Annotated in this window: 55 protein-coding genes, 2 tRNA genes and 1 pseudogene; 31 read left to right on the top strand and 27 right to left on the bottom strand. The window is 68.1% G+C overall.

Translation table 11 applies throughout. The features are described from left to right. Positions 1 to 917 precede the first annotated feature (917 nt). The 5 genes from ACYVKL_RS33400 to ACYVKL_RS33380 all read left to right on the top strand — a co-directional run bounded on the left by ACYVKL_RS33400 (position 918) and on the right by ACYVKL_RS33380 (position 5,937). The gene (locus ACYVKL_RS33400; RefSeq protein ID WP_379167150.1) at positions 918 to 3,221 is read left to right on the top strand and encodes an FdhF/YdeP family oxidoreductase; all 2,304 of its coding nucleotides are present in this window, start codon (positions 918 to 920) and stop codon (positions 3,219 to 3,221) included. Continuing rightward, positions 3,218 to 4,030 carry a formate dehydrogenase accessory sulfurtransferase FdhD gene (fdhD, locus tag ACYVKL_RS33395; RefSeq protein ID WP_379167153.1) on the top strand — a complete coding sequence of 271 codons (813 nt, stop codon included), beginning with the start codon at positions 3,218 to 3,220 and terminating at the stop codon, positions 4,028 to 4,030. Before ACYVKL_RS33400 ends, fdhD begins: the two co-directional genes overlap by 4 nt. 102 nt (positions 4,031 to 4,132) lie before the next feature. Further along, positions 4,133 to 4,504, top strand: coding sequence for a nuclear transport factor 2 family protein (locus ACYVKL_RS33390; protein WP_379167155.1), 372 nt, complete (start codon positions 4,133 to 4,135; stop codon positions 4,502 to 4,504). A gap of 72 nt (positions 4,505 to 4,576) precedes the next feature. Then, entirely contained in the window at positions 4,577 to 5,119 is a 543-nt protein-coding gene (locus ACYVKL_RS33385) for a hypothetical protein (protein ID WP_379167156.1), read from the top strand. Between the two features lie 200 nt (positions 5,120 to 5,319). Further along, entirely contained in the window at positions 5,320 to 5,937 is a 618-nt protein-coding gene (locus ACYVKL_RS33380; protein ID WP_379167159.1) for a dihydrofolate reductase family protein, read from the top strand. A gap of 69 nt (positions 5,938 to 6,006) precedes the next feature. Here ACYVKL_RS33380 and clpX read toward each other — a convergent pair whose 3' ends face one another. From clpX to ACYVKL_RS33350, 6 genes are all read right to left on the bottom strand, one after another. Further along, positions 6,007 to 7,287 (bottom strand): ATP-dependent Clp protease ATP-binding subunit ClpX, encoded by a 1,281-nt coding sequence (gene clpX / locus ACYVKL_RS33375; RefSeq protein ID WP_379167916.1) that lies wholly within the window; start codon positions 7,285 to 7,287, stop codon positions 6,007 to 6,009. Between the two features lie 307 nt (positions 7,288 to 7,594). Next, entirely contained in the window at positions 7,595 to 8,269 is a 675-nt protein-coding gene (locus ACYVKL_RS33370; RefSeq protein ID WP_213557366.1) for an ATP-dependent Clp protease proteolytic subunit, read from the bottom strand. Positions 8,270 to 8,307: 38 nt separating this feature from the next. Next, entirely contained in the window at positions 8,308 to 8,892 is a 585-nt protein-coding gene (locus ACYVKL_RS33365; RefSeq protein ID WP_379167161.1) for an ATP-dependent Clp protease proteolytic subunit, read from the bottom strand. 266 nt (positions 8,893 to 9,158) lie between these two features. Next, on the bottom strand, positions 9,159 to 10,562 hold the full coding sequence (gene tig / locus ACYVKL_RS33360) for a trigger factor (protein WP_379167163.1): 1,404 nt from the start codon (positions 10,560 to 10,562) through the stop codon (positions 9,159 to 9,161). Between the two features lie 184 nt (positions 10,563 to 10,746). After that, complete coding sequence (locus ACYVKL_RS33355; RefSeq protein ID WP_379167166.1) at positions 10,747 to 11,325, bottom strand: FKBP-type peptidyl-prolyl cis-trans isomerase; 579 nt, start codon at positions 11,323 to 11,325, stop codon at positions 10,747 to 10,749. A 126-nt stretch (positions 11,326 to 11,451) separates the two neighbouring features. After that, entirely contained in the window at positions 11,452 to 12,684 is a 1,233-nt protein-coding gene (locus ACYVKL_RS33350; RefSeq protein ID WP_379167167.1) for a DUF7373 family lipoprotein, read from the bottom strand. A gap of 199 nt (positions 12,685 to 12,883) precedes the next feature. Between ACYVKL_RS33350 and ACYVKL_RS33345 the strand changes: the two genes are divergently transcribed. Beyond that, a complete protein-coding gene (locus ACYVKL_RS33345) occupies positions 12,884 to 14,566 on the top strand; it encodes a 3' terminal RNA ribose 2'-O-methyltransferase Hen1 (RefSeq protein WP_379167170.1) in 1,683 nt (560 codons plus the stop codon). Next, positions 14,566 to 17,145, top strand: a complete 2,580-nt coding sequence (locus ACYVKL_RS33340; protein WP_379167172.1) for a polynucleotide kinase-phosphatase — start codon at positions 14,566 to 14,568, stop codon at positions 17,143 to 17,145. Before ACYVKL_RS33345 ends, ACYVKL_RS33340 begins: the two co-directional genes overlap by 1 nt. Here the strand turns inward: ACYVKL_RS33340 and ACYVKL_RS33335 are convergent. After that, complete coding sequence (locus ACYVKL_RS33335) at positions 17,142 to 17,615, bottom strand: NUDIX hydrolase (protein WP_379167174.1); 474 nt, start codon at positions 17,613 to 17,615, stop codon at positions 17,142 to 17,144. The genes ACYVKL_RS33340 and ACYVKL_RS33335 overlap by 4 nt on opposite strands. A gap of 210 nt (positions 17,616 to 17,825) precedes the next feature. On the opposite strand from ACYVKL_RS33335, the gene ACYVKL_RS33330 reads away from it, so the two are divergent. Beyond that, entirely contained in the window at positions 17,826 to 18,545 is a 720-nt protein-coding gene (locus ACYVKL_RS33330) for a DUF8020 domain-containing protein (protein ID WP_379167176.1), read from the top strand. 151 nt (positions 18,546 to 18,696) lie between these two features. On the opposite strand, the gene ACYVKL_RS33325 is transcribed toward ACYVKL_RS33330, so the two are convergent. Then, entirely contained in the window at positions 18,697 to 19,290 is a 594-nt protein-coding gene (locus ACYVKL_RS33325) for a TetR/AcrR family transcriptional regulator (protein ID WP_213557374.1), read from the bottom strand. A gap of 115 nt (positions 19,291 to 19,405) precedes the next feature. Here ACYVKL_RS33325 and ACYVKL_RS33320 point away from each other — a divergent pair, with 115 nt between their 5' ends. Further along, positions 19,406 to 20,302: an alpha/beta fold hydrolase gene (locus ACYVKL_RS33320; RefSeq protein ID WP_379167178.1), complete on the top strand. Its 897-nt coding sequence runs from the start codon at positions 19,406 to 19,408 to the stop codon at positions 20,300 to 20,302. 7 nt (positions 20,303 to 20,309) lie between these two features. Here the strand turns inward: ACYVKL_RS33320 and ACYVKL_RS33315 are convergent, their stop codons facing one another. Then, positions 20,310 to 21,086 (bottom strand): DUF1542 domain-containing protein, encoded by a 777-nt coding sequence (locus ACYVKL_RS33315; protein ID WP_379167918.1) that lies wholly within the window; start codon positions 21,084 to 21,086, stop codon positions 20,310 to 20,312. 126 nt (positions 21,087 to 21,212) lie between these two features. Beyond that, positions 21,213 to 22,226, bottom strand: coding sequence for a diguanylate cyclase domain-containing protein (locus ACYVKL_RS33310; protein ID WP_379167182.1), 1,014 nt, complete (start codon positions 22,224 to 22,226; stop codon positions 21,213 to 21,215). A gap of 393 nt (positions 22,227 to 22,619) precedes the next feature. Between ACYVKL_RS33310 and ACYVKL_RS33305 the strand changes: the two genes are divergently transcribed. The 8 genes and pseudogenes from ACYVKL_RS33305 to ACYVKL_RS33270 all read left to right on the top strand — a co-directional run bounded on the left by ACYVKL_RS33305 (position 22,620) and on the right by ACYVKL_RS33270 (position 28,056). Beyond that, a tRNA-Gly gene (locus ACYVKL_RS33305) sits at positions 22,620 to 22,690 on the top strand. Positions 22,691 to 22,729: 39 nt separating this feature from the next. Beyond that, a tRNA-Pro gene (locus ACYVKL_RS33300) sits at positions 22,730 to 22,806 on the top strand. Positions 22,807 to 23,020: 214 nt separating this feature from the next. After that, positions 23,021 to 24,343, top strand: a complete 1,323-nt coding sequence (locus ACYVKL_RS33295; RefSeq protein WP_379167920.1) for a phosphatase PAP2 family protein — start codon at positions 23,021 to 23,023, stop codon at positions 24,341 to 24,343. Between the two features lie 62 nt (positions 24,344 to 24,405). Next, positions 24,406 to 25,692 carry a glycosyltransferase family 87 protein gene (locus tag ACYVKL_RS33290; RefSeq protein ID WP_379167187.1) on the top strand — a complete coding sequence of 429 codons (1,287 nt, stop codon included), beginning with the start codon at positions 24,406 to 24,408 and terminating at the stop codon, positions 25,690 to 25,692. Positions 25,693 to 25,908: 216 nt separating this feature from the next. Further along, a pseudogene (locus tag ACYVKL_RS33285) lies at positions 25,909 to 26,933 on the top strand (ATP-binding protein); the annotation flags it as partial. A 33-nt stretch (positions 26,934 to 26,966) separates the two neighbouring features. Next, a complete protein-coding gene (locus tag ACYVKL_RS33280) occupies positions 26,967 to 27,158 on the top strand; it encodes a hypothetical protein (protein WP_379167964.1) in 192 nt (63 codons plus the stop codon). A 41-nt stretch (positions 27,159 to 27,199) separates the two neighbouring features. Then, positions 27,200 to 27,550, top strand: coding sequence for an SRPBCC family protein (locus ACYVKL_RS33275; protein ID WP_379167189.1), 351 nt, complete (start codon positions 27,200 to 27,202; stop codon positions 27,548 to 27,550). A gap of 59 nt (positions 27,551 to 27,609) precedes the next feature. Continuing rightward, positions 27,610 to 28,056, top strand: a complete 447-nt coding sequence (locus ACYVKL_RS33270; protein ID WP_379167191.1) for a hypothetical protein — start codon at positions 27,610 to 27,612, stop codon at positions 28,054 to 28,056. Positions 28,057 to 28,104: 48 nt separating this feature from the next. Here ACYVKL_RS33270 and ACYVKL_RS33265 read toward each other — a convergent pair whose 3' ends face one another. Both ACYVKL_RS33265 and ACYVKL_RS33260 read right to left on the bottom strand, forming a co-directional pair. After that, the gene (locus ACYVKL_RS33265) at positions 28,105 to 30,621 is read right to left on the bottom strand and encodes a sulfatase-like hydrolase/transferase (RefSeq protein WP_379167193.1); all 2,517 of its coding nucleotides are present in this window, start codon (positions 30,619 to 30,621) and stop codon (positions 28,105 to 28,107) included. 118 nt (positions 30,622 to 30,739) lie between these two features. Next, positions 30,740 to 31,651 (bottom strand): formylglycine-generating enzyme family protein, encoded by a 912-nt coding sequence (locus ACYVKL_RS33260; RefSeq protein ID WP_379167922.1) that lies wholly within the window; start codon positions 31,649 to 31,651, stop codon positions 30,740 to 30,742. 270 nt (positions 31,652 to 31,921) lie between these two features. Here ACYVKL_RS33260 and ACYVKL_RS33255 point away from each other — a divergent pair, with 270 nt between their 5' ends. Next, positions 31,922 to 32,140: a LapA family protein gene (locus ACYVKL_RS33255; protein WP_379167195.1), complete on the top strand. Its 219-nt coding sequence runs from the start codon at positions 31,922 to 31,924 to the stop codon at positions 32,138 to 32,140. A 31-nt stretch (positions 32,141 to 32,171) separates the two neighbouring features. Here the strand turns inward: ACYVKL_RS33255 and ACYVKL_RS33250 are convergent, their stop codons facing one another. After that, entirely contained in the window at positions 32,172 to 32,660 is a 489-nt protein-coding gene (locus tag ACYVKL_RS33250; RefSeq protein WP_379167197.1) for a DUF420 domain-containing protein, read from the bottom strand. A gap of 209 nt (positions 32,661 to 32,869) precedes the next feature. Here ACYVKL_RS33250 and ACYVKL_RS33245 point away from each other — a divergent pair, with 209 nt between their 5' ends. After that, a complete protein-coding gene (locus tag ACYVKL_RS33245; RefSeq protein ID WP_379167200.1) occupies positions 32,870 to 33,439 on the top strand; it encodes a TetR/AcrR family transcriptional regulator in 570 nt (189 codons plus the stop codon). 414 nt (positions 33,440 to 33,853) lie between these two features. Here ACYVKL_RS33245 and ACYVKL_RS33240 read toward each other — a convergent pair whose 3' ends face one another. Then, the gene (locus tag ACYVKL_RS33240) at positions 33,854 to 34,666 is read right to left on the bottom strand and encodes an Fpg/Nei family DNA glycosylase (protein ID WP_213557386.1); all 813 of its coding nucleotides are present in this window, start codon (positions 34,664 to 34,666) and stop codon (positions 33,854 to 33,856) included. Between the two features lie 3 nt (positions 34,667 to 34,669). Next, positions 34,670 to 35,140, bottom strand: a complete 471-nt coding sequence (locus ACYVKL_RS33235) for a ribose-5-phosphate isomerase (protein ID WP_379167202.1) — start codon at positions 35,138 to 35,140, stop codon at positions 34,670 to 34,672. A gap of 293 nt (positions 35,141 to 35,433) precedes the next feature. Between ACYVKL_RS33235 and ACYVKL_RS33230 the strand changes: the two genes are divergently transcribed. Continuing rightward, complete coding sequence (locus ACYVKL_RS33230; protein WP_379167924.1) at positions 35,434 to 36,444, top strand: M48 family metallopeptidase; 1,011 nt, start codon at positions 35,434 to 35,436, stop codon at positions 36,442 to 36,444. Positions 36,445 to 36,506: 62 nt separating this feature from the next. Here the strand turns inward: ACYVKL_RS33230 and ACYVKL_RS33225 are convergent, their stop codons facing one another. Further along, complete coding sequence (locus tag ACYVKL_RS33225) at positions 36,507 to 37,151, bottom strand: mycothiol-dependent nitroreductase Rv2466c family protein (RefSeq protein WP_357192945.1); 645 nt, start codon at positions 37,149 to 37,151, stop codon at positions 36,507 to 36,509. Positions 37,152 to 37,335: 184 nt separating this feature from the next. Here ACYVKL_RS33225 and ACYVKL_RS33220 point away from each other — a divergent pair, with 184 nt between their 5' ends. The 3 genes from ACYVKL_RS33220 to ACYVKL_RS33210 all read left to right on the top strand — a co-directional run bounded on the left by ACYVKL_RS33220 (position 37,336) and on the right by ACYVKL_RS33210 (position 40,300). Further along, entirely contained in the window at positions 37,336 to 38,532 is a 1,197-nt protein-coding gene (locus ACYVKL_RS33220) for an NAD(P)/FAD-dependent oxidoreductase (protein WP_379167205.1), read from the top strand. 104 nt (positions 38,533 to 38,636) lie between these two features. After that, on the top strand, positions 38,637 to 39,038 hold the full coding sequence (locus ACYVKL_RS33215) for a YciI family protein (RefSeq protein ID WP_379167207.1): 402 nt from the start codon (positions 38,637 to 38,639) through the stop codon (positions 39,036 to 39,038). After that, positions 39,038 to 40,300, top strand: coding sequence for an RNA polymerase sigma factor (locus tag ACYVKL_RS33210; RefSeq protein ID WP_379167209.1), 1,263 nt, complete (start codon positions 39,038 to 39,040; stop codon positions 40,298 to 40,300). The genes ACYVKL_RS33215 and ACYVKL_RS33210 overlap by 1 nt, the downstream gene beginning before the upstream one ends. A gap of 62 nt (positions 40,301 to 40,362) precedes the next feature. On the opposite strand, the gene ACYVKL_RS33205 is transcribed toward ACYVKL_RS33210, so the two are convergent. Further along, complete coding sequence (locus ACYVKL_RS33205; RefSeq protein WP_379167211.1) at positions 40,363 to 41,286, bottom strand: AraC family transcriptional regulator; 924 nt, start codon at positions 41,284 to 41,286, stop codon at positions 40,363 to 40,365. Positions 41,287 to 41,405: 119 nt separating this feature from the next. Here ACYVKL_RS33205 and ACYVKL_RS33200 point away from each other — a divergent pair, with 119 nt between their 5' ends. Then, entirely contained in the window at positions 41,406 to 42,092 is a 687-nt protein-coding gene (locus ACYVKL_RS33200; RefSeq protein WP_379167213.1) for an NAD(P)H oxidoreductase, read from the top strand. On the opposite strand, the gene ACYVKL_RS33195 is transcribed toward ACYVKL_RS33200, so the two are convergent. After that, positions 42,089 to 42,919, bottom strand: a complete 831-nt coding sequence (locus ACYVKL_RS33195; protein WP_246598054.1) for a phosphoribosylaminoimidazolesuccinocarboxamide synthase — start codon at positions 42,917 to 42,919, stop codon at positions 42,089 to 42,091. The genes ACYVKL_RS33200 and ACYVKL_RS33195 overlap by 4 nt on opposite strands. Positions 42,920 to 43,077: 158 nt before the next feature. On the opposite strand from ACYVKL_RS33195, the gene pepN reads away from it, so the two are divergent. Next, entirely contained in the window at positions 43,078 to 45,669 is a 2,592-nt protein-coding gene (gene pepN, locus ACYVKL_RS33190) for an aminopeptidase N (protein WP_379167215.1), read from the top strand. Positions 45,670 to 45,754: 85 nt separating this feature from the next. Here the strand turns inward: pepN and ACYVKL_RS33185 are convergent, their stop codons facing one another. Then, a complete protein-coding gene (locus tag ACYVKL_RS33185; RefSeq protein WP_281423459.1) occupies positions 45,755 to 45,889 on the bottom strand; it encodes a hypothetical protein in 135 nt (44 codons plus the stop codon). A 179-nt stretch (positions 45,890 to 46,068) separates the two neighbouring features. Between ACYVKL_RS33185 and ACYVKL_RS33180 the strand changes: the two genes are divergently transcribed. After that, positions 46,069 to 46,671 (top strand): ClpP family protease, encoded by a 603-nt coding sequence (locus tag ACYVKL_RS33180; RefSeq protein WP_213557396.1) that lies wholly within the window; start codon positions 46,069 to 46,071, stop codon positions 46,669 to 46,671. After that, positions 46,668 to 47,255 carry a ClpP family protease gene (locus tag ACYVKL_RS33175; protein WP_379167218.1) on the top strand — a complete coding sequence of 196 codons (588 nt, stop codon included), beginning with the start codon at positions 46,668 to 46,670 and terminating at the stop codon, positions 47,253 to 47,255. The genes ACYVKL_RS33180 and ACYVKL_RS33175 overlap by 4 nt, the downstream gene beginning before the upstream one ends. A gap of 185 nt (positions 47,256 to 47,440) precedes the next feature. On the opposite strand, the gene ACYVKL_RS33170 is transcribed toward ACYVKL_RS33175, so the two are convergent. From ACYVKL_RS33170 to ACYVKL_RS33150, 5 genes are all read right to left on the bottom strand, one after another. Further along, on the bottom strand, positions 47,441 to 47,863 hold the full coding sequence (locus ACYVKL_RS33170) for a helix-turn-helix domain-containing protein (protein ID WP_379167221.1): 423 nt from the start codon (positions 47,861 to 47,863) through the stop codon (positions 47,441 to 47,443). Positions 47,864 to 47,988: 125 nt separating this feature from the next. After that, a complete protein-coding gene (locus tag ACYVKL_RS33165; protein ID WP_246598055.1) occupies positions 47,989 to 48,456 on the bottom strand; it encodes a DUF5130 domain-containing protein in 468 nt (155 codons plus the stop codon). Next, a complete protein-coding gene (gene ctaJ / locus ACYVKL_RS33160) occupies positions 48,443 to 48,721 on the bottom strand; it encodes an aa3-type cytochrome oxidase subunit CtaJ (protein WP_213557399.1) in 279 nt (92 codons plus the stop codon). Before ctaJ ends, ACYVKL_RS33165 begins: the two co-directional genes overlap by 14 nt. A 100-nt stretch (positions 48,722 to 48,821) precedes the next feature. Next, entirely contained in the window at positions 48,822 to 50,393 is a 1,572-nt protein-coding gene (locus ACYVKL_RS33155; protein ID WP_379167927.1) for a glycoside hydrolase family 13 protein, read from the bottom strand. A 136-nt stretch (positions 50,394 to 50,529) separates the two neighbouring features. Next, positions 50,530 to 50,934 carry a globin gene (locus tag ACYVKL_RS33150; RefSeq protein WP_213557400.1) on the bottom strand — a complete coding sequence of 135 codons (405 nt, stop codon included), beginning with the start codon at positions 50,932 to 50,934 and terminating at the stop codon, positions 50,530 to 50,532. A gap of 322 nt (positions 50,935 to 51,256) precedes the next feature. Here ACYVKL_RS33150 and ACYVKL_RS33145 point away from each other — a divergent pair, with 322 nt between their 5' ends. Further along, entirely contained in the window at positions 51,257 to 51,985 is a 729-nt protein-coding gene (locus tag ACYVKL_RS33145; protein WP_213557401.1) for an HNH endonuclease, read from the top strand. 3 nt (positions 51,986 to 51,988) lie between these two features. On the opposite strand, the gene ACYVKL_RS33140 is transcribed toward ACYVKL_RS33145, so the two are convergent. Continuing rightward, positions 51,989 to 52,444, bottom strand: a complete 456-nt coding sequence (locus tag ACYVKL_RS33140; RefSeq protein ID WP_379167224.1) for a MarR family winged helix-turn-helix transcriptional regulator — start codon at positions 52,442 to 52,444, stop codon at positions 51,989 to 51,991. A 52-nt stretch (positions 52,445 to 52,496) separates the two neighbouring features. Here ACYVKL_RS33140 and ACYVKL_RS33135 point away from each other — a divergent pair, with 52 nt between their 5' ends. Continuing rightward, positions 52,497 to 52,868 carry a hypothetical protein gene (locus ACYVKL_RS33135; RefSeq protein ID WP_379167226.1) on the top strand — a complete coding sequence of 124 codons (372 nt, stop codon included), beginning with the start codon at positions 52,497 to 52,499 and terminating at the stop codon, positions 52,866 to 52,868. A gap of 31 nt (positions 52,869 to 52,899) precedes the next feature. Here ACYVKL_RS33135 and ACYVKL_RS33130 read toward each other — a convergent pair whose 3' ends face one another. Further along, positions 52,900 to 53,520 (bottom strand): helix-turn-helix domain-containing protein, encoded by a 621-nt coding sequence (locus ACYVKL_RS33130; protein WP_379167228.1) that lies wholly within the window; start codon positions 53,518 to 53,520, stop codon positions 52,900 to 52,902. 93 nt (positions 53,521 to 53,613) lie between these two features. Here ACYVKL_RS33130 and ACYVKL_RS33125 point away from each other — a divergent pair, with 93 nt between their 5' ends. Both ACYVKL_RS33125 and ACYVKL_RS33120 read left to right on the top strand, forming a co-directional pair. After that, entirely contained in the window at positions 53,614 to 54,462 is an 849-nt protein-coding gene (locus ACYVKL_RS33125; protein WP_379167230.1) for an AzlC family ABC transporter permease, read from the top strand. A 43-nt stretch (positions 54,463 to 54,505) separates the two neighbouring features. After that, complete coding sequence (locus ACYVKL_RS33120) at positions 54,506 to 54,823, top strand: AzlD domain-containing protein (RefSeq protein ID WP_379167232.1); 318 nt, start codon at positions 54,506 to 54,508, stop codon at positions 54,821 to 54,823. A 44-nt stretch (positions 54,824 to 54,867) separates the two neighbouring features. Here the strand turns inward: ACYVKL_RS33120 and ACYVKL_RS33115 are convergent, their stop codons facing one another. Further along, positions 54,868 to 55,599 carry a dienelactone hydrolase family protein gene (locus ACYVKL_RS33115; RefSeq protein WP_379167234.1) on the bottom strand — a complete coding sequence of 244 codons (732 nt, stop codon included), beginning with the start codon at positions 55,597 to 55,599 and terminating at the stop codon, positions 54,868 to 54,870. Between the last annotated feature and the right edge of the window lie 50 nt (positions 55,600 to 55,649).

Genomic DNA, 55,649 nt, shown 5'->3' with positions numbered 1-55,649 from the left:
CAGTCCCCGTTCGCAGGCTTCACGGATCCGTCCGCACAAGTCACCGGCGGCTTGGTCGTAGGGCAGTCTCCTCGGGCGGGCTTGGTCGAACCGTCGGGACACTTCGTCGGACACTCACCACCAGCGGGCTTGGTCGAACCGTCGGGGCACTTCGTCGGACATTCACCGCCCGTGGGTTTGGTCGAACCGTCCGGACACTTCGTCGGACACTCACCACCAGCGGGTTTGGTCGAACCGTCCGGACACTTCGTCGGACACTCACCACCAGCCGGTTTCGCAGAACCATCCGGGCATTTCGTCGGGCAGACACCGCTGGATGGCTGAACCGAACCGTCCCAGCAGTACTTCGGTTTCGTCGGGCAGTCGCCGTAGGCGGGTTTGAGTGTGCCGTCGTCGCAGTACACGGGCTTGTTGCAGTCGGTGGTCCAGCCGCAGCCCTGGTGGTCGCAGGAGTTGCCGCACGATTTCCTGCTGTCGGCTGAAATCGTGGTGGTGGGTGGGACTTTCGCCGGTGCGCCGCCCTGGGGTGCGGGTTGCGGAACGGTGGTGGTGGTGATCGGCGCGGGGGCGCTGATTCCCGGGTTGGCCCAACCGATTCCGGCCGGGAGCACGAGCGCGAGCAGCGCTGCGAGCAATAGGACAAGGTGTAAGGTCCGGGGTGAAACTCTCACCGCGCGGGCCAGTTTCGCGTGCCGGTCCCCACCAGCACGCCGAATGGTATTCACTCGAACATTCATCGGCGTGACCTCGCTTGTTCGATGGTAAGGCCAACCGCGCCCCCGCCGCCCTGTCTATCGCCGTGGTGATCGCGAGCGTTCACACTCGGGACCGACCGGTCCGCTGGGTCCGGGCGCCGCGCCCTACGATGGCGAAGACCGACTGGGACGCTCCATCGCGCCGAGAGGACAATCGCCACCATGCATCGAGCCGCGCCCGAGAGCGACATCGACGAGTCCGCGCTGCAGGTCACCGCCCCCAAGACGGAGGCGGCCGGCGTCAAGGCGGTCACGGTCGCGCTGGAGCGCGCGGTCGAGGAGATGGGTGTGGTGCGCACGATGCGCACGCTGGCCCGGGTGAATCAGCGGCACGGCTTCGACTGTCCGGGTTGCGCCTGGCCGGAACCGGCCGGTCGGCGGCGACCGGCCGAGTTCTGCGAGAACGGCGCCAAGGCCGTCGCCGAGGAAGCGACCCTGCGCACCGTCACCCCCGAATTCTTCGCCCAGCACTCCCTCGACGACCTCGCGAACAAGTCCGGCTACTGGCTGGGCCGGCAGGGCCGCCTGACCCACCCGATGGTGCTGCGCGAGGGCGACACCCACTACTCCCCCATCGCCTGGGACGACGCCTACCGCCTGATCGCGGACAGCCTGCGCGGCCTGGACTCCCCCGACGAGGCCGTCTTCTACACCTCGGGCCGCACCGCCAACGAGACGGCGTTCCTCTACCAGTTGCTGGTCCGCGCCTACGGCACCAACAACCTGCCCGACTGCTCCAACATGTGCCACGAGTCCTCGGGCACCGCACTGGTCAGCTCGATCGGCATCGGCAAGGGCTCGGTCACCATCGACGACTTCGCCAAGGCGGACCTGATCATCGTGGCCGGGCAGAACCCCGGCACCAACCACCCGCGCATGCTCTCGGCGCTGGCTGAGGCGAAGATGCACGGCGCGAAGGTGATCGCCGTCAACCCGCTACCCGAGACCGGGCTGATCAGTTTCAAGGACCCGCAGACCCTGAAGGGCTTCACCGGCGGCGTCAGCATCGCCGACGACTTCCTGCAGATCCGTCTCGGCGGCGATATGGCCCTGTTCCAGGGCTTGGCCAAGCTGTTGTTCGACGCCGAGGACCGCGCTCCGGGCACGGTGGTGGACCGCACCTTCGTCGACGCTCACACCGCGGGCTTCGCCGACTACGAAAAGCACATGCGCGCGGTCGATCTCGACACCGTCGTGGAGGCCACCGGGCTGAGCCGCGAGGACCTGGACCGCACCGCGAAACTCCTGGCCGAATCCACCTCGACCATCATCTGCTGGGCCATGGGACTGACCCAGCAGGTGCACGGCGTCGCCACCATCGAGGAGGCCACCAACCTGCTGTTGCTGCGCGGCATGATCGGCAAGCCCGGCGCGGGCGTGTGCCCGGTGCGCGGCCACTCCAATGTGCAGGGCGACCGCACCATGGGCATCTGGGAGAAGATGCCCGAACCGTTCCTGGCCGCCCTGGACCGCGAATTCGGCATCACCAGCCCGCGCACCCACGGCTTCGACACCGTGAACGCCATCCGCGCCATGCGGGACGGCCGCGGCAAGGTGTTCTTCGGCATGGGGGGCAATTTCGTCTCCGCCACCCCCGACACCGAGGTCACCGAGGCCGCGCTGCGCAATTGCGAACTCACCGTGCAGGTGTCGACCAAGCTCAACCGCAGCCACGTGGTGCACGGGCGCACCGCGCTCATCCTGCCCACCCTGGGCCGCACCGACGCCGACATCCAGGACGGTGTGCGCCAACAGGTTTCGGTCGAGGATTCGATGTCGATGGTGCACCTGTCGACGGGACGGCTGACCCCGGTCGGCGATCAGCTGCGCAGTGAGGTCGCCATCGTCTGCGAGCTCGCCGAGCAGCTGTTCGGCGCGAGCCACGCCATCGCGTGGGCCGAGTTCCGCCGCGACTACGACAAGATCCGCGACGCCATCGCCCGCGTGGTTCCCGGCTGCGCCGACTACAACGCGAAGGTCCGCGGCCGCAACGGTTTCCAGCTCCCGCACCCGCCCCGCGACGCCCGCGAATTCCGGACCGCCACCGGCAAGGCCAATTTCGCGGTCAACGACCTGCACTGGCTGCCGGTCCCCGAGGGCCGCCTGATCCTGCAGACCCTGCGCAGTCACGACCAGTACAACACCACCATCTACGGCCTGGACGACCGCTACCGCGGCATCCGCGACGGGCGCCGGGTGGTGCTGGTCAACCCGCAGGACATCACCGCGCTCGGCTTCGCCGAGGACGATCTGGTGGACGTCATCTCCGAGTTCGAGGACGGCACCGAACGCAGTGTGGCCGGGTTCCGGCTGGTCGGCTACCAGACCCCGCCCGGCAATGCCGCCGCCTACTATCCCGAGACCAATCCCCTCATCCCCCTCGATCACGTCGCGAAACGCTCCAACACGCCAGTCTCCAAGGCGGTCACCGTCCGCTTCCAACGCCACACCCACGTGATCGCATGAGCCGCGTCACCGCCCGCCGCCGCACCCTGCGCATCTCCCCGAACGGCACCATCACCCGGCCCGACACCCTGGCCGTGGAGGAGCCGCTGGAGATCCGCACGGGCGGGCAGTCGCTGACCGTCACCATGCGTACGCCGGGCGCGGACATCGATCTGGTGCACGGTTTCCTCTACGCCGAGGGCATCATCGACACGGCCGAGGACATCGTCAGCGCCCGCTACTGCGCCGGCACCGACGAGAATGGGCAGAACACCTACAACGTGCTCGACTTGCAATTGCGGACGCCGGTCCCGGTGCGCCCCAGGCCGTTTCTGACCAGCAGCTCGTGTGGGCTGTGCGGCAAGACAGCCCTCGACGAGGTGCGGACCCGCATCCGCCATCCGATCCCCGCCGGGTCACCGCGCATCGATGTGCACACCCTGGCCAAGCTGCCCACCGAACTCCGTTCCCGCCAGCAGGTTTTCGACGCCACCGGCGGCTTGCACGGTGCGGGCCTGTTCACCGCGGACGGCGAGGCGGTGGCCGTGCGCGAGGACATCGGTCGGCACAATGCGGTGGACAAGCTGGTCGGCTGGGCGTTGCGCGAGAACCGGCTGCCCGCACAGGATCTCATTCTCATGGTGAGTGGTCGCGCCTCGTTCGAGCTGGTGCAGAAGGCCGTCATGGCGGGCATTCCACTGCTGGGCGCGGTCTCGGCGCCCAGTTCCCTGGCCGTGGATCTGGCCGCCGACGCCGGGCTGACGCTGGTGGGATTCCTGCGCGGCGAAACGATGAACGTGTACACCGGCGAGGACCGCATCGCACTGTGATCTCGCGGGTGTTCCACAGGGTGAGGCAGCGGGGTTCTTTCACCGGCTCCGGCTGCTAGTCTCCGCAGTAGAACACGTTTCAATTCTGATGGGAGAACCCCTATGGCAGCGCAGCCCCGGGATGTCGTGGAGCAGTACGTGAAGCTGGTCGCCACCGGCCCGACCTCGGCGATCGTCGACCTGTACGCCGCGGACGCGGTGATCGAGGACCCGATCGGTTCGCCCGAACGGCGCGGCCACGAGGCCATCGGGGAGCTCTACAAGGCCCTCGAGGGCCTCGAGCGCGAGACCGAACTGCACACCGTCAAGGTGGCCGGCAACCACGTCGCCGCCCACTTCACCCTGGTCTCCGTGACCAACGGGCACAAGATGACCCTCGCGCCCATCGACGTGATGGAGCTGAACGACGAGGGCAAGATCATCAAGATGCGCGCCTACTGGGGTCCGGACGACCTGAAGATGGAGCAGATCTAACCACGGGCTTGCCCCCCACCCTCGCCCGAATTACGGTGACAACACAGTGATTCGGCGAAGGTGGGAGGGCCTGTGCGGATCTCGTTGCGCGGTACCGGTGACGGTGTGCGGGTCAGTATGCGGCTGGAGATCAACCGCCGCCGCTGGATCGCCCTGTTCATCATGCTGGGGGTGCTCGCCGCGACCGGCGTCGTGACCGGCCTGTGGGCGGTTTTCGCGCCGGAGTCGTTCTACGACAGTTACCCCGGGTTCGGGCTGCGCTGGGTGCGCGTCGACGGCCCCTACAACCACCATCTGGTCGCCGATGTCGGGGCCTTCTTCCTGGCGCTGGGCGCGATCTCCGCGGCCGCGCTCTACTACCGCGACAGCGTCATCGCCCGGATCGCCGGGCTGGCCTGGCTGGTCTTCGGCGTGCCGCACTTCCTCTATCACGCCTTCCACCGCCCGGAGGCGCTCAGCGGCTTCAGCTACGCCCTGTCGCTGGTCGCGGCCCTGCTGCTCCCGGCGCTCGGCCTGGCAATTCTGCTGGTCGCCCCGCGTGAGCGTTTCCCGGTCCCTGAGCCGGCACCCTTCACTTTCAAGTTCCCCGGTCGCGGAAACACTTCCCAGCGATGATTTCCGTCCGGTCGCGCCGTCGTAACAGGTGACCTGATCGCACCGATTTTCGGAGTAGCGGAGTAAAGGTTCAACGGCGAACCACGGAGGATCAACGGCGATCCTCGCAACGGGCGCAGTCGGCTACACCGACCGTCACCGACTCCACGGCTATCCGACGGTGTCGTCTCACACCTACGGACAGCCAGCAGGAGAACATCATGGAACTGTCGGTCACCCAGTTCGTCACCATCGACGGCGTCTACCAGGCGCCGGGTGGACCGGAGGAAGATCCGAGCGGGGGGTTCGCGCACGGCGGCTGGTCGGCGCCCTTCGACGACGACGCCTTCGGCGAATTCATGGTCTCGGTCTTCGACCGCGTGGACGCCTTTCTACTGGGCCGCCGCACCTACGAGATCTTCGCGAGCTACTGGCCCGAGCACAACGAGCCCGGCAACCCGATCGCGAACAAGCTCAACGACCTCCCCAAGTACGTGCCGACCAGCACGCTCGAGACCGCCGACTGGTCCGGAACCGAACTCCTGCACGGCGACCTGACCAAGGAGGTCGCCGAACTGAAGGCCCGTCCCGGACGTGAACTGCAAGTCCACGGCAGCGGCGAACTGATCGGTTCCCTCCTGGCCGCCAACCTGGTCGACACCCTCAATATCCTGGCCTTCCCGGTCCTGCTCGGCACCGGCAAGCGCCTGTTCCCGGAGAACTCGCACCCGGCCGCCTTCACCCTGGCCGAAACCCGGGTCACCACGAAGGGCGTACTCATCGCGACCTACCGCAAGAACGGCGCGCCGACCTACGGCGACTTCGGCTCGGACCAATAGGTAGCGACAAAAAAAACCGGCTCCGCGAGAAAGATTCTCGCGGAGCCGGTTTCGTTCGTGGAGAGTCGCCTACGCCGACTTCTCGCGGCGCTCCGGGGCCGGACGCTTGCGGGGAACGATCGTCGGCAGCACGTTGTCGTTCACCGTGTCCGCGTTGACGACCACCTTGGCCACGTCATCCCGGCTGGGGATGTCGTACATGACCGGGAGGAGCACTTCCTCCATGATCGCGCGCAGACCGCGAGCGCCGGTGCCGCGCAGGATCGCCTGATCCGCAACGGCTTCCAGGGCGTCCTGGGTGAATTCCAGGTCCACGCCGTCCATTTCGAACAGGCGCACGTACTGCTTCACCAGGGCGTTCTTCGGCTCGGCCAGAATCCGGACGAGGGATTCCTTGTCCAGGTTGGTGACCGAGGCGACGACGGGGAGGCGGCCGATGAACTCGGGGATCAGACCGAACTTGATCAGATCCTCGGGCATGACCTCCGCGAAGTGGTCGGCGGTGTCGATCTCGGCCTTGGACCGGACCTCCGCGCCGAAACCGATGCCGCGCTTGCCGACCCGGTCCTGCACGATGCGCTCCAGGCCGGCGAACGCGCCCGCCACGATGAACAGCACATTCGTGGTGTCGATCTGGATGAATTCCTGGTGCGGGTGCTTGCGGCCGCCCTGCGGGGGCACCGATGCCTGCGTGCCCTCGAGGATCTTCAGCAGCGCCTGCTGCACGCCCTCACCCGACACGTCGCGGGTGATGGACGGGTTCTCCGACTTGCGGGCGATCTTGTCGACCTCGTCGATGTAGATGATGCCCGTCTCGGCGCGCTTCACGTCGTAGTCCGCGGCCTGGATCAGCTTGAGCAGGATGTTCTCGACATCCTCACCGACGTAGCCGGCCTCGGTCAGCGCGGTGGCGTCCGCGATGGCGAACGGCACGTTCAGCATCTTCGCCAGCGTCTGCGCCAGGTAGGTCTTGCCGCAGCCCGTGGGGCCGAGCATGAGGATGTTCGACTTGGCCAACTCGACCGGTTCGCCCCGGGAGTCACGGCCCTTGTCGCCCGCCTGGATCCGCTTGTAGTGGTTGTAGACCGCCACCGCCAGCGTCCGCTTCGCGGAGTCCTGCCCGATCACGTACTGCTCCAGGAAATCCCGGATTTCCGCGGGCTTGGGCAACTCGTCGAGCTTGACCTCGCTGGATTCGGCGAGCTCTTCCTCGATGATCTCGTTGCACAGGTCGATGCACTCGTCGCAGATGTACACCCCCGGTCCCGCAATGAGCTTCTTGACCTGCTTCTGGCTCTTTCCGCAGAACGAGCACTTCAACAGATCGCCGCCATCACCGATGCGCGCCATCTCCTGGGTCCCTACTTCCTTGTCCGCGTGCAACCATCTGTCCCCGGTTGCCGGCGAGCTGCCTTCTTCGAGCGTATGCCGCGACCCCTGAATTTGCGGATCCGGCGATTCGGCTGTGAATCCACGATGCCTGTTCGAAAAGCAGAGCCGACAACCACGAGCAAAGGTCCCTAGAGTGACCGTACCCGTTTCGCGCGACCGAGGTCGACAACTTGGGCACGTTTCTCACCGGACATGTGCGTGGACTCACCTCTGCCCGGGTGGCGGGGACGTTCGCGACACGCCGCTACCCCGCCACCCGCCCAGCTCATTTCTGTGCGCTGAGCTTGCGGTACTCGAACACCGTGTCGACGATGCCGTAGTCCTTCGCCTCGTCGGCGGTGAGGATCTTGTCGCGGTCGGTGTCCTTGCGGATGACGTCCGCGTCCTTGCCGGTGTGGCGCGCCAGCGTGACCTCCATGAGGCGACGCATGCGCTCGATCTCGGCGGCCTGGATCTCCAGGTCGGAGACCTGACCCTGAATACCGCCCGAGGTGGACGGCTGGTGAATCAGGATGCGGGCGTTCGGCAGCGCGGCGCGCTTGCCGGGGGCGCCGGCCGCGAGGATGACCGCGGCGGCCGAGGCGGCCTGACCCAGGCAGACGGTGGCGACGTCGGCGCGCACGTACTGCATGGTGTCGTAGATGGCCATCAGCGCGGTGAACGAGCCACCGGGCGAGTTGATGTACATGGTGATGTCGCGGTCCGGGTCCTGGGACTCGAGCACCAGCAGCTGCGCCATGATGTCGTTGGCGGAAACATCGTCGACCTGGTTGCCCAGGAAGATGATTCGCTCTTCGAACAGCTTGTTGTACGGGTCGGAGGTCTTGACGCCGAAGCTGGTCTGCTCGGTGAACTGCGGCAGGATGTAGCGCGACTGCGGCAGGTTACCGGCGGCGGCGAAGGTGACGCCCGCGGCCCGCGGATCGATCATGTTGGACATAAACATCTCTCCAGAGTCTGTGTGGGTGGGCGGCGGAACTACTTGCTGCCGTTCGCCTGGCTCGCGTGCGTGATCACGTGGTCGATGAAGCCGTAGTCCTTGGCCTCGGCGGCGGTGAACCAGCGGTCGCGGTCTGCGTCGGCGGTCACCTGCTCGATGGACTTGCCGGTGTGCAGCGACTGCAGCTCGTTGAGCTCGCGCTTGGTGTAGGCGAACTGCTCGGCCTGGATCGCGATGTCGGCGGCGGAACCACCGAGACCGGCGGACGGCTGGTGCATCATGATCCGCGCGTGCGGCAGCGCGTAGCGCTTGCCCTTGGCGCCGGCGGCGAGCAGGAACTGGCCCATGGAGGCGGCCAGGCCCATGCCGTAGGTGGCGATGTCGCACTCGGCGAACTGCATGGTGTCGTAGATGGCCATGCCCGCGGTCACCGAACCACCGGGAGAGTTGATGTAGAGCGAGATGTCCTTGGTCGGGTCCTCGGCCGACAACAGGAGGATCTGCGCGCAGAGCTTGTTGGCGATGTCATCGTCGACCTGGGTGCCCAGGAAGATGATGCGCTCGCGCAGCAGGCGCTCGTACACCGAATCACTGAGGTTCAGACCAGCAGTCGCGGATGTCATCTGCACCCCTGCCTGATTGATTGTCACGGATACCTGCCCTCTCTCAACGGCTCGGTTGAACAAGCCCCTACTGATCACTTGGACATCCCAGCACTTAGGAAATCCCAGCGCTGACACAAACCCTAACGAAGCAGGGCGGTACCGAACTCCCGGTACCGCCCTGCTTCGCTCACAGCGCAAACTTACGTCAACACTTCGAGTTCCCGTGTATGGGGGCTCGCACGGGTGTCACCGGGCCAACCCCCTACGCGGGGTATGTAGTTCTTTTACTTTGTCTCGGCCTCGGCGGCCTCGGTCGCGTCGGCGACGGTGGCGAGCTCCTCGGCGGAGACCTCCTCGGCCTCCTCCGCGGGGTTGCCGAACATCTCAGCGGTGTCCACGGCGTTGCCGGCGGTGTCGGTGACGGCGGCCTGGACCACGACACCGGCGAGGGCCTTGCCGCGACGCACGTCGGCGAAGACCGCGCCCAGCTGACCGGCCTGCTGGATCTGCTGGATGAACTGATCGGGCGACATGCCGTAGCGCTGCGCCTGGAAGATGATCCGCTCGTACAGCTCGTCCTGGCCGACCTGGGTGTTCTCGGCCTCGGCGACCGCGTCCAGCAGCAGCTGGGTCTTGACCGACTTCTCGGCGGCTTCCTTGGTGTCCTTCTTGAACTCCTCCAGCGAGGAGCCCTGGGCCTCGAGGGCCTCGGACAGCTTGGCCTCGTCGTGGTCGAAGCCGTGGACGGCGTCGTGCTCGACGGCGTCGATCTCGGCCTTGACGACGCCCTCGGGCAGCGGGATCTCGACGGTCTCGAGCAGCTGCTCGAGCACCTTGTCGCGGATCTCGCCGGCCTGGGTGACCTTCTTGACGCGCTCGACGCGGGTCTTGAGGTCTTCCTTCAGCTCGTCGATGGTGTCGAATTCGCTGGCCAGCTGGGCGAACTCGTCGTCGGCCTCGGGCAGCTCGCGCTCCTTGACCGACTGCACGGTCACGGTGATGACGGCTTCCTTGCCGGCGTGCTCGCCGGCGACCAGCTTGGAGGTGAAGTCCTTGGACTCGCTCTCCTTGAGGCCGATCAGGGTCTCGTCCAGGCCCTCGATGAGCTGGCCGGAGCCGACCTCGTGGGACAGGCCGGTGGTGGAGGCCTCCTCGACGGCCTCGCCGTCGACGGTGGCGGACAGGTCGATGGAGACGAAGTCGCCGTTCTCGATGGCCCGCTCGACCGCGGTCAGGGTGCCGAAGCGCTGACGCAGCGACTGCAGCTGCTCGTCGATGTCGGCGTCGGTGATCTCGATCGGGTCGACGGTGACGGCGAGGGTCGAGAAGTCCGGCAGGGTGATCTCCGGGCGGATGTCGACCTCGGCGGTGAAGGCCAGCTCCTGGCCGTCCTCGATCTTGGTGATCTCGATCTCCGGCTGACCGATGACCTTCACCTCGGTCTCGATCACGGCTTCGCTGTAGCGCTTGGGCAGCACGTCGTTGACGACCTGCTCCAGCACGGCGCCACGGCCGACGCGGGCCTCGAGAAGCTTGGCCGGCGCCTTGCCCGGACGGAAGCCCGGGATACGGATCTGCTGCGCGAGAGCCTTGTAGGCGCGGTCGAAGTCCGGCTTGAGCTCCTCGAAGGGCACCTCGACATTGATGCGGACCCGAGTCGGGCTCAGCTGCTCGACGGTGCTCTTCACGGACATGCTCCTTGTTCGTTGTTCATGGTTGACGTCTAGGTTCCCCCCGAACGCATCCCGACCAGGTTAGTTGACGGCCCCTCGGGCCGTGTAACCGGTCGTCGCGCTGGGGGTACCCGAATACTGCACAGGGCGCCGGGGCGGCCGGTCGATCGACCGGTCGCCCTGGTACTGGGGGTTTAGCTCAGCTACCGACCTTGACGGCGTCGGTCACGAAGACCAGCGTCTCGCCCGGCTTCATGCCGCTCGGCGGGTGGTCGCCGTAGCCGAGGGCGGGCGGGATGATCAGCAGGCGGCGGCTGCCCTCCTGGATGCCGACCAGGCCCTGGTCCCAGCCCTTGATGACCTGGCCCGCGCCCAGCGTGAGGGGCAGCGGTTTGCCGCGGTCGAAGGAGCTGTCCAGCTTCTTCTGGTTGGACCAGGTGATCAGCGTGTAGTTGGTGCTCAGCTTGTCCCCGGCCTTGGCCTCGGGGCCGCTGCCCACGACCAGGTCCTTGGTGATGAGCTCCTTGGGCGGATCGCAGTCGGCGGGGAGCTTGATGGTCGGCGCGGTACCGAAGCCGCCGTCCACCGCGATGTCCTCGGCGGTGCACTCACGGCCCTTGCTCGCGGCCGTGGTGGCGGCCGCGGCGGTCGTACTCGTCGCGGCGGCGGTCGTCGTGGTCGACGACGCCTTGTTGTCGCTGCTGCCACCACAACCGGCCGCCAGCATCGTGGCGGCCGCGACCGCACCGATCACACCGACCTTGCCCACCAAGCGCATTCCCGCTCCTGTCCGTCCAGTCCGGTTGCCGCACAGATTGCGACGCCGCGCCGAACCTACACGGGTTCGGGCGATGGAGGCGGCCGGGGCGCGCCCGCAAGGGTTTCGGCGGCGTGCGGGGCGCGGTCAGCGGGCGGTGACGAGGACGGCGTACTGGGCCGCGGCCATGTGGTGGACGGCCGGTTCGGTGGGGCCGGACACCGAGGCCAGATAGCGACCGTCCAGTACCAGGCAGGTGTATTTGTTCGGTGCCGCGGCCTCGGAATCACGCAGGCACACGGCGTCCGGAACACCCTCGGGCGCGGACGCCACGGTTCGGGTGGCGGTCGGTTCCGCGAGCCGGTGCAGCGCCTGCCGTGCGGCGCCGGCGTCGGGAAAACGCAGCAGCCGTGCGGAATCCGTGACGGCCACCGCCTGGATCGGGAGGCCGGGCGCACCGGGACGGTTGATCAGCAGGTCGGCGACGACCGGGCCGTAGACGACTCCGGTGGCGCGCCGGGCGCCGCCCCAGCCCGCGATGAGGCCGTACTCGTCCTGGAACAGGGTGGGGTATGGCCAGCGTCCGGGCTGGGCGGGCAGCAGGCGCGACAGCATGCCGTCCGGATCGAGGGTCAGGGCCGGGAGCGCCTCGGGCTCGGTGGCCGTAAAAGAGTCCAGCCGAGGGAGTTCCGCGTCGAAGGCGCGAGTGGCGAGCGCTTTCATGGCGGCGCTGTCGGTTGTCGGATTGAAGATGTACAGGCTCACCACATAGGGGCCGTGGGCGAGCGTCACCGCCATGGTCGGGACATGAGGCCGCCAATGCCCGTGTGTCGCAAAGTATTCGGGGAACGGGACGGTGACATTGTCGCGGTTGACCGCGGCGTCGGAGGCGTCGATCTCGCGGGCGGTGTCGATGGCCGCCATCGGGTCGCGCATGCGCAGGACCGTGATGCGCAGTCCGGTGGCAGCACCCTCCTTCGGGCTGCCGCTCGGATCGTCGGTGCCACCGATGCTGAATCCGGCCAGCATGCCGTGCGCGGTGAGGGTGGGCCGGGTCGCCTCGGCGAGGATGCCGACCGCATCCGTCGGCGACGGCACCGGGATGGCCGAGAGCCGGGTGAGGGTGGGGTCGACGTCGCGGGGCGAGACGACGGCGTCGGCCATGCGCACCGATTCCAGTAGCCGCGCATAGGTTTCGCCGGTGCCCCGGGGCATGGCGAGCGGTCGACCGCTGTAGCCGCCCAGATCCAGTGCGCGCAGTTCCGGTGTCGCCGCGCGCGGGACGCCCGCGACGGCGCAGGCGCTGACCAGCACCGCGATGGACACCAGTGGGATTCGTCCGGCGTGACGCCGCCGGTTCATCGGATCGTCTCGGCGCATCCCGCCACCCCCGTAGCCGCTTGATTTCCGAGTGTGGGCGCACCAGCTACCCGCGGCAACCGGTTATCCGGACATCGCGACCGGTCCGTGACAATTCGCGCCTGCCACAACGGCTTCCGTAGACGGAAAATTGTTTGCGACCACCCACGGCCTACGGGAGCATCTCAGGATGCTGGTGACGATTTCTTGTACACGCCCCGTGGGAGCCGAATGGCCCGCCACCGATCTGGGGTACCTGCTGCACAAGAATCCCTCGCGCAGACAGACTTTCGAGCAGTCCTACGGTGTCGCGCACGTGCTGTACCCGGAGGCGAGTGACGAACGCTGCACGGCGGCGCTGCTGCTGGAGATCGACCCGGTGCGGTTGGTGCGCGGGAAGTCGAAGGGCACACCGGATTTCAGCCTCGGCCAGTACGTGAACGACCGCCCCTACGCGGCATCGTCGCTGCTGTCCGTGGCCATTTCGACGGTCTTCGGCACCGCGCTGCACGGCCGGTGCGCGCAGCGGCCGGAGCTGGCCGGCACCGCCCTCGACCTGCGGATCACGCTTCCGGCCGTGCCGTGCAAGGGTGGCCCGGAGTACGCCGAGCGGGTCTTCGAGCCGCTGGGCTGGACCGTCGCGGCCACTCCCCTGCCGCTGGACCCGGCGTTCCCGGAGTGGGGCGATTCCCATTACCTGCGTCTCGAACTCACCGGCACGCTGCGCCTGGCCGACGCCCTCACCCACCTCTACGTCCTGCTGCCCGTCCTCGACGGCAGCAAGCACTACTGGCTCGACACCGCCGAGATCGACAAGCTGCTCCGTTTCGGCGAGGGCTGGCTCACCGCCCACCCGGAGCGCGAGTGGATCACCCGCCGCTACCTGACCCGCCGCCACACCCTGGTCCGCACCGCGCTGGCCCGGCTCGCGGAGCTGGACGACCAGGACCCGGAGGAACTCGGCGCGCTGGAGCACGACTACGACGACGAGGGGCCCGACACCGAGACGACCGCCCCGCATCGCGGCGTCGACGTTGCCGCGCCGACCACTGAACCCGCTGACACTCCGGTCGCCGGTGAGTACGCATCGGCGAGCGACGCCGCAGTCCGTTCCCGCATAACCGAGGCAGCCGGGCAGCCTGCTGCCGAGACCGCCTCCCGCAATGCCCTTGCCGAGGACGGTGGTTCGACCGCGAGCGGCCCCGGGCACGAGCCCGGTGCGTCGGTCGGCGGAGACACGGCCCCACAGCCCGTGGAGTCCGGCGAACGCGGGCCCTCGCTGGCGGTGCTGCGGCGGGCGGCGGTGCATCGGGCGCTGTTGGCGGAGGGGGCGAGCCGGGTGCTCGACCTCGGATGCGGGCAGGGTGCGCTGCTGCTGGAACTGGCGGCGGACCGGGCGCTCACCGAGATCGTCGGCGTCGATGTGTCGATGCGCGAGTTGAAGATCGCGGCGCGGCGGGTGCGGCGGCTGCCGGAGTGGCAGGCGCGGCGGGTCACCGTGCGGCAGGGCGCGCTCACCTACACCGACGCCTCGCTGCGGGGCTATGACGCGGCCGTGCTCATGGAGGTGATCGAGCATGTCGACGCGACCCGCTTGCAGGCGTTGGAGCAGGCGGTGTTCGGGGCGGCGGCTCCGGGCGCGGTGGTCGTGACCACGCCGAACAGCGAGTTCAATGTGCGCTACGACGGGCTCGACGCGGGTGCTTTCCGGCATTCGGATCACCGGTTCGAGTGGACCAGGGCAGAATTCGCGGACTGGGCCCACCGGGTCGGCGCGACGCACGGGTATGCCGTGCGTTTCGAGCCGGTCGGGCCCGAGGATGCGGAAGTGGGGGCCTCGACACAGATGGCTGTGTTCACCAGGAAGAACAACGATGACGACGCCGCGAAGGGGGCCGCGTAATGGCAGAACTGTCCGTCCCGGCGCTGTCGCTGGTCGTGTTGATCGGCAGCAGCGGTTCGGGTAAGTCGACGTTCGCGCACAAGCATTTCCGGTCGACGGCGGTGCTGTCCTCCGACGCTTATCGCGGGCTGGTCAGTGATGACGAGGCCGATCAGTCGGCGACCGACGCGGCCTTCGAGCTGCTGCACCATGTGGCGGGCGTGCGCTTGCGCCGCGGCCTGCGCACCGTCATCGACGCCACCAATGTGCAGCCCAAGGCGCGGCAGTCGTTGGTGGAGCTGGCGCGCGCCCACGACGTGCTGCCGGTGGCGATCGTGCTGGACGTCCCGGAGAGCGTGTGCGTGGAGCGCAACGCGCTGCGGGTGGATCGCGCCGATCTGGGCCCGCACGTGGTCGGCCGCCACGTGCGCGACCTGAAACGCTCGCTGAAGTTCCTGGAGCGCGAAGGTTTCCGCACGGTGCACGTACTGCGCGGCGTCGAGGAGATCGAGGCGGCGACCATCCGCGACGAGCGGCTGTGGAACGACAAGACCGATCTCACCGGGCCGTTCGGCGTGATCGGCGACGTGCACGGCTGCCGCGGTGAACTGGAGACGCTGCTCGGCGAACTCGGCTACGTGCTCGTGCACGACGACGATGACCGGCCGGTGGACGCGAGCCACCCCGAGGGCCGCACCGCGGTGTTCGTCGGCGATCTGGTCGATCGCGGACCCGACACCCCGGGCGTGCTGGGGCTCGTCATGGGCATGGTGGCGTCCGGAAACGCCCTGTGCGTCACCGGCAATCACGAGTTCAAACTGGTGCGCGCGCTCGACGGCCGCCGCGTCACGGTGAAGCACGGCCTGGCCGAGTCGCTGGCGCAGCTGGAGGCCGAGGATGCCGAGTTCCGCAAGGCCGCACAGGAATTCATGCGCGGCCTGGTCAGCCACTATGTGCTCGACGGCGGCAAGCTGGTGGTCGCGCACGCCGGTCTCAAGGAGGAGTACCAGGGCCGCACCTCGGGCCGGGTCCGCGAGTTCGCCATGTACGGCGAATCCACCGGCGAGACGGACGAATACGGACTACCGGTGCGCTACCCGTGGGCCAACGACTACCGCGGCAAGGCGCTGGTGCTCTACGGGCACACGCCGATGACGGAACTGGTGTGGGTGAACAACACCCTGTGCCTGGACACCGGCGTGGTGTTCGGCGGTCGCCTGACCGCCCTGCGCTATCCGGAGCGGGAGCCGGTATCGGTTGCGGCCGAACAGGTCTGGTTCGAGCCGGTGCGCCCGCTGGAGGCGGCCACCTTCGCCACCGGCGAGGCGGTGGTGCAGCGGGATCCGGGCGTGCTGGATCTCGACGACGTGCTGGGGCGGCGCGTGGTGGAGACCCGCCACCTGGGCCGGGTCACCGTGCGCGAGGACGCCGCGAGCGCCGCGCTGGAGGTGATGAGCCGTTTCGCGGTCGACCCGCGCTGGCTGGTGTACCTGCCGCCGACCATGTCGCCGTGCGCCACCTCCACCCTGGACGGTCACCTCGAGCATCCTGCCCAGGCCTTCGAGTACTACCGCTCCGAGGGCGTGGGCACCGTGGTGTGCGAGGAGAAGCACATGGGTTCGCGTGCGGTCGTTGCGGTTTCGCGGTCGGCGCAGGCGGCGCGGGACCGGTTCGGGGTCGAGGACGGCAGCACGGGCGCGGTGTACACCCGCACCGGCCGCCCCTTCTTCGACGACCCGCAGCGGACCGAGGCCGTGCTCGCCCGGGTGCGAGCGGCGGCCGAATCCGCCGGGCTGTTCGAGGAATTGGGCACCGACTGGCTGCTGCTGGACACCGAGCTGCTGCCCTGGTCGGCGAAGGCGATGGGCCTGTTGCGCTCCCAGTACGGCGCGGTCGGCGCGGCCGCGCGGGCCTCGCTCACGCAGGCCTCGGAGGTGCTGGCGGCCGCGGCGGGACGCGGGGTGGAGCTGGGTGATCTCGCCGAGCGCACCGCGGATCGGCGGGCCGACGCCGATGCCTTCACCACGGCGTACGGCCGCTACTGCTGGCCGACCGACGGCTTGGACGGCGTCCGCCTGGCCCCGTTCCAGCTGCTGGCGGCGTCCGGCGCGAATTACGCGGTGCGCGACCACACCTGGCATCTGGAGCGGATCGACCGCCTGGTCGCGGCCGACCCGGAGTTCTTCACCCCGACCGGCCGCCGCGTCGTCGACCTCGCCTCCCCCGAGAGCGAGGCCGCCGCGACGGCCTGGTGGACCGATCTCACCGTGGCCGGCGGTGAGGGCATGGTGGTCAAGCCACTGGAATCGCTGGTGGCGGGCACCGGCAGCCGCAGCGGGCGGCCGGTGCAGCCGGGCGTGAAATGCCGTGGGCCGGAATACCTCCGGATCATCTACGGCCCGGAGTACCTGCGGCCCGGTCAGCTGGATCGGCTGCGGCAGCGCGGGCTGGGCGGCAAACGGTCGATGGCGCTGCGCGAATACGCCCTGGGCCTGGAGGCCCTGGACCGCTTCGTGGCCCGCGAGCCGCTGTGGCGGGTACACGAGGCGGTCTTCGCGATCCTCGCCCTCGAAACCGAGCCGGTCGACCCGCGTCTCTAACCGACGAGATCCTTCAGGCGCTGGAGGTAGGGACGCTGGCCCTTGCCGAGCTTCTCCTCGGCGAGGGCCAGGTCGAACCATGCGGCCCGGTCGATTTCGGGGAATTCGGCAATTCGTCCGGATCGAGGCGGCCATTCCATTTCGAAAGTTCCGGGAACGACCTCGGCGGGGTCGAGGTCGGCTTCCACGGCCCACACGGTGAGTTGTTTCTTGCCCCGGCCGCTGCCGTATTCGACCTCACCGAGGGGAATCCAGTCGCCGTCGGGAACCGGCAGTCCGAGTTCCTCGCCGAATTCGCGGCGGGCGGCATCACGCGGCTGTTCTTCGGCGGGGTCGTATTCCCCCTTGGGAATGGACCAGGCGGCGGCGTCCTTTTTGGCCCACAGCGGGCCACCCATGTGCCCGACCAGCACTTCGAGGCCGTTCGTGCGGCGGAACAGCAGGACTCCGGCGCTGTATCTGAAGCTCATGGAAACGAGTGTGCCGAACACTCCGGCGCGGGCACACATCGGGCACTACCGCGAGCAACATTGCGGCAATTCGGACTTCCGGGACCATTTCCCCATATAGGACACATAATTTCCGCTCTATCTCTTGTGTCCGAAACCTTTTCGGCAACATTTATTTGCATTAAGCTCCGGGTTCGGATATGCCCACACCCGATAAAGGATTGGATAGGCATGGAGTTCCGCATTGCTGCTGCGGCCGCCACCCTGGTGGCCGGCGCACTCGTCACCCAGGCCGCCGCGTTCACCGTGGCAACCATCCCGGCGAATGCCCAGCCCGCCCCCGCCCCGGGGGTCGAGTACTCGGTCAAGCTGGTCGACAAGACCGTCGTCACCACCCTGAAGGACGGAACCTTCGAACTATCGCAGGCCGACGGGTCGGCCCCGGTGGTGAACGTGAAGGACACCGACGGCAAGGTGCTGTTGATCCTGCCGATGAAATTCAGCCTGGGCCCGATCGATATCCCGGTCAAGCCGGAGGTACGGCAGAACGGCGCCGTCCTGGCCCTCACCCCCGACAAGCCTGCAGGGCTGTCGGTGTCGCAGCCCCTGGTCGTGAAACCGGTTGCCTCAGAACTGGAGAACCAACGCGCCATGAGCAGCTTCGCCGGCCAGTTCGGCCTGGCCACCATGATCGGCGGATTCGTCGGCACCGCACTCGGGGCGGCCATCGGCTGCGTGGTCACCCTGGTTGCCGGATGCCTGCCGGGCTTCACGACCGGCGCGGCCGTGGGTGGCATTCTCGGCACCATGGCGGTGGGCGGACCCGTCCTGATCGCCAGTGGCATCGATCTGCTCGCCACCATTCAGGCCGCCGAGGGCACCACCAGGTGGGCCGACAAGACCACCACTCCCACGACCCCCGCAGAGCAGCCCGCGCAGCCCGCCAACTGAGCGCAGAACGAGCCGAACGCGCCGCCGAGGTCGGCCGCGCGTTCGGCGATCTCGAGCGGCCCGCCCCGCCGCTCTCGGCCGCGATCCCCGCCGAGAGTCGGCGCGGTGACAACCGGGCGGACGGCGTCCGCTGACCCGTCGGGTCCGGTGCCTACATCCGCAGGCCGTGGACGAGGGCCAGCACGGCGGGTTCGGTTCGCGCGCGGGCGGATTCGGGGTCGTCGGCGTTGGCGATGAACATGGCGGCCTCGCCGAGTGCGGACAGGATCATCAGCGCCAGCGGGCGGATGTCGAGGTCGGCGCGGAGCACGCCGGCCTGGATGCCGGCTTCGAGGCCGGCCACGATCAGGCCCAGGCCGTACTTCTCGTCGACCGCGCGCCACTCCTGCCAGCCGAGCACCGCGGGGGCGTCGATGAGGGTGATGCGGACGCGTTCGGGGTCGACGCAGGAGAGCAGGAAGTTGTGCAGGCCGGTTTCGAGGACGGCCATGGGGTCGGTGGGCGGGGCCTCGGCCATGGTCGCGGCGATCTGCTGCAGGATCTCCTGCTGTTCCTGCTCGTAGACCGCCCGGAACAGGTCCTTCTTGTCCTTGAACTGGTGGTAGAGCGCGCCGCGAGAGCTGCCCGCGCGCTCCACGATCTCCGGGGTGCTGACCCCGGCGTAGCCGCGTTCGGCGAACAGTGCGCGCGCGGCGGCCATCAGATTGGCGCGCGTCGACTCGGATCGTTCGGCTTGCCTGATCATCGACGCCTTTCCGGTCTGGGTAGGTGGATCGTAACGCCGAACCATTGAAAACAGGCAGCCTGTTTGTTAGTTTGAAATGGTCTTCACCATCTCCGCTCCAGAGGGAGTAATCCAGATGACGAACACCATCACCCCCGAATCCCCCGCCGCGTGGCGCGATCCCGCACTGGGCGCCCGCCGCGAGCTCACCCTGCCGCAAGGCTCGCTGACCGTCTTCGACAGCGGCAACGGCGATCCCATCGTTTTCGTGCACGGACTACTGGTCAACGCCAACCTGTGGCGCAAGATCATCCCGGCCTTCTCCGGCGAATACCGTTGTGTGGCAATCGATCTCCCGTTCGGATCGCACACCACCGCGATGCCGGACGCGGACCTGACCCCGACCGGCCTGGCCGATCTGGTCATCGCGGCCATCGAAGACCTCGACCTGGGCCCGGTCACCTTGGTGGGCAACGACTCCGGCGGCGCGGTCAGCCAGCTGGTCGTGGCCACCCGCCCCGATCTCGTCGCCCGCCTGGTACTGACCTCGTGCGACGCCTACGAGAACTTCCCGCCCTCGTTCTTCGACTACCTCGGCCTGGCCGCCCGCACCCCGGGCGCGCTGGTCCCGCTGGCCGCGAGCATGCGCCTGCGACCGGCCCGCCGCCTGCCCATCGCCTACGGCTGGCTGGCCCGCCGCCCGATCGACCGCGCCGCCAGCGACTCCTACGCGCTGCCGGTCGGGGTGAAGGCCATCCGCAGCGATACCCGCCGCGCCATCCTCGGCCTGGACCGCAAGCACACCCTCGCCGCGGCAAGGACTTTCGCGGATTTCAAGAAGCCGGTGCTGCTGGCCTGGTCGGCGGGCGACCGCTTCTTCCCGGACAAGTACGCCGAGCGGATGGCGGCCGACTTCCCGGACGCGCGCATCGAATGGATCCGCGACTCGGGCACCTTCTCGCCCGAGGATCAGCCAGAGCAGCTGGTCGGCGCGATCCGGGGCTTCCTGACCGAGACGAGCGCCGGGCACTGACCGACGGTCAGAAGTCGCCGCCGTCGAAGCCGCCGAAATCGCCGAAGTCGGTGCCGCCGCCGTAGTCCTGGGCGCCGGGGTCGAAACCGCCTTGGTCGTAGCCGCCCTGGTCGTAACCCGGGTCGGCGCCGCCCTGGTCGTAGCCGCCGTCGGCATATCCACCGTCGGCTGCGTCCAGACCGTCCTGATAGCCGTCGCCGTAACCGCTTTCGAAGGCCGCGGAGTCGTAGCCGACCCCGGACATGCCGCTGAACAGCGCGTTGAACAGGACCGCGGAGCCGACACCCCAGGCGCCGGCGACCAGGGCGGTCTTCCACCACGGTTCGGAGTACCAACCGGCCGGCACCGGACGCCCGGCGACCCGGCCACCCGGGTAATAGTTCGGCGTCGACGCCGACGGCGTGGGCGAGGCCTCGACCCGGCGGCCGTCGAAGTCGATGGCCCGCTCCTCGGTCACCCGACCGGCACTGCGCTGACCGTCGAGTTCGGGAACGGCGGGTCCGGGGTCCATGCCCATCGCGGAGCGGGCGGCCCGCACGTAGTAAAGCCCTTCCAGCGCCGTCTCTTTCGCCAGTCGCGCCTGCGCGGCGGTGGCGGCCTGCTCGATCTGCGACCCCGCGGCGTTGAACCGCTCCCCCGCGTCGGCGAGGGCCTGTTTGGAGGCGTCGTCGCTGCCGGTGAGGTTGTAGACCTGGCCGCCGAGGCGTTCGATCACCCGGCGCGCGTCGGCCTTGGCGTCCGCGAGTTCGGTGCCGGCGCGCGAGCGTTGCCCGCGGTTGACCATGACGACAGCCAGCAGCACGACCACGATGATGAGGAGGAGAACAACGACCGTAGACACGCGACCAGCCTACGCGGCGAAATTCGCCGAATAGTTGCTAGTCGCTCTGAGGTCCCTGAATCTTCCGGCTCACCCGGCCACGGCCGCGAATCGTGTCGTGCGACCGGCTGGATCAACCTCCTCTTCGTCCGGCTCCGACACCGCGAACTGTCGTTTGCCGGCGGTTTTCGCCGAATACATGGCCCGGTCCGCACTGCGCAGCAGGTCCGAGAAATCACAGTCCCGGCCGGGCGGGCAGAACGCGGTGCCGACGCTCGCCGACGCGGGCACCGACCCGGCGGCCGTGGGCACCGGCTCGCACAGCGCGGCCAGCACCCGCATGGCCAGCTCTCTGAGCGAATTGCGGCGCGCGGGCAGCGCCACCACGAATTCGTCGCCGCCGTAGCGCGAGATCACCGTCTCGGGCGGGCAGGCCGACCGCAGCCGCTGCGCGATGCTGACCAGCACCTCGTCGCCGACGGTGTGGCCGTAGTTGTCGTTGATGGCCTTGAAGTCGTCGAGGTCGATGAGCAGCAGCCCCACCCCGCGCGCCGAATCGGTGGCCATCACCCGCACCCGCTCCTGCAACAGGGAGCGATTGGCCAGATCGGTGAGGGCGTCGTGGGTGGCCTCGTGCCGTAGCCGGGTCTGTAAGGCCGCGATCTCCTGCACCCGCACCGACACCGCCTCGGAGAGGCTGCGTTCCTGCTGTACGAGGGCACGCTGTTGCAGCGCCTCGGCGTAGGCGTCGATGGCCTGGCTGGCGATGAACGACCAGCGGGTGGCGATCAGCGAGCCGCGCACGCCCGGCGCGAGCCCGAGCAGCGCGCGGCTGGCGGGGGCGAGCATGCGGGTGCGTTCGAACGGCGCGTCGGCCAGGCTGCGGCCGATGCGGCGGGCCGAGCGCACCGGAAACGGTTCGGAGCCCGCCAATTCCAGCAATTCGTTGATGACCCGGCCGAAGATGGCCTCGAGGTCAGCGGAGGGAACACTGGGCGCATGACCCAGTGCGGCGCTGCTCGCGCCGGGGTGCACCGACCGCACCCATTCCCGGATGGTCGCCGCCACGATGGCGGAGGTTCGGGTATCGAGACGGATGGACATGCGCGCTCACCCTGCGTACGTGATGCCAGGGCCGGCATCCTCGCCGGTCACGCCCTTCGGATCGAACTCACTGCTACGCGGTCGGCCACACCAGTGGTGCATGCTCACCGCCCCCTTTCCAGATACCCCCGTCCGGACAAAAAGGATCCTAGCAAGCCACCCGACATCGAAAACCCCTGATTCAGAACAGGTTCCCACTGTCTCGCGAATGGCGATCGGATGTCACATCGCTGGCGACGCCCTGGCGTTACACCCAATTTCGGCATGTTCTCGCGACGCGCCGAATGCTTGCCCTCACCGGCCGCGACGTGCGACGACGCGACCTGATTGGCATTCGGGGAGTGAGGTTCGGTACAGTGCTCTACGCACACGGCATCCTTGGATGCGGTGGCTGCGGGTGTAGTTCAATGGTAGAACTTCAGCCTTCCAAGCTGATAGCGCGGGTTCGATTCCCGTCACCCGCTCTTTCCCGTTCATCGGGGAGCGTCGGATCCGACGTGCAACGGGGTGTAGCGCAGCTTGGTAGCGCATCCGCTTTGGGAGCGGAGGGTCGCAGGTTCAAATCCTGTCACCCCGACCATCTTTCGCATCGCTCCGCCCGATCCAGCCGGTAGCAGCGGACAATTCGCCCGCGGCCGTATTTTCGGCCGTTCCCGACCGCATCCAGGTCGCTTTCACCCGTATCTCCGGTAGCTGATCCGTGCCCGATCCACCTGGAAGTGGGATTTCGGTAACCGGATGTTGTGCCTCCGTTTGCACTGTGTTATCGATTTACGGTGCTGGTCGACGACAAGATGAACGCTTCCAGCTCGGTGCTGTCCGGGCGCGAGACGCGTTCTCGCCTGATCCCGGCCGCCGGGCTGGGGATCGCCGTTGTTTTGCTGGCGATCGCGCAGGCGTGGGCATCCGCGCACGGCGTGATGGGGCCGCTGCGCAGCCTGGTCGACGACTACTTCGCGAACCCCCAGTCGGCGGCGGTGTCGTGGGCGGGGTTGGGGCTCGCCTGCGTCGGGGTGCCGGCGCGTACCCGGGTGATCGCACTGGTTGCCGCCGGGGTGCTGGACCTGTTGACGCTCGGGCTGCAAGTGGCTTGCGGCTGGCATGTGTCGATCGGCACCGGGCCGACGCTGGCGCTCACCGCGCTGACCGTGGTCGTGCTGCGCTGGGAGGGCGAGCGACGCCGGACCGCGCTGCAAGCCATCGCCTTCGGTGTGCTGCTGGTGATGGCGTCCAAGCTCGCGGACACCTGGCTGATGGTCAGTATCGTCGCCGGACCGCGGGTGCTCGATCAATACGTCCAGCTCGCGGATCGGGCGCTGGGCGAACCGGCGTGGCTGGTCGGGCGGCTGCTCGACACGCTCGGTCCGATCCCCTCGCATGTCCTGCATGTCGTGTACATCCAATTGCCGGTCGCGGCGGTGGTGGTCGCGGTGTGGCAGTTGCGTCACGTGTCGACCAGTGCGTGGCCGCGGCACCACCTGGTGCGAACCTTCCTGGTACTGGGCGTGATCGGACCGCTCGGGTATGTGCTGTTTCCGGTGGTCGGGCCGGTCTTCGCCTACGGTCCGCTCGGGCACGGGCTGGAGATCGGGGACTGGCCGCAGGTGTGGCCCGCCTTCACCACCGACCCGCAGCCGATGCTGTTCGACTCCGAGACCGCGCGGAACTGCATGCCGTCCATGCACACCGCGTGGGCGACGGCGCTGTTCATCCACTCCCGCCGCGGGCCGCGGTGGCTGCGCTGGGCGGGCGCGTTCTGGCTGGTGTGCACGCTGCTCGCGACGCTGGGGTTCGGCTATCACTACGGCGCCGATCTGGTGGCGGGCGCGGTGCTGTGCCTGACCGTGGAGTCGGCGCTGCGCGATCCCGAGCGCGGCTGGGAGCATCCGCGTGTCCGCATGGTGTCGCTCGGCGCGGCGGTGCTCGCCGGATTGTTGCTGTCCTATCGGTTCCTGGCTGGCACGATGGCGGCGTACCCGGTACTCGCGGGGGCGGTCGTGCTGGGCTCGCTGGCGGCCGTATCGTTCCTCTTCTACGCGACCTGGTTCGCGCGTCCGGGTAGCCGGTTGGCGCACTGGGGAGGCAGAACACCCATCGACGGATTTGCCGTCGATTAACCACTCCCCCAACGCAATCCGGACATCTTTGCCCGAACACCGAAAGGGTTACCCTCTCCCTGATGATCACTACGCGGGCGGGGCAACAGAGCTTGCTGCGCAATCTCAAGTCTGACGGCCGCGCGGGCCTGCCTCGCATTCCGATCGTGGTCGGAATCCTGCTCACGCTGGCGATCACGGCCATCTTCTCGGCCATGCACGGTTTCCTCGATCTGCAGGTCTATCGCATCGACACCCGGGGCTGGCTGGACCACGGCACCCTCTACGGCGCGACCCTCCCCGTGGCCGGCCACACCGATCTGCCGTTCACCTACCCGCCCTCGGCCGCGGTCCTGATGATCCCGCTCGCCATCGTCCCGCTCTGGCTGGCCGAACTGCTGGTGACCGCGAGCTCCCTGGCCTGCCTCGGCGTCACGGTCTGGCTGGTGTTGTCGCGCATCCGCCCCGATCTGGACGCCCGCGCCAAACTCACGCTCACCGTGTCCGCGGTCGTGCTGCTGCTGGCCGTCGAACCAGTCCGCACCACCCTCTGGTTCGGTCAGATCAACCTGGTTCTGATGGCCGCCGTCGCCCTCGACTGCCTGACCGAGAAGCCGCGCTGGCCGCGCGGCGTGCTGATCGGCATCGCCGCGGTCACCAAGCTGACCCCCGCCGCGTTCATCCTCTACTTCCTGATCCGCCGCGACTGGAAGGCCGCCGCCACCGCGGCCGGCACCGCCGTCGGCATCGTCGCCGCCGGATTCGTCCTGCTCCCCACCGAATCCCGCGACTACTGGCTGCACGCCGTCATCGACACCAACCGCATCGGCTCCCCCGACTACGTCGGCAACCAGTCCCTCAAGGGCATGGCCTTCCGCGTCTTCGGCTACTCGTCCCCGGCCGCCACCATCGTCTGGCTGGCCCTCGCCCTCGTCGTCGTCGGCGCGGGCGCCTATCTCATGCACCACCTGACCGGCGTCGAGCGCACCGCCGCCGCCCGGGCGGGCATCCCCGAACCCGCCCCCATGACCGCCCTGGCCGTCGCCACCCTCCTGGTGAACGCCGCAGTCCTGCTGCTGATCTCGCCGGTCTCCTGGACCCACCACTGGGTCTGGGCCGCCCCCGCCCTGGTAGCCGCCATCGCCTGGACCTCAACCAAACCGGCCACCGCCACCTACGCCCTGATCGCCACCTTCGCCCTCTTCTTCCTGATCGGCCCCGGCATCGTCCCCAACGGCAAACACCAGGAACTCCGCTGGACCTGGTGGCAACACATCCCCGGCGACATCTACATCCTCGCCACCGCAGCCCTCCTCACCCTGGGCCTCGCCCGCCTGCTCACGCTCCGCGCCCGTACCGCACGCGTCTAGCCCCGACACGGCGGTGCCGCTCGAACGCGCCCCTGTCCACGGCCTCGACCGCAACGAATAGGGTCCGGAACGACCGCGCGCTAGTGAAGATGGCGACCAGCCGCGCGCCAAACGTGTGGCCATACGCGCACCCAACTAGCGACCAAATGTGCAGCACTGTTGCGACCAGATGCGCACGAAAGTAGCGTCCAGACGCGCACAACAGGGCATAATTGGGTGTATGCCAAGCGCATCCGGAACCGGACTGGTCACCCGAAAAGCCCAGGTCAGAGTGATCGAAGCGCTACAGGATACACGGGTTGTCACGCTCAATGGCGCGCGGCAGTCAGGCAAGAGCTTGTTGCCGCGACGCGGCGACCGGTGCGCTCACTGACGCTCGACGACCCGGTGGCACTGCGCGCAGCACACGACGACCCGGTCGGATTCATCGAACACGACGGACTCCTCGTCATCGACGAAGTACAGCGTGCACCTGAACTCTTCCTTCCGATCAAGGCCGACGTCGACGCCGACCCACGACCGGGCCGATTCCTGCTCACCGGGTCAGCACAGGTGCTTGCGCTGAAGTCGTTGCCGGATGCGCTGCCGGGACGCATGGAGACCATCGAACTATGGCCCTTCTCCCAAGGTGAGATATCGGATACTCCCGACCGATTCATCGATGCCGCCTTCGCCAAAGGCATTCGCCTGACCCATGATTCAGCCCTGCGCCGCCGCGATTACATCGAACGTGCCGCGGTCGGCGGCTTCCCCGAGGCGGTGCGTCGTACAGATCGCCGCCGTAGCGCCTTCTTCGAAAGCTACATCGATACCCTGATCAAACGGGACGTGCAGGAGATCTCAGCGATCGAACGCACACCGCAGCTTCGAAAACTCCTGCAGTTACTCGCCATTCGCAGCGCGAACCTGCTTGTTCCTGCAACCATCGCCAGTGAGCTCGCCATTCACCGCTCGACGATCACCCGCTATCTGACGCTGCTCGAGACCGTCTTCTTGATCAAGACCATCCCGCGTGGTCGGGTGGCGCCACTCACCGGGCGATCGGCACTCCGAAACTTGCCTTTGTCGACACAGGTTTGCTGTGCCATCTCCTCGGCCAAGGTCCCGCGCGACTCGCCGATCCGGGCGGGGCTGCCGGCACCGTCCTCGAGAACTTCGTCCTCATGGAACTCGCGCGCCAGCTCACCTGGAATGATGAGCGTGCGACGTTGTGGCACTACCGCACCAAGGACAAGGTCGAAGTCGACGCCGTTCTCGAAGCGACCGACGGCCGTGTGATCGGCATCGAGGTCAAGGCCGGCGCTACCCTCCACAAACACGATTTCGCAGGACTCCGCCATCTCCAGGAGCGGCTGGGCGACCGTTTCGTTGCGGGCTTCATCGTTTACACCGGCCAGCACTCGCTGCCCTTCGGCGACCGTCTCCGCGCTCTCCCCATAGAAACCCTCTGGCAGGCAACCCCTTAGGCAACCACCCAGGTCACACAGCCCTCACCCCATCGCGCCCGATGCCGCTCTCGCCAGGGCCTTCACTCCGCCCCACCGGCTTCGCCACCATGGTCGGAACCCGCTTCCGATTCACCACCCCCGACTCGTCGATCGACGAAATCATCTGCCAGGTGCTGGTCGCCCACCCCCGCGAGCAATTGACCTACACCTGGACATACCCGCGAGCCGACTACCCCACCCACTGGACCGTCGACTGGACCCTCAGACCGCAGGGCCGCGGCACCCGACTGCTGTTGACGCAGACCGGCTTCGACATCGAAGATCGCCGACAGCGGATGGCCCGCAATGCCGTGGAGCGCAGCTGGAAGCGACTCGTGCTGCCCCGCCTCGGCGCGGTCATCCACCACTGACCGTGGACTGATGCGAAGCTCCCGGGCATGAGATCCGAGGGGATGTCGAATTGATCAGGGTGACTTCGTACCTGAAGGATCGGCGAGGGTCGTTCGTGCCGGTAGAAGAGGTCGGCTTCACGCCGTCGAATCCCCGGCACGTGGAGGGAGCCATCGAGTTGGAGATCAATGGGGTCACCATTCTCGACAAGGAACTGTGGGATGACGTCGACCAGCTCTGGGCGTACATCGTCACCGCGATTTGTGAACTTCGCGCCAAAGGTGAAGGCAGCACGTCATTTCCGGATCAGCCGATCGACCTGACCTTCCGCCGGATCGAGGGAGGACGGGTGCTGGTGACCTTGCGGAGTGGCACCATCGGGCAGCGGAAGGCGACGGTCGACGAATCGGAGTTGACCACCGCGCTGCAGACGGCCGCGCGGGCGTTCCTCTCGCGCCTGATCGGCCTCATCCCGAAGAACAGACTGGTCTACGAGGCCACCGCCAGCGATATTCAGTGGGACTGAGGCGAATGGGCGGGCGATCACCATCGCCCGCCCATTCGCGAAATTCCGCTAATTGCGTTCGAGCGCGGCCGCGGCCTCCTTCTCGAGGTCGGTGTAGGACTCCTTGCCGACGTCGATGGTGACGTTCTCGATGGTGCCGCCGGTGAAGGTGCCGGGGGGCCGGTACTGCGTGGTGACGCTGTCGCCGCTGTCGTAACCGACGCACAGGCCGTCGCCGGCGAGGGAGAACATTCCGATCTGGGCACGCATCGCGCCCTTGTTGACCGGTCGGCCATCGACGTAGAGCGTTGTGGTGCCGAGGGATTCACCGTATTGACCGGCTCCTTCTCGGGTGAATTCCATGCCGAGGGTGTGTTTGCCCGGCGTCAGCGGCGCGGACGACACGAAGTCCTGTTCGGGTTTGATGCCCAGGAAGTTGTAGATGTAGTGCAGCACACCGTCTTTGATGAACAGGGTGTGCCCGCCGAACCGCGACCCGTGGGCGAAGATCACGCCCTGCGCGTCGGGTGCGAGGTCGACACTGGCGAGGATCTTGTAGGACTTGCCGCGGATGTTGACCGCGGCGGCCTCGGGAACCGGTGACGCGTCGGGGTAGTAGACGTAGCGGTTTCGGGGCGGTTCGGGCTGGGGTCGTTCGACGGCGAGCAGTTCTGCGGCGCCGCGGTCGTCGAGCGGGAGCACGTAATTGTCCTTGGCCTCGTCGTTCCACACCCCGATCAGTTCTTTCAGCTTGTCGGGATACTGATCGGCGAGGTTCTTGGATTCGGAACGGTCCTCGTCGACATGGAACAGCTCCCACTTGTCCTGGTCGAAATGCCCCTTGTCGCTGATCGGGGCATGCAACGCCGAGGCTTTCCAGCCGTCCTGCCAGATGCCGCGGGTACCCAGCATGGCGTAGTACTGACGTTTCTTCGTGGTGGCGGCGCCCCCGTCGTCGAAGGTGTAGCGCATCGAGACCCCGTTGAGCGGATACTGTTTGACTCCCCGGTACTCCTCGGGCATCTGCACACCGGTGACGTCGAAGATGGTCGGCACGATGTCGGTGGAATGGTGGTATTGGTGGCGGATCTGGCCCTTGGCCTTGATTCCCCTGGGCCAGTGGATGATCAACGGGTCGCAGGTGCCGCCGGAGAACTGCGAATAGCGTTTGAACATCTGGAACGGCGTCGAGAACGCCGTGGCCCAACCGGTCGGATAGTGGTTGTAGGTGGCGGGCGAACCCAGCGTGTCGATGTATTGCATGTTCTCGGCGAGATCGTCGGGGTACCCGTTGAAGAATTTGTTCTCGTTGACCGACCCGTTCGGCGAACCTTCACCCGAGGCGCCGTTGTCGGCGCAGTACATGATGACGGTGTTGTCGAGCTGACCGCTCTGCTCCAGGAAGTCGACAATGCGCCCGACTTGCGCGTCGGTGTACTCGGAGAACCCGGCGAACACCTCGGCCATCCGGGAGAACAACCGCTTCTCGTCCGGATTGAGCGAGTCCCAGGGCCGCACCGCGTCCGCGTCCAGCGCAACGTCTTTCGGTAGCGGGTTGATCGGTGTCAGGGTGGTGCCCTTGGGCATGATGCCCTTGTCGACCATCCGTTTCAGCACCCATTCCCGATACGCCTCGTAGCCGTCGTCGAACTGACCCTTGTACTTGTCGGCATACTCGGTCGGACTGTGATGCGGTGCGTGGTTGGCGCCGGGGCAGAACCACATGTACCACGGCTTGGACGGGTTGGTCGCCCGTGAATCCCGCAGCATCTTGATGGCATGGTCGGCGAGGTCTTTCGACAGGTGATAGCCCTGCTCCGGGGTAGCGGGCGGGTCGACGAACCTGTTGTCCTCCACCAAGTCCGGATACCAGTTGTTGGTTTCACCGCCGAGGAATCCGTAGAAGCGGTCGAACCCCTTCTGCGTCGGCCATTCGGATCTGCTGCCGCCGGGGGCGACGTCCTCCTGGGGCACGTTGTGTTCCTTGCCGACCCAGAACGTGCTGAAACCATTGTCCTGCAACACTTGCGCGACCGTCGCACACTGCGCGGGCAGGCGAGCCGCCGCGCCCGGAAACCCGGTGGAGCCCTCGGTGATCGACGCGAAACGATTCACGTGATGATTGCGGCCGGTCAGCATGGTGGAGCGGGTGGGCGAACACAGTGCGGCGGTGTGCCACTGGGTGTAGGTGAGCCCGTTGTCGGCCAGCCGCTGCAGGGTGGGCATGTTGATGCGGCCCCCGTAGGGCGACCAGGACGCCAGGCCGGTGTCGTCGAACAGCACGACGAGCACGTTGGGTGCGCCTTCGGGAGCCGTCTTCAATTCGAACGGTTTCCAGTCGGCCTTGGAATCGCGCACGTCGAGTTCGATCTTGCCGTCGAATCCGTCGTTGATCCCCGTCCCGTAGCCGGGAGGTCCGTCGCCGCCGGATTTGTCACAGGCGGCGAGAAACGGGACGGCGGCGGCGCCCACCCCGGCCGCTGCGAACCCGCCCAGCATCGAGCGCCTGGACAGTTTGCCGCGGGTGGGCTGCGGATCGGAACCGGGATCGTCGGAGGAGGACTGCTCGCGATTCGACGGCGTCATATCGAGCAGGCTAGGCAGCCCGAAGGATCATTCGCCAAATATTTGCTGTTCAGCGACCAATAGGTGTCTCAACCGAGATTAACGACGGACCTTTCTGTTCCCTGCCTAATTGCGGAGGTCAGTCCGTGAGGATGCACCGAAAGCCGAGGTGACAGGTGGCAGTGTCCTCGGTCTGACCCTGCCGCGCCGCCGGGCGATACCGCAGACAGTAATTCGGTGCGCACAGATACGAGCCGCCCTTGACCACGCGCCGCGGAAACCGCTCACCGGCCTCCACCGGCGGCGGCCCGTCGGCGCGGGCGGGACCGGCGGCGGGGGCACAGCACGAGCTCGCCGGGGCGCCGTGATCGCCGCGGTAATAGTCGGTGGTCCACTCCCACACGTTGCCTGCCACATCGAACAGCCCGTACCCGTTGGGCGGGTAGGTGCCGACCTTGGTCGTGCCCGGCTGCACGGCTTGGCCTTTGCCCGGCTGGAACTCCCACGGAAACCGCCCGACCCAGGTGTTGGCCATCCGCCGCCCGCGCGGCGCGAACTCCTCGCCCCACGGGAACGTCGCCGCGTCCAGGCCGCCGCGGGCCGCGAATTCCCACTGCGCCTCACTGGGCAGTGACTTGCCCGCCCATTCGGCATAGAAGAGGGCGTCGGCGTAGGCGACGTGAGTCACCGGGTGCAGGGTGCGGCCGTCCAGATTCGTGCCCGGCCCGCCGGGATGCCGCCAGCTCGCCCCCGGCACGTAGGCCCACCACCGCCGCCAATCATCCAACGGCACCGGCCCGTTCGTGCGCTGGAACACCAGCGCCCCCGGCACCAGGTCCTCGGGCGCGGCGCCGGGAAAGTCGGCCGGGTCGAGGTCGCGCTCGGCGACGGTCACATAACCGGTCTCCCGCACGAATCGGTGAAAGTCCGCATTGGTGACCTGGTGGACGTCGATCCAGAACGGTTCGACCACCGCCTCACGCACCGGCTGCTCCTCGGGAAAGAAGTCCCGCGAACCCATAGCGAATGCGCCGCCGGGGACCCGAACCATCCCTTTGCGTGCTGTCGCCGCGACACTCCCCGACATCACCCAGCCTCCCGTCCTACCGCCTGCCAGGAACCGATTCGATCCCAATCCCTTTGCCGAGAAAGCTACTACGACAGTAGGCCGCCTTCGATCGGCGCGCTCGGGCGCAATAACGAACAAACAACATCGGCTGACATCCAGCATTCGCCGGTACGGCTTGACTACAGTGGATCGGATAGACAGTTATCGGCCCGCAATGGATGGGGAGCGACACACACCACCGGGAGCCCGACAGTGACCGAACCCTCGAAACCCTCAGTCCTGGCACGTATCTCACCCAAGCAGTGGGTGGCCATCGTCCTCACGGTGCTGGCCGTCCTGTTCATTCTCGAGAACCGCCACAAGGTCGACATCGAATTCCTGCTCATGACCATCCGATCCCCGATGTGGCTGGTCCTGCTGGTCACCTTCGCCGTCGGCTGGCTGGTCGGCCTCCTCGCCCGCCGGCGATAGCCCCACTCCCAACGAAATCGAAGCGGGCGGGTCAGGCCACGAAGGCGAGTCCGTAGAAGATCCAGCTGGTGACCGCGGTGAGGGTCATGCCGATGGCGGCGATCGGGGCCCAGCGGCGGTGCCAGGCGCTGTGCGCGCCCGGGTGCGGGGGTGTGTCGAAGTTGCGGGCCGCGCGGATGATCACGATCGGCCAGAGGACGACCGAGAAGACGGCGAAGGCCAGGTGGATGGCCAGGGCGGTCCAGACCGCGGTCGAGGCGGTGCCGCCGACCACGCCGGCGGCGCGGGACTGCCAGCCGTTGAAGCGCACGTCGAGTTCGAACAGGACCACCGCGGCCAGCAGACCGACCGCGAGCAGGATCTGAACTCCCTTGTGCAGACCGAACTTTCGCTTGGCCTTGACCTGGTAGACGCTCCAGGCCAGGACGGCGACCACGAGCGCCATCACCAACACCATGGTGTCCATCGCCCACGATGCGCGCGTGCCGAGGAATCCGTCGACTCCGGGGAATTGGTTCATTGCCGTACCTCAAACCTGTCTGCGGAGATTTTTCCCGACACCGCGTCGGTAAGATCCGCGAGGCGGGACTCTAGCAGCGCGCACACCGGCCGCGTCAACCCGCCGGCCCCCGCCCGCCCCGAACGGAGGCAGCGTCCACCCCACGAGCCGCTCGATGCGAGACTTGTCCGAGCTGATCAGTACAAATTTGTCCAGGAGGAACCGACGCAGTGCCGAAGATTCAGGCAGCCACCCTCGCCGAACATCGCGCGACGCAGCGGAACGCCCTCCTGGACGCGGCGCGCACCATGCTGACGGCGGGACAGATCCCCACCCTCGCCGATGTCGCCGCCCGCACCGGACTGGCCCGCCCGAGCGTCTACCAGTACTTCCGCTCTCGCCACGACCTCTTGGTCGCCGTCATGGAAGACGTGCTGCCGCGCTGGTCGACGCGGATCGCCGAGCAGATGAGCCGGGCCCCCGATCCGGCCGGCCGGGTAATCGCTTACGTCGCAGCCAATATCGAGCTGACCCAGGAGGGCGAACACGCCGTCGCCCGCGCCCTCGCGACCGCCCTGCCGACCGACGAACTCGCCGCCCGCGCCCGTGTCCTGCACGACCAGCTCAAAACCCCGCTCGTCACCGCACTCGAGGACCTCGGCGACGCCGACCCCGACCTGACCGCCGAACTGATCAACGCGATCGTGCATTCCGCCAGCCGACTCGTCGACACCGGCACCGACCCGGCCATGGTCAAATCCCGCGTCGAAGAACTCCTCACCCCGTACCTGCGCAGGTGACCAACCGGATCGCCGCCCCCGACAGGAACTACCGCACTCGAATTCCGGTGCGCCACACAATTATCCGATGATGCCGGGATGGGCGGGATCAACCGGTTCGATGTGATCGAGTGGGCCGGAGCGCTATCGATCCGACCCACTTCGAATGCATCCGAGCTACGCCCCGGCACGGAAAAACGTGGCTTATCTGCCCTTTTTACCCTTGTTCGCCTGCGGTTCGATACCGGATTGCGGGTCGGCGGACCCCGCCTTCTTCTCCGCTCGTTTTTCCTTCAGGGACTTACCCTGAGCCTTGGACATCTTGCTACGCGGAGATTTGTCGGACAACTAGTAGGTCCTTTGTTTGCAAGGCCTAGACAGCCTCGATACGTCGACCCTACGCCAGTGGACTCGATCACCCTCCCGAACGAAGGTTCAGCGAGGTTGGCAGGTCGGGCACCAGAACAAATTTCGGCCCTCCATGACCGTGTGCACCACGGTGGTGCCGCAGAGGCGGCAGGGGTCGCCGACTCGGCGGTAGACGTAGGTGCGGGGGCGGTCGGCGGCGTAGGACGGGGCGCCGTGGTCGTGTTCGGGACGCACCACGTGCATGAGGCCGCGGCGGACGCCGACCTTCATCAGGTCGACCAGGTCTGCCCACATGGCTTCCCATTCGGGACGGCTCAACGACTTTCCGGGGCGGTGCGGTGAGATGTTGTGGCGGAACAGGACTTCCGCGCGGTAGACGTTGCCGACTCCGGCCAGGACCTTCTGGTCCATGAGGAGGGCGCCGATGGAGCGCTGGGAGCGGCTGATGCGGGTCCAGGCGCGGTCGGGGTCGGCGTCGCGGCGCAGGGGGTCGGGGCCGAGGCGGGCGGTGAGAGCGGAAACCTCTGGGTCGTGCAGGATTTCGCAGGCGGCGGGGCCGCGCAGGTCGGTGCCGTGGGGTTCGCCGGTGCGGCCCGCGCCGATCAGGCGCATGCGGACCTCGCCGACGGGGGCGTCCATGGGGACCGATGATTCGGTGAATTTGCCGTACAAGCCCAGGTGGACGTGCAGGGTGACACCCGAATCGTAGTGATGGAGCAGGTGTTTGCCCCAGGCTTCGGCGTGCGTGAGGACGCGGCCGTCGATCAGTGCGGCGCCGTCGGCGAAGCGGCCCTGGGGGCTCGAGACTCGGACCTGACCGCCGGCGAAGCGCTTCTCGTGCAGCTTCGCCAGACGGTGCAGCGTATGGCCTTCCGGCACAGGTCAGTTCGGCAGCGCGGGGGCCACGCCGGTCTTCTCGTACTCGGCGAGGATGTCGATGCGGCGCTGGTGGCGCGGCTCGTCGGACCACTGGGTGGTCATGAAGGCGTCGACGATGGCGAGGGCTTCCTCGGTGCTGTGCATGCGGCCGCCGATGCCGAGCAGCTGGGCGTTGTTGTGCTGGCGGGCGAGCTGCGCGGTCTCCACGCTCCAGCCGAGGGCGCAACGCGCGCCGGGCACCTTGTTGGCGGCGATCTGCTCGCCATTGCCGGAACCACCGAAGACGAAGCCCAGCGAGCCCGGCTCGGCAACAACGCGGCGGGCGGCCTCGATGCAGAAGGCCGGATAGTCGTCGAGCGCATCGTATTCCAGCGCGCCACAGTCGACGACGTCGTGGCCCTGGCCCTCGAGGTGAGCCTTGACGTGGTTCTTCAGTTCGAAGCCGGCATGGTCGGCACCCAGGTATACGCGCATGGCAGCGATTCTGTCAGCCCGCGCGCGGCCGGTCCGCACGGGGCTGTCACGTGCGGAGGACGAGGTGTGAGCCACCCGTGGCGAGCACACCCCGGCGACGTCGCCGAACGTACTATCCAGGCATGACGTCCGACGACAGTTCATCACCGCCGAACGCCTACGGGGGGCAATCCGCGGGTGATCTCCCGGAGCAACCACCGACCGCGTCCACCGGCGAGGTCCCCGCCCAGCCGACCGCCACCTACCTCGGCCAACCGGCCCCCGCACAGCCCGGATGGAACCCGGTCACCGGCATGACCGGCTGGGATCCGCGGGTGGGTCCGCCGGGATGGGCTCCGCAGCAACCGTATTCGCCGCCGCCTCCGCCGGTGATCCAGCAGGGCAGCCGCGGCCTGTCCCCGTTCGGGATGCCCGCCCGGCACAGCTGGGAGATCCCGCTGCTGGTGATCGTGATCGTCGCCACGGTGCTGGCCTACCTGTTCGCGCTGCTCCTGCTGCTGTCGGGAGTTTCCGGTCAGATCGTGCTGGTGCTGGTGTTCGCGCCGCTGCTGGTCTACCTCGGCCGCGGGATGAACTACGCGGCGCAGCGGGTCAACGGCGTGAAGATGTCGCCGACCCAGTTTCCCGAGGGCTTCCGCATGGTGCAGGAGGCGGCGGCCCGGTTCGGGATGGCCACGGTGCCCGACGCCTATGTGGTGACGGGCAACGGCCAGATCAACGCCTTCGCCTCCGGTCACGGCTTCCGCCGTTATGTCGTGGTGTACAGCGACCTGTTCGAAATCAGTGGCGCGGCACGCAATCCCGAGGCGCTGGCCTTCATCATCGGCCACGAGGTCGGCCACATCGCCGCCGGCCATGTCTCGTATTGGCGGCAGGTGGGCATGTTCCTCGCGCCGTTCCTGCCGATCCTGGGCAATTCGCTGATCCGCTCGCAGGAGTACACGGCCGACAATCACGGTTTCTGCAACCGTCCGCAGGGCGCGGCGACGGCCATGCAGACGCTGGCCGCGGGCAAGTACCTGAACAATCTGGTCGGCTTCGACGAGATGGCGGATCGGGCGCCCCAGGAGAAGGGCTTCTTCGTCTGGATCGTGAACGCGATGGCCAGCCACCCGGTGCTGACCTGGCGCATGTCGGCGCTGCGTGACCGCAGCCGGCACGGCAAGTTGTTCTGGCGGCCCGACGCCCCGCAGCGTCCGCCGGTGCCGGGACCCTACGCCGGCCAGCAGCCGCCCGGCGGCTACGGCGGTCCCCCGCCCCGATACGGCGAGACCGCCACCTATCACGAGTACCGGCCGCACTGACCGACGAGAACGGGCGGGGTCCCCAGGGACCCCGCCCGTTCCGCGTCGATTACCCGGCCCGCTCAGTCGAAGGCGGGGTCCTCGGTGCGAGTCCGCTTGAGCTCGAAGAAGTGCGGGTAGGAGGCCAGCGCGACCGCGCCGTCCCACACCTTGCCCGCGACCTCGCCGCGCGGAATCCGCGACAGCACCGGCCCGAAGAACGCGACACCGTTGATGTGAATGGTCGGCGTGCCGACATCCTGGCCGACCTTGTCCATGCCCGCGTGATGCGAGGCCCGCAGCTCCTCGTCGAAGTCGCCGGACGTGGCGGCGGCGGCCAGCTCGGCCGGCAGCCCCGCCTCCTCGAGCGATTCGGCGATGATCACCGCGAGCAGGTCCTCGCGCGGCCCGTCCTGCTCGTAGTCGGCGCGACGGTTGTGCAGGCGGGTGCCCATGGCGGTGTAGAGCGGGGCCAGCACCTTGTCGCCGTGTTCGCGGGCGGCGGCGATGGCGACCCGGACCGGGCCCCAGCCGCTGCGCAGCAGTTCCTCGTACTGCGGCGGCAGGCCCTCACGGCCTTCGTTGAGCACCGACAGGCTCATGACGTGGAAGTTCACGTCGATATCGCGGACCTGCTCGACCTCGAGGATCCAGCGGGAGGTGATCCAGCACCAGGGGCACAGCGGATCGAACCAGAAATCGACCCGGTCCTTATTGGTGTCGCTCACAAGGAAGTCCTTTCGCAGTCGACGGCCGGACGCACGGCCGTTCCCCTTACGCAACAACCCGGATTGTTGCCGATATTTCCGCTCCGCCCGACTCGCCCGGGGCTAGGGTCGAAACATCGGCCTCGCCGGGAGGACAGCCACGTCCGTGGCGCAGTCCCGGCCGCGTGAGCAGGGAGGTTTCGACATGACCACATCCAGGTTCGTCATCGCGGGGGGTGGCCTGGCCGCGGCGAAACTCGCGGAAGCCCTGCGGGCCAATGACTTCGACGGGACGGTGACCCTCGTCAGCGCCGAGGAGCATCTGCCCTACGAGCGGCCGCCGCTGTCCAAGGAGCATCTGCTGGGCAAGAAGGCGCTCGCCGACTTCACCGTGGACCCGTCGCAGTGGTATCGCGACCATCACATCGAGATGATGCCCGGCACCACCGTCACCGCGGTGGACCGGAGCACCAAAACCGTTGCGCTGCCGGACGGCACGACCCTGCCCTACGACAAGCTGGCGCTGGCCACCGGTTCGCGGCCGCGACTGCTGCGGATGCCGGGCGCGGACGCGGCGGGCGTGCACGTGCTGCGCACCATCGAGGACTCCGATGCCCTGCTGGCCATGTTCGCCGGTGTCCGGCGGCTGGCGGTCATCGGCGCGGGCTGGATCGGGTTGGAAGTGACCGCGGCAGCGCGGGCGGCGGGCGTGGAAGTGACTGTGCTGGAGGCGGACTCGGTGCCGCTGCGGGCGGCCCTGGGCCCGGAGATGGGCGAGGTGTTCGCCGCACTGCACCGCGCGCACGGCGTCGACCTGCGCTGCGGGGTGCAGGTCAGCGAGATCACCACCGCCGACGGCCGGGCCACCGGGGTGCGGCTGGCCGACGGCACCGTGATCGAGGCGGACGCAGTGCTGATGGCGGTCGGCGCGCGACCCAATATCGAACTGGCCACCGACGCCGGTCTGGCCGTGGACGGCGGTGTGCTCGTCGACGAGAGCCTGGCCACCTCCGATCCGGACATCGTCGCGATCGGCGACATCGCCGCCCAACAGCATCCGGTGCTGGGTCAGCGAATCCGGGTGGAGCACTGGGCGAATGCGCTCAACCAGCCCGCGGTGGCGGCCCTGACCATGCTCGGCAAGCCCGCCGTGTACGACAAGCTGCCCTACTTCTTCACCGACCAGTACGACCTGGGGATGGAGTACACCGGCTACGTCGCACCCCAGCAGCAAGCCCGCGTGGTGGTGCGCGGCGACCTGGCCGGACGCGAGTTCGTCGCCTACTGGCTCGACCCCGGAAACCGGGTGCTGGCGGGGATGAACGTGAACGTGTGGGATGTCACGGACAAGATCAAGGAGTTGATCCTCGGCGGCGAGGCCGTGGATCCCGACACGCTGTGACCATCGTCACAAAACACTGGGCTACGCGATACGTCGATCCGGCGTGCGGGGCTCCGACCTGTGGATGAGAGCGCCACCGCGGCGCACCGACGAAGGAGCCGACCATGAAGTACATGCTGATCAAGACCTACAGCACCGCCGCCTTCTGCGACACCCCGATCCACGAATGGCAGCCCGAGGAGATCCAGGCGCACATCGACTTCCAGCGCGCCCTCGGCGAGCAGCTGGCCAAGTCCGGCGAGCTCGTCGACGCCCAGGGCCTCGCCGACCCGGGCCAGGCCTGCACCGTCTCCTCCGACGGCCGGTCCGCGCCGGTCATCACCGACGGCCCGTTCCCCGAGACCAAGGAATTCCTGGCCGGCTACTGGATCATCGACGTCGACTCCCCCGAACGCGCGGTCGAGATCGCCGCGCAGGCCTCGGCCGCGCCCGGCCCCGGCGGCAAGCCGATCGGCGAATACATCGAGGTCCGCCCGGTGATGAGCGCCCCGCCCACCGAGCTCTGATGCCGCACACCGCGATCGAGGACCTGCTGCGCGAACTCGCCCCGCAGGTCCTCGGCGCGCTCGTCCGCCGCTACGGCGATTTCGACGCCGCCGAGGACGCCCTCCAGGAAGCCCTGCTCGCCGCCGCCACCCAGTGGCCCGCCGACGGACTCCCCGACAACCCGCGCGGCTGGCTCATCCAGGTCGGCGCCCGCCGCCTCATCGACGCCATCCGCGCCGACTCGGCCCGCCGCACCCGCGAGACCGCCGACGCCATCCGCGACCCGGAACGATTGGGCGCCGCCGCGCCCGACCCGTCGGACGCGGTGATCGCCACACTGGAGGAGCGGGACGACACCCTGACCTTGTTCTTCCTGTGCTGCCACCCCGCGCTGTCACCCGCGAGCGCGATCGCGCTGACCCTGCGCGCGGTGGGCGGGCTGACCACCGAGGAGATCGCGCGGGCCTTTCTGCTGCCGGAAAGGACCATGGCGCAACGGATCACCCGCGCCAAGAAGCGAATCGCGGAGGAGGAGCGGCCCTTCGCGATGCCGTCGGCGTCGAACGGGCAGCGCGGTGAATGGAACGAGCGCCTCGACAACGTGCTGCGGGTGCTCTACCTGATCTATACCGAGGGCCACACCAGCGGCGGCGAGCGACTGCGCCGCGGCGATCTGTCGAGTGAGGCGATTCGCCTGGCGCGCAGCCTGTCCCGCGCCTTGCCCGACAACCCCGAGGTCACCGGCCTGCTGGCACTCCTGCTGCTGACCGATGCCCGGCGCGCGGCGCGCACCGGCGAGCGCGGCGAACTGATCCCCCTCGCCGAACAGGATCGCGGGCTGTGGGATCGTGAAATGATCATCGAGGGCGTGCGTCTGGCGACCGCTTCGGTGCGCAGCGGATTGATCGGTCCGTATCAGATCCAGGCCGCCATCGCCGCCCTGCACGCGCAGGCGCTGCGCCCAGAGGACACGGACTGGCCGCGAATCCTGCTGCTGTACAACGCCCTCGAACGCCAGGCACCCAATCCGATGGTCACGCTCAACCGCGCCGTCGCGACCGCCATGGTGCACGGCCCGCAGGCGGGCCTGGATCTGACCGACACCCTCGCCGATTCGCTGGCGGCCAATCACCGCCTCGATGCCGTCCGCGGCCACTTGCACGAAATGGCCGGCGACCATGAGGAAGCCGTCGCCAGCTACACCGCCGCGGCCCGCCGCACCACCAGTCTCCCCGAGCGCGACTACCTCACCATCCGCGCCGCCCGCCTCCGCCGCCCATGACCAACCACCCGTCGAGCCGGTGATCGACCGCTCGTCGTCCGGCCGCCGTTCCGCCCCGCGCGTCAGGCGGCGGCCGCGCGGAAAGCGGTGGGGCTCAACCCGCGGTGGCGTTTGAACGCGGCCGAGAAGCCGAACGGATCCGCGTAGCCGACCGATCTCGCGATGTGGGCGACGGTGTGGTCGGTGTCGGCGAGCAGTTCCTCGGCTTCGTCCATGCGGGATTCGGTGAGGTAGGTCAGCGGCGGCCGCCCCATGACGGCGGTGAAGCGTTTGGCGAAAAGCGCCCGCGAGACACCGGCTTCGGTGGCCAGCGAGGCGACGGTCCAGGGTGCGCCGGGCGTGGTGTGGATGGCCTGGAGCGCGGGCGCGATGACCGGATCGGCCAGGCCGCGGAACCAGGTGGGGGCGTCGGGCCCGGCCTGCTCGAACCAGGTCCGCAGGGTGCAGACCAGACTCCAGTCGAGCAGGCGATCCATCATGGCCTGCGAGCCCGCGCTCTGCCCGACGGCGGAGGCGGCCGCCTGCTCGTACCAGCCGCAGGATTCGTAGTCCTCCCTGACTACCAATACCGGTGGGAGCGCTCGCAACAGCCGTTCGTGGCGTCGGTAGGAGGTGCGGTAGGCGCCGACCATCAGCGCGGTGGCGTCGGCGTCACCGCCCCAATGGATTCCGGTGAGTTCCTCGCCCGCGCATTCGGAATCGGTGGTGAAGCAGGAGATCTCGTACTCGGTCGGCGCGACGGCGTCGGACTCTCCCGATACCAGCCGGAATTCGCCCGGTCCCCGCACCAGCGCCGTATCACCGGTCTCGAGGGTGCGGCTGCCGCCGTCCGGAAGCAGCAGGGTGCCGCCGCCGCGCATGACGGTGATCATGGTCAGTGGCGCGCGATCGGCGAACCGGATGGTCCACGGCGCCGGCATGACGGCGTGCGTGACCACCGCGCCTTCGGCTCGAATACCGCTCAGCAGCTTACTCAGAGGATCCACCTCATCGAGGGTAGACGAATTCCTATCCAAGAGAGCTTTTCACCCATGGATCGTCTACATCCGGGCGGGTGTACTGGAGGCACCGGAACGAACAACCGTCCTGATCCAGGAGGAATCCCTTGTCGCACAACGGTATCGACCAGAACTCCCGCACGGCCCTGGTCGTGGTCGCCCACCACCGCTCCGATTCGCTGACCGAACACCTGACCGCCCGCACCATCACCCGCTTGGAAGCCGACGGCTACCGCGTCGACCTGCTGGATCTGCGCGCCGAGGGCTTCGACCCGCGCATGACCGTGGCCGACGAGCCGGACTGGGGCAACCGCGAGAAGACCTACTCCCCCGAGGTCCACGAGCACATGGAGCGCATCCTCGCCGCCGAGGTGGTGATCGCGGTCTTCCCCGTCTACTGGGCGAGCCTGCCCGCGCTGCTCAAGGGCTGGATCGACCGCGTCTGGAACTACGGATTCGCCTACGGCCGCAGCCGGCCTCGACTGGCGGGCAAGCGGATGCTGTGGCTCGGCCTCGCCGGGATGGCCGCGGGCGACCCGCTGGTGGACTTCCTCCAGCAGAGCCTGGAAGGCCAGCTCAATCTGGGAATCGCCTACTACTGCGGCTTCTCGCACTCGGCCGTCGGACTGCTGCCCGACGCCGAGGAGCGTCGTCAGCGCATGGACGCGGACGGGCAGCTGCGCATCGACGCGGCCACCGCCGGCGCCGAGCGCGTGGCCCAGTACGCCGATCTGGAGCGCCGGGCCGACGCGTTCGTGACGAACTTCCTGGCCGCCGAACCGGTTCCGGTCTAGACGCCGTTCCAGGTGTTGCCGGTGATAAGTTCGTAGGCCTGCACGTACTTCTGGCGGGTCACGTCGATGATCTCGGCCGGGATCTCGGGGCCCGGGTACTCCTTGTTCCAGCCGGTGGAGGTGGACCAGTCGCGCACGAACTGCTTGTCGAACGACTTCTGCGGGCGGCCGGGCTCGTAGTCGTCGGCGGGCCAGAAGCGCGACGAGTCGGAGGTGAGAACCTCGTCGCCGACGGTGAGAACGTCTCCGTCCCAACCCAGTTCGATCTTCGTGTCGGCGATGATGACGCCGTTGGCGGCGGCGTGATCCGCGCCGCGCGAGTACATCTCGAGGGTCAGGTCGCGCAGCTTCTCGGCGACCTCCTTGCCCTCCTGGTTCACCACATCGTCGAAGCTGATCGGCTCGTCGTGGCCCTCGTCGGCCTTGGTGGTGGGGGTGAAGATGGGTTCGGGCAGCTTGTCGCCGTCGCGCAGGCCCGGCGGCAGCGCGATGCCGGACACGGTGCCGGTGCGGTTGTACTCGGCCAGGCCGCCGCCGGTCAGGTAGCCGCGGGCGATGCACTCCACCTTCACCATCCGCAGCGGCTTGACCCGCACCCCACGGCCCGCGAACTCGGCGGGCACGTCGGTGGTGGACAGGATGTGGTTGGGCACGTCGGAGAAGAACCCGAACCACCAGTTCGACAGCTGGGTGAGCAGCGCGCCCTTGTCGGGGATCGGGGTCGGCAGCACCACGTCATACACCGACACTCGGTCGGATGCGACCAGGATCAGCGAATCGCCGTCCTCGTACAGGTCGCGCACCTTACCGGCGTGGATGTGCTTCAACGGTCCTCCTCGTGCTGGGCGGTAGCTGCCGCCGCCCAGCCTAGTGGGTGGCCCCGCCCGCATCCGACACGCCCAACCGCCGCCGGACGGACATGGCAAGCTGGGCTGCGGCGGGTTCATCCCGCACGGCACAGTTCTCCGAGAGCTAAGGAGCCTCCTTGTCCGCACCGAATCTCACCCGCGAGCAGGCCATCGAACGCGCTGCCACGGTCCAGGTGGAGAACTACACGGTCGAATTGGACCTGACCGGCCAGCCCACCAGCGCCGACGCGCCTCGCAGTGAGACCTTCCACTCGAAGGCGACGGTGACCTTCACCGCGACGCCGGGTGCGCAGACCTTCATCGACTTCGTGGGCGCGGGCCTGCGCTCGGCCGTCCTCAACGGCGTCGCCCTCGACGTGAGCGGCTACGACGAGGAGCAGGGTCTCACCCTGCCGAACCTGGCCGCGAGCAACGAGCTGGTCATCGAGGCCGACGGCGAGTACTCGAACACCGGTGAGGGCCTGCACCGCTTCGTCGACCCCACCGACAACAAGGTGTACCTGTACTCGCAGTTCGAAACCGCCGACTGCAAGCGCATGTTCGCCTGCTTCGACCAGCCCGACCTCAAGGCCACCTACGACATGGTCGTGACCGCGCCGCAGGACTGGGAGGTCATCTCCAACGGGGCCGTCACCGGCACCCACCAGCTGGGCGCGGTGGTCCGCCACACCTTCGCCACCACCCCGCGCATGAGCACCTACCTGGTCGCCCTCATCGCCGGCCCGTACGCGAAATGGACCGACTCCTACCGTGATTCGCACGGCGAGATCCCGCTCGGCATCTACTGCCGCGCCTCGCTGGCCGAATTCATGGACCACGAACGGCTTTTCACCGAGACCAAGCAGGGTTTCGGCTTCTATCACACCAATTTCGGTGTGCCCTATGCCTTCGGCAAGTACGACCAGCTGTTCGTGCCCGAATTCAATGCCGGCGCCATGGAGAACGCGGGCGCGGTCACCTTCCTCGAAGACTACGTCTTCCGCTCCAAGGTGACCCGCGCCTCCTACGAGCGCCGCTGCGAGACCGTGCTGCACGAGATGGCGCACATGTGGTTCGGCGACCTGGTCACCATGAAGTGGTGGGACGACCTGTGGCTGAACGAGTCGTTCGCGACCTTCGCCTCGGTGCTGTGCCAGGTCGGCGCGACCGAATACACCAACGCCTGGACCACGTTCGCGAACGTCGAGAAGTCGTGGGCGTACCGACAGGACCAGCTGCCCTCGACCCACCCGATCGCGGCCGACATCCCCGACCTGGCCGCCGTCGAGGTCAACTTCGACGGAATCACCTACGCCAAGGGCGCATCCGTGCTCAAGCAGCTGGTGGCCTACGTCGGCGAGGAACCGTTCCTGGCAGGTCTGCGCGACTACTTCACCGAACACGCCTACGGCAACGCCACCTTCGACGACCTGGTGGGCGCGCTGGAGAAGGCGTCCGGGCGCGACCTGTCCGACTGGGGCGCGCAGTGGCTCAAGACCACCGGCCTCAATATCCTGCGCCCCGACTTCACCGTCGACGCGGCCGGGAACTTCGCGTCCTTCGCGGTGGTGCAGGACGGCGCGGAGCCCGGCGCGGGTGAGCGGCGCGTGCACCGGCTCGCCATCGGCATCTACGACGACCTGGACGGAAAGCTGGTGCGCACCAAGCGCGTCGAGCTCGATGTCGACGCCGCCGAGCGCACCGAGGTGCCGGAGCTGGTCGGCGTCGGCCGCGGCAAGCTGGTGCTGGTCAACGACGACGACCTCACGTACTGCTCGGTCCGCCTGGACGCCGACTCGCTCGACACCGTAGTGGCGCGCATCGCCGACATCGCCGAACCGCTCCCGCGCACGCTGGCCTGGTCGGCCGCCTGGGAGATGACCCGCCAGGCGGAGATGAAGGCCCGCGACTTCGTGGCGCTGGTGCAGCGCGGCGTCGGCGCGGAAACCGAGATCGGCGTCGTGCAGCGGCTTCTCATGCAGGCCAACACCGCGCTCGGCGCGTACGCCGACCCGGAGTGGGCGCGCACCGACGGCTGGCCCGCCTACGCGGACCGGCTGCTGGAGCTCGCTCGCGCCGCCGGTGCGGGCTCGGACCACCAGCTGGCGTTCGTCAACGCGCTCACCGGTTCGCTGCTGTCCCCGCAGCACGTGCAGGTGCTGCGGCAGCTGCACGCCGAGGATCCCGAGGGCGCGGGCCTGCCCGGCCTGACCGTCGACACCGACCTGCGCTGGCGGATCACCCAGGCCCTCGCCGCCGCCGGAGCCATCGACTCCGACGGTGTCGAAACCCCGCTCATCGACGCGGAACTCGCCCGCGACGACACCGCGGCGGGCCGCCGCCAGGCCGCCGCCGCCTCGACCGCCCGCCCGCAGGCCGCGGTCAAGGAATCGGCGTGGGACACCGTCATGGGTGACGACACGGTGCCCAACATCACCGCGCGCGCCATCGTCGCGGGCTTCGCCCCGGCCGGGCAGGCCGAGCTGCTCAGCCCGTACGTGGAGCGGTACTTCGCCGATATCGCGTCGGTGTGGGAGCGCCGCTCCAGCGAGGTCGCCCAGACCGTCGTCGTCGGTCTCTACCCGCACTGGGCCGTCACCGACGAGGCGGTCGCGGTGGCCGACAAATTCCTCGGCGGCGACCACCCGCCGGCCCTGCGCCGCCTGGTGGTCGAGGGCAAGGCGGGCATCGAACGCTCGCTGCGCGCCCGCGTCTTCGACCGCGCCTAGAAAGCACTGCCCGGCAACACCTTCCACACGCAACAGCACCTCCCGAACCTTCGGGAGGTGCTGTTGTGCGTGGGGGTTCGGCCCGCTACCAGATCTGGGTGGGGTTGCACCCGACCCAGTTCGCCGAGATCGTGCACATCGACGTGATGCCCAGCAGCTTCAACAGGGCGGCGGCCAGGCTGCCGACATCACTGCCGGTGGAGGTGGCGACGAAGGTCATGCTGTGTCCTCTCTCGAATTTCCCGACCGCACAGCAGATTAGGGCCTTGCAACCCTCACTCTGAAGACCAACGAACCGGTGCCCCCGAACCCTGGGGCTCGGATTCCCGCTGCTGGGAGCGGATCTGCCCACAGCAGCGTGGCGAGACTCACGGCGCCCGGCTGCGGCACCGTGAAGGCATGGCAGACAACAAGACTCCGATGTTCAACTGGAGCACCAGGGAACAGCTCTTCGCCCGCCGCGTGCTGGTGCTGGACGGTGGGCTCGACGACGATAACGGCACGCTGCTGATGACCCAGATGCTCACGCTGGCGGCCGAGGACCCCGAGGCGGGCATCTCGCTGTGGATCCACTCCCCCGGCGGCTCGGTGCCGGCCATGCTCGCCATCCGCGACGTGATGCGCCTGGTGCCGTGCCCGGTGTCGACGCTGGCGCTCGGATTGTCGTGCAGCGCTGGACAATTCCTGCTCTCGGCGGGCACGCCCGGACACCGCTACGCCCTGCCGCACGCCCGCATCCTCATGCATCAGGGCTCGGCGGGCATCGGCGGCAGCGCGGTCGAGGTGGAGGTACAGGCCGACGACCTGCGCTACACCGTGCAGACCGTGCTCGGCCTGATCGCCGCCGACACCGGCCAGCCCTACGACCAGGTCTTCGAGGACTCGCTGCACGACCGCTGGTTCACCGCGGAACAGGCCCGCGAGTACGGCTTCATCGACCACATCGTGGACTCCTTCCACCAGGTGGTCCCGGCGCGACAGAAACTGGGGATCTCCGCATGAGCACCTACACGATTCCGAATGTGATCACCCGCGACCCGCGCGGCGAACGGATCATGGACGTCTACTCGCACCTGCTCAGCGAACGCATCGTCTACCTGGGCACCCCCATCGACTCCGGCGTCGCCAACGCCCTGATCGCCCAACTGCTGCACCTGGACGCGGAGAGCCCCGGCCAGGACATCAACCTCTACATCAACTGCGAGGGCGGCGAACTGCCCGCCATGCTCGCCATCTACGACACCATGCAGCACATCTCGTCGCCGGTGGTCACCACCTGCGTCGGCCAGGCCATCGCGGTCGGCGCGGTGCTGCTCGCGGGCGGCGCGCCGGGCCGCCGCAACGTGCTGCCGCACTCCCGAATCGTCCTGCACCAGCCCGCGATCCGAGGCCAGGGCACCATCCCCGACCTGATCCTGCAAGCCGACGAAATCGTCCGCATGCGCGCCCAGATCGAAGCCATCCTGGCCCGCCACACCGGCCAATCCGCCGAAACCCTGCGCCGCGACACCGACCGCGACCGCGTCTTCACCGCCGAAACCGCGATCGACTACGGCCTGGCCGACCAACTGCTCGGCGCACGCTGACCACGCTGACCACCGTCACCTCGCATACATGGCGATGGGGAGCCCCGCCTCCGAACCATTGCGCGAGGTGACGGCGACCAGCACCGGTCAGATCGAATTGTCCTGCTCGACAACGCTGCACCGAATCGCGGCTCGGGTCCGGCGCATCAGGCCCCCATCAGCGGGTCAGGCGGCCGGCTCGTGAGTCAGGCGGCGAGCGACAGCATGACCCGGCCCGCGTAGAGCTGCGGGACCACGGGCGGTGCGGCGGCGACGCGACGGGTGCGCAGCATGTCCTCGGCGACCTGATGAGTGAGTCCGCCCACGCTGGTGCCCAGCGCTCCCGCCAGCGCGGCGATCATCTCGCTCGACGGTTCCTTGCGGCCGCGCTCGACTTCGGACAGGTACTGCGGCGAGATACCGGCGCGCCCAGCGGTTTCGGTGAGCTTCTCACCCAGATCCAGTCGCATCGAACGCAACCGCTCCCCGAGGGCTTCGCGCCACAGCGGCTCCGGTCCGGAGGTCCGTGCCGGGGCGATCGCCGGGGCCGGCGGCGTTCCGCGTCGAACCGGCCGGGCCGATTCCTCGAGGCCACCGGGAAGGGCTTTCAAACGCGGATGCTCGGACATACCCCGAGCGTAAAGTCCGCCGACCCGCCCGCGCGCCCCGATCTGCTGAGAGCGAACTCGTCCGCGCGCAAAACAAAGGGACGTCCGGAGCCCCGGACGTCCCTCGGAATGTTTACAGCTGCGGGCTAGACCCGGCCGATGGCGGCGGCCATCACGCGCACCGCGGAGACCAGGCCGTCGATCAGCTCACCCTGACGGAAGGAGCTGGTGGCGGCGGTCGCGCCGAGCTGGCAGACCCGGTCGTTGGCGCGCTCGGCGACCTCGTGGCCGGAGCGGACCTCGACGGAGCGGGTGTTCGGGTCCACCGCGATCAGGACCGAGCGAGCGGCCTCCGGGGTGGCCGGGAACAGCGCGTCCACGCCGGCGGCGGAGTCGGCGCCCAGGTCGCCGATGAAGACGTTGAAGCGCACCTTGGTGGCGCGGGTCGCGTCGGTGAGGGCATTGTCCATGAGCAGCCGCTCACGGTCGCTGAACGGCGCTTCCTTGAAGACATCGCCGGCCTCGTGCACACCGGACACGCGTCCGCTGGAGGTGACGGCGTAGCCGTGGGGTAGGTCGGCCTCGTTCACCGCGGGCCAATTAGAAGTTGCCACTTGCCCGGCCTCCGATCAGCTCCGCGTGGGCGGTTTCGATAGCCGCATGGTGCCCATGCGAATCAGCAGTGTCGTGGTGTCCGGATCCGGTCACCTCGTCGGTTGCGCTCCACAGCACCGGAGGCTGGGTCCACTTCGCACCGAGTTCGTAGTGTTCCGGCTTCTCGCCGGGCAGCGGCTTGCCGAGAAACGACAATCCGGCGATCGCCAGATAGATCGCGACCGGGATGCCGACGTAGATCAGCACTGTCTGGAGAATGCTCACGGGCCAACGGTAGTCGATCGGGTCACGACTACTACGACCGGTAAGGGTTAGTGCGGCCGTGTCGTGACATTCGCCTTTCGGACCAGCCGGACAGCGCCGATCAGACCAACCAGGCCGTCGAGTTCGCCGGCAATGTGCGTCCCGCGAGGGGCGCGCTGGCCATCAACACCTCCCCCGCGGGCAGCAGGATCGGCGCGGCGGTGGCGTTCAGCACACACAGCAGCCCGCCGTCGCGCCGGAAAGCCAGACAGCCCGGCGGACTCGCGTACCACTCGAACCCGGGCCCCGCGAATTCCGGCCGGACAGCCCGCAATTCGATCGCCATCCGATACAGCGACAGCATCGAATCCAGGCGTTCCAGCTGCTTCTCCACCGACACCGACGCCCACTCCGGCGGCATCGGCAACCACGGCACCCCCGTCGTGAACCCGAACGGCGCCCGCCCGCCCTCCCACGGCAACGGCACCCGGCAGCCGTCGCGGCCGCGCACGGTGTAGCCGGACCGCTCCCAGGTGGGGTCGCGCAGCGCGGACTCGGGCAGATCGTCCACATTGGGCAGCCCCAGTTCGGCCCCGTTGTAGATGAACACCGCGCCCGGCAGCGCCAGCTCGAGCATGATCATGGCCCGCGCCCGCGCCTGCCCCGCCGGACCGTCGCCGTATCGGGTGACCTCGCGTTCGATGTCGTGGTTGGACAGCGTCCAGGTGGGTGTCGCGCCGACCCCGGCGACCGCGTGCAGCGAATTGTCCACGGCCGCACGGATCCGCTCCGGATCGAAGGGCGTCTGGGCGAGCCGGAAGTTGAAGGCCAGATGCAGCTCGTCGGAACGGACGTACTCCCCGAAGCGGGTGTTGTCGTTGACCCACACCTCGCCGATGGCGACCGCGTGCGGATACTCGTCCATCACCTTGCGCACCCGCCGGTGGATCTCGTGTACACCGGGGTTGTTGAAGCGCGGATCGTCGTCCTCGAGGTGCAGCATCCGGGTGTCGATGCGCTCCATGTCGGGCAAACCCGGCGGCTTGGCCATGCCGTGCGCGACATCGAGGCGGAAACCGTCCACGCCGCGATCCAGCCAGAACCGCAGGGTCTGCTCCAAATCAGCTGCGACCTCGGGGTTTTCCCAGTTCAGGTCGGGCTGCTCGGCAGCGAAGATGTGCAGGTACCACTGCCCGGGTCTGCCGTCGGGTTCGCGCACCCGGGTCCAGGCCGGACCGCCGAAGATGCTCGGCCAATTGTTCGGCGGCAGTGCGCCGTCGGGCCCGCGGCCGTCCCGGAACCAGTACCGCGCCCGCTCCGGACTCCCCGGCCCCGCCGCCAGCGCCGCCCGGAACCACCGATGCTGATCACTGGTGTGATTGGGCACCAGATCCATGGTCACCCGCATACTCCGGTCGTGCGCCTCGGCGATCACCGCGTCGAGCGCCTCGAGACCGCCGAACAGCGGGTCGATGTCGCGCGGGTCGGACACGTCGTAGCCGCCGTCGGCCATGGGCGAGCGCATGACCGGGCAGATCCACAGGGCATCCACGCCGAGCAGCTCCACATAGCCCAGCTTGTCCCGCAATCCGCCTAAATCACCCACACCGTCGCCGTCCGAATCCGCGAAGGAGCGGGGATAGACCTGGTAGAACACGGCCGACCGCCACCAGGGGGCTTCGGAATCGTCCATCACAGCCGTAATGGTGCCAAAGCACAGCGGCTTTCGCGGCGCGTCGTCAGGACTTGTCCAGTTTCAGCAAATGATCAGCGGGCACCTGCAGCCACCCAGAAACGCTGTGGGACAGTGCGTATTCTGCGGCTGGCGGTCAGAAAGGCGAGTTCATCAGCGAATTGGCGGCCATCTCGAAGTAGTCGAGCAACTGCTTGCGATGCGCATCGTCGAGCACCTCCGGCTCGATCTCCGCCACGGCGATTCGCATGGCGCGCAGCCACGCGTCGCGTTCGATCGGGCCGACCTTGAACGGGTGGTGCCGCATCCGCAGCCGCGGGTGGCCACGCTCGTCGGAGTAGGTCCGCGGGCCACCCCAGTACTGCTCCAGGAACATCCGCAGCCGGCGCTCGGCCGGACCGAGATCCTCTTCCGGGTACAGCGGCCGCAGCACCTCGTCCTCGGCCACCTCGCGGTAGAAGGCCGCCACGATCCGATGGAACGTCGCCTGCCCGCCCACGGCCTCGAAGAAGGAGATCTGCGTCTGTTCGCCGGAAGTCACAGTGCCTATTTTGCCCTGCGCTTCGCTCCGGGCGGGTTCGCGGCCCCTAGGTCTCGATTCTTCCCTCCCTCCGCTCCTCCGCTTCGCTCCCCCGCTCCACTCAGTCCAGAATCGAGACGGCCGCGAACCACTGGGCCGAGCCGCCGAAGAGCCCTGTCAACGGCACAAAATCCGACCTCGGGCGATTGTCACGTCGTGTTCATCCGAATGTGCCGAACAATGTGTCGAAAGAGATGGCATTGTGCGCCGTTCCATGGTCAACTGGGTGGCAGTCTGCCGAGATACCACACAATCGGACGAATACGAAACCGGGGTATGGCCCATGAAGCAGCGGCACGGCGCCCGAGAGGCGCGGACGCATCGACAACTCCAGCCCGCCGATGTCCACAATCGTGGGTCGGGGGCTACTCCGCTGCACTTACTGTCCGAACATTCTCATGCCGAGCATCATCCGGGCGCTCATCCCGAGCCCGCCCATCCGGGCGACCACCGCGAACACTCGCATCATCCACCCAGCGCAGCACCCGTCCCCGCTTGGGCCAAACGCCGCGTGCTGCTGCTCAACGCCACATACGAACCACTCACGGCCCTGTCCGCGCGCCGCGCCATCGTGCTGCTGATCTGCGACAAGGCCGACACCGTGCACGACAACCCGGAGGGTCCGGTCGTGCATTCCGCCGGGACCTCGGTGTCGCTCCCCTCGGTCATCCGACTACGCACCTACGTGCGCGTTCCCTACCGGGCGCGGGTACCCATGACCCGGGCCGCCCTCATGCATCGCGACCGCTACCGCTGCGCCTACTGCGGCGGCAAGGCCGAGACCATCGATCACGTCATTCCGCGCAGCCGCGGCGGCGCGCATTCGTGGGAGAACTGCGTGGCGTCCTGCGCCCCGTGCAACCACCGCAAAGCCGACAAGCTGCTGAGCGAATTGGGCTGGGCGCTGCACCATCCGATGGTCGCACCCAAGGGACCGCACTGGCGACTGCTCTCGGCCAGCTCCGAGCTGGATCCGACCTGGCTGCAGTACCTGGGCGAGGGCGCGGCCTGAGGGTCACTCGCCGGTAGGCAGCCCGGTCTCGGCGGCCAGCACGCCGAGCGCACGCTGTAGCGCCGTGCGCTGCTCGGCGGTCATTCCGGCGGTGAGCTCGTCGTCGAGTTCCCGCGCGGCCTGCTCGCATGCCGCGAGCAACGTGTGGCCGTGCGCGGTGAGCCGCAGCACCTGCCTGCGCCGATCAGCGGGGTCCCGCACGCGTTCGATCGCGCCCAGCCGTTCCAGGTGATCGGCCAGCGCCACCACCAGACTGGGCGCGACGCCCAGCCGGCCCGCCAATTCCTGCTGTGAGGCGGCCTCGCCGTGGCTGAGCGCGGTCATCAGACCCGCGTGCTTGGGCTTGAGGTCCAGTTCCTCGATCCGCGCGGCGAACCGATCGGCGACCACCGCGCCCACGGTGCCGAGCCGGAACGCGACGGTCCGCGGGAGCCCGGTCGGCTTCTTGACATCGTTCACAGGTCAGATGATACTTCTGCTCGAACCATTCACAGTCTGAATGATTATTGGAGTGAACGAAATGGACGCGTACACGGGAATCGCGATCGCCAATGCCGCGGTCGCGCTGATCTCGGGAATCTCGAGCGTGGTGGGCATGGCCCGGCCCGCGCTGGCGGTGCCGGACGGCGGCCAGATCAACGCGGGCACAAGGTTTTTCGCCTACGGATACGGAGCCCGGGCGGTACCACTGAGCGTCGTGCTGCTGATCTTGCTCGCGGCCGGAACCCGCGGCGGACTCGCGCCGATCCTGGTGGTAGCCGGGCTGGCGCAGATCGGCGACGCGATCATCGGTGGGGGACGGCGCAATTGGCCGATGGCGGCGACCTGCGTCGGACTGGCGGCCGTGCACCTGCTGTCCGCCTGGTGGCTGACCGGACAGTGAATCCCCCTGCATCGCAAGGTGATTCGCGTCGTCAGCTGTATTCGCTGATCAGCAGCGCCCAAGTGCCCGGCACAAGGGCCTCGAAAACGTGCGGCATGTCGCCGGGATAGCAGATGTAGTCGCCAGGTTCGAGCTCGACCGGATCCTCGGCGGGGCCGACCTTGGCGCGACCGGCGCACAGGACGATGTGCTCGACCACGCCACGCGAGTGCGGGGCCGAGTCGCGGGGATGGCCGGGTTCGGCGGTGACGCGATATACGTCACGGCGGGCGGCCGGCGGGGAGGCCGCGAGCAGCGTGGTCCGATACTCCGAGTGCGCCGAGGCGAGCACGGGACCCTCGCCCGCGCGAATGACCTGAACCTGCGGCGTCGGCGGATCCAGCAGCCGCGAGAACTGGATGTCCAGGGCCAGGCAGAGCGCCCACAGTGTTTCGATACTGGGGTTTCCGGAACCCGATTCCAGCTGGGACAGTGTGGATTTCGCGATCCCGGCCCGGCGGGCGACCTCGGTCAGCGAGAGTCCGGCGCGGGCCCGTTCGCGGCGCAGCGCGGTGGCGATCGCCTCCTGCGGCGACGAGGGGCTCGCGTCCCGTGGAGATGCCGACGCCTCCGAGGGAGACGCCGGCGCGGAGCGGTCGGGCTGCTGGGTCATGGTGGCGTTCACAGTACCGGCCGCGGGGGCCTCGGCCCTTCCTCCGGCACGCCCCTTTGACGAACCCCACCTGGTGTGTTCATTATAGAAAACATGCGTTCGGCATGGCGAACACTCGATCGGGGTGTGCTCACAGGTATCGCGGCGATCTGCCTGGCAGTCGCCATGATCGGCGTGTCCTACGGCGCTACCGCGGTGACGTCGGGACTGCCCGGCTGGCTGCCGGTCCTGCTGAGCATCGCCGTCGTGGCCGGTGGCTCGGAATTCGTCTTCATCGGCATTCTCACCGCCGGCGGCGGCCTGGTCGCGGCCGTCCTGGCCGGACTCCTGGTCAACGCCCGGCACGTACCCTACGGCCTGTCCGTCCCCGACGTGGTCGGCACCGGCTGGCGGCGACTGCTCGGCACCCACGTCATGAACGACGAATCCGTCGCCATGGCCCTCGCGCAGCCCGACCGCGACCGCCGCCGCGCCGCCTACTGGGTGTGCGGCCTCGCCGTCGCCGCCGCCTGGCCCCTGGGCGCGGCGATCGGCGCGGCCCTCGGCGCGATCGTGCCCGACCCGAACATGTTCGGTCTGGACGCCGTCTTCCCGGCCGTCCTCTTCTCCCTGGTGCTGCCCGCCCTGCGCGACTCCCTCACCCGCACCGCCGCGCTGGCCGGCGCGGCCGTCGCCGCGGCGACCACGCCGTTCCTCGGTGCGGGCCTGCCGGTTCTGCTCGCCTTGGCGGCCGTCCTGCTGGTCGCGCGCCGGGCAGGCAGCGGAGAGGCCGAGGGCACGGCCACCCCCGACCAGATCTCGAATATCGCGAAACAGGGTGTGGATGCGAACCACCACTCCGCTCGCATCGGGGATCACGCCGCAGGCACCGTGCATCAGGCCGTGGGAACCGGCAGTACAACGGCCGCGACCACTGCGGCTACTGTGGCCGGGACCGTCTGATGCGGACCGAATATCGACCGCCCAACCCTGTGAGCGCGGCACGATGACCAAGACGCTGTTGCTGGCCACCATGGCCTTGGCGCTGGGCACCTTCGCGTTCCGGTTCGCCGGGCCGTTGTTGCGCAGCCGGATTCGGATCTCGCCGCGCACCATCCGGCTGTTGGAGATCGCCTCGGTCGTATTGCTCACGGCGCTGGCCGTCACCACGCTGATGCCCTCGGGCGGCAGTCAATTCGGGTGGGCGCTGCCCGCGGGCGTGGTGGTCGCAGCCGTGCTGGCCTGGCGGCGGGCGCCACTGTTGGTGGTGATCCTGTCCGCCGCCGTCGTGACCGCCGGGCTTCGCGCTTTCGGCGTGCACTGACCGCTGCGCCGACGTCCTGACCCGCGATCAGCGCGGGCGAGCGCTCAGCCGTGCAGCAGGTCCGCGAGCCGGGACCAGGCATCCTCGGCGAGTTCGGGGCGGTACCAGTCCCGGCCGGGGTAGACGAAGCCGTGTGGCGCGTCCTCGTAGACCACGATCTCGTGCGGAATGTTGTTCGCGGTCAAGGCTTCTTCGAGTTCGTCGCGAGCCTCGGGATCGATCAGCGGATCGAGGCCGCCGAAGAACAGCAGGATGCGCCCGGTGATGCCGGAGGTCGATTCGATGGTCGGTTCCGGCGTGGAGAGCGGAATGTCGGTGTTGGTGAGCCAGCCCGGGTAGAAGGCGGCGGTGACGGCCAGCGGGAGTTGGGTCGCCGCGTAGTAGGCGATGTGCCCGCCCGCGCTGAAGCCGACCATGTTCACCGAGGTGGCTTTCCGGGCGCGGAGTTCCTCGAGGCACGCGCTGATATCGGCGAGCACATCGGGGCGGCGCAGGGTGTGGAGCAATTCCAGGCCGCGGTCGCGGCCCTCTCCCCCGAACTCCAGATCGGCGCGCGGGGCCGTCCGGTGGAACAGATCGGGCAGGATGGCGATCGCGCCCAGGGCGGCGATGCGCTCGGTGGCCTGCTTCGCGGTCGCGTGCAGGCCGTAGATCTCGTGCCCGACAACGACTCCCGGATAGGCGCCGGGCTCGGCGGGGTAGGCCACGTAGGCGCTCATCACGGCGTCGCCGACCTTCAGGTCGACCCACCCGGTTTCGATCGCGACAGCAGTCATGCTGACCAACGTAGCGCCGCGAGCCCGAAGACTGCCACCCGATCCGGGGC

Source organism: Nocardia tengchongensis (assembly GCF_054781395.1).
Note: the sequence above shows the minus strand (reverse complement) of the source record. Positions and strands in the feature narration are given on the sequence as shown.

Bases quoted from the DNA above. Each gene is read 5' to 3' on its own strand.
- ACYVKL_RS33400 (WP_379167150.1), top strand. From the start codon at position 918: ATGCATCGAGCCGCGCCCGAGAGCGACATCGACGAGTCCGCGCTGCAG.
- fdhD (WP_379167153.1), top strand. From the start codon at position 3,218: ATGAGCCGCGTCACCGCCCGCCGCCGCACCCTGCGCATCTCCCCGAAC.
- ACYVKL_RS33390 (WP_379167155.1), top strand. From the start codon at position 4,133: ATGGCAGCGCAGCCCCGGGATGTCGTGGAGCAGTACGTGAAGCTGGTC.
- ACYVKL_RS33380 (WP_379167159.1), top strand. From the start codon at position 5,320: ATGGAACTGTCGGTCACCCAGTTCGTCACCATCGACGGCGTCTACCAG.
- clpX (WP_379167916.1), bottom strand. From the start codon at position 7,287: ATGGCGCGCATCGGTGATGGCGGCGATCTGTTGAAGTGCTCGTTCTGC.
- ACYVKL_RS33370 (WP_213557366.1), bottom strand. From the start codon at position 8,269: ATGTCCAACATGATCGATCCGCGGGCCGCGGGCGTCACCTTCGCCGCC.
- ACYVKL_RS33365 (WP_379167161.1), bottom strand. From the start codon at position 8,892: ATGACATCCGCGACTGCTGGTCTGAACCTCAGTGATTCGGTGTACGAG.
- ACYVKL_RS33355 (WP_379167166.1), bottom strand. From the start codon at position 11,325: ATGCGCTTGGTGGGCAAGGTCGGTGTGATCGGTGCGGTCGCGGCCGCC.
- ACYVKL_RS33350 (WP_379167167.1), bottom strand. From the start codon at position 12,684: ATGCGCCGAGACGATCCGATGAACCGGCGGCGTCACGCCGGACGAATC.
- ACYVKL_RS33340 (WP_379167172.1), top strand. From the start codon at position 14,566: ATGGCAGAACTGTCCGTCCCGGCGCTGTCGCTGGTCGTGTTGATCGGC.
- ACYVKL_RS33335 (WP_379167174.1), bottom strand. From the start codon at position 17,615: ATGAGCTTCAGATACAGCGCCGGAGTCCTGCTGTTCCGCCGCACGAAC.
- ACYVKL_RS33330 (WP_379167176.1), top strand. From the start codon at position 17,826: ATGGAGTTCCGCATTGCTGCTGCGGCCGCCACCCTGGTGGCCGGCGCA.
- ACYVKL_RS33325 (WP_213557374.1), bottom strand. From the start codon at position 19,290: ATGATCAGGCAAGCCGAACGATCCGAGTCGACGCGCGCCAATCTGATG.
- ACYVKL_RS33320 (WP_379167178.1), top strand. From the start codon at position 19,406: ATGACGAACACCATCACCCCCGAATCCCCCGCCGCGTGGCGCGATCCC.
- ACYVKL_RS33315 (WP_379167918.1), bottom strand. From the start codon at position 21,086: ATGGTCAACCGCGGGCAACGCTCGCGCGCCGGCACCGAACTCGCGGAC.
- ACYVKL_RS33310 (WP_379167182.1), bottom strand. From the start codon at position 22,226: ATGTCCATCCGTCTCGATACCCGAACCTCCGCCATCGTGGCGGCGACC.
- ACYVKL_RS33295 (WP_379167920.1), top strand. From the start codon at position 23,021: ATGAACGCTTCCAGCTCGGTGCTGTCCGGGCGCGAGACGCGTTCTCGC.
- ACYVKL_RS33290 (WP_379167187.1), top strand. From the start codon at position 24,406: ATGATCACTACGCGGGCGGGGCAACAGAGCTTGCTGCGCAATCTCAAG.
- ACYVKL_RS33275 (WP_379167189.1), top strand. From the start codon at position 27,200: ATGCCGCTCTCGCCAGGGCCTTCACTCCGCCCCACCGGCTTCGCCACC.
- ACYVKL_RS33265 (WP_379167193.1), bottom strand. From the start codon at position 30,621: ATGACGCCGTCGAATCGCGAGCAGTCCTCCTCCGACGATCCCGGTTCC.
- ACYVKL_RS33260 (WP_379167922.1), bottom strand. From the start codon at position 31,651: ATGGTTCGGGTCCCCGGCGGCGCATTCGCTATGGGTTCGCGGGACTTC.
- ACYVKL_RS33250 (WP_379167197.1), bottom strand. From the start codon at position 32,660: ATGAACCAATTCCCCGGAGTCGACGGATTCCTCGGCACGCGCGCATCG.
- ACYVKL_RS33235 (WP_379167202.1), bottom strand. From the start codon at position 35,140: ATGCGCGTATACCTGGGTGCCGACCATGCCGGCTTCGAACTGAAGAAC.
- ACYVKL_RS33230 (WP_379167924.1), top strand. From the start codon at position 35,434: ATGACCGGCTGGGATCCGCGGGTGGGTCCGCCGGGATGGGCTCCGCAG.
- ACYVKL_RS33220 (WP_379167205.1), top strand. From the start codon at position 37,336: ATGACCACATCCAGGTTCGTCATCGCGGGGGGTGGCCTGGCCGCGGCG.
- ACYVKL_RS33215 (WP_379167207.1), top strand. From the start codon at position 38,637: ATGAAGTACATGCTGATCAAGACCTACAGCACCGCCGCCTTCTGCGAC.
- ACYVKL_RS33210 (WP_379167209.1), top strand. From the start codon at position 39,038: ATGCCGCACACCGCGATCGAGGACCTGCTGCGCGAACTCGCCCCGCAG.
- ACYVKL_RS33185 (WP_281423459.1), bottom strand. From the start codon at position 45,889: ATGACCTTCGTCGCCACCTCCACCGGCAGTGATGTCGGCAGCCTGGCC.
- ACYVKL_RS33180 (WP_213557396.1), top strand. From the start codon at position 46,069: ATGGCAGACAACAAGACTCCGATGTTCAACTGGAGCACCAGGGAACAG.
- ACYVKL_RS33175 (WP_379167218.1), top strand. From the start codon at position 46,668: ATGAGCACCTACACGATTCCGAATGTGATCACCCGCGACCCGCGCGGC.
- ACYVKL_RS33170 (WP_379167221.1), bottom strand. From the start codon at position 47,863: ATGTCCGAGCATCCGCGTTTGAAAGCCCTTCCCGGTGGCCTCGAGGAA.
- ACYVKL_RS33155 (WP_379167927.1), bottom strand. From the start codon at position 50,393: ATGGACGATTCCGAAGCCCCCTGGTGGCGGTCGGCCGTGTTCTACCAG.
- ACYVKL_RS33145 (WP_213557401.1), top strand. From the start codon at position 51,257: ATGAAGCAGCGGCACGGCGCCCGAGAGGCGCGGACGCATCGACAACTC.
- ACYVKL_RS33130 (WP_379167228.1), bottom strand. From the start codon at position 53,520: ATGACCCAGCAGCCCGACCGCTCCGCGCCGGCGTCTCCCTCGGAGGCG.
- ACYVKL_RS33125 (WP_379167230.1), top strand. From the start codon at position 53,614: ATGCGTTCGGCATGGCGAACACTCGATCGGGGTGTGCTCACAGGTATC.
- ACYVKL_RS33120 (WP_379167232.1), top strand. From the start codon at position 54,506: ATGACCAAGACGCTGTTGCTGGCCACCATGGCCTTGGCGCTGGGCACC.
- ACYVKL_RS33115 (WP_379167234.1), bottom strand. From the start codon at position 55,599: ATGACTGCTGTCGCGATCGAAACCGGGTGGGTCGACCTGAAGGTCGGC.